Origin of the sequence: Streptomyces dioscori (genome assembly GCF_003024195.1) — a bacterium.
GTDB classification, from domain to species: domain Bacteria; phylum Actinomycetota; class Actinomycetes; order Streptomycetales; family Streptomycetaceae; genus Streptomyces; species Streptomyces dioscori.
Map to the genome: position 1 here is coordinate 339847 of NZ_KZ679046.1, position 57671 is coordinate 397517.

28 protein-coding genes (2 of these 28 only partly in view) are annotated in these 57671 nt (G+C 71.9%); 22 read left to right on the forward strand and 6 right to left on the reverse strand.

What is annotated here, in order from left to right; all coding sequences use genetic code 11:
- Nucleotides 1-38 carry the start of a putative leader peptide gene (locus tag C6Y14_RS45900; protein WP_373466074.1) on the reverse strand. The gene continues 46 nt to the left of window position 1, outside the view, so the window shows 38 of its 84 coding nt (coding positions 1-38); it begins with the start codon at nucleotides 36-38; its stop codon lies beyond the left edge, outside the window.
- A gap of 136 nt (nucleotides 39-174) precedes the next feature.
- Here C6Y14_RS45900 and C6Y14_RS24190 point away from each other — a divergent pair, with 136 nt between their 5' ends.
- The 3 genes from C6Y14_RS24190 (at nucleotide 175) to pgm (ending at nucleotide 3256) form a co-directional block, all read left to right on the forward strand.
- Nucleotides 175-597 (forward strand): secondary thiamine-phosphate synthase enzyme YjbQ, encoded by a 423-nt coding sequence (locus C6Y14_RS24190; RefSeq protein WP_107018885.1) that lies wholly within the window; start codon nucleotides 175-177, stop codon nucleotides 595-597.
- 178 nt (nucleotides 598-775) lie between these two features.
- Complete coding sequence (locus tag C6Y14_RS24195) at nucleotides 776-1423, forward strand: CHRD domain-containing protein (RefSeq protein ID WP_107018886.1); 648 nt, start codon at nucleotides 776-778, stop codon at nucleotides 1421-1423.
- A 192-nt stretch (nucleotides 1424-1615) separates the two neighbouring features.
- Nucleotides 1616-3256 (forward strand): phosphoglucomutase (alpha-D-glucose-1,6-bisphosphate-dependent), encoded by a 1641-nt coding sequence (pgm, locus tag C6Y14_RS24200; protein WP_107018887.1) that lies wholly within the window; start codon nucleotides 1616-1618, stop codon nucleotides 3254-3256.
- Between the two features lie 76 nt (nucleotides 3257-3332).
- On the opposite strand, the gene C6Y14_RS24205 is transcribed toward pgm, so the two are convergent.
- A complete protein-coding gene (locus C6Y14_RS24205) occupies nucleotides 3333-4043 on the reverse strand; it encodes a GntR family transcriptional regulator (RefSeq protein WP_107018888.1) in 711 nt (236 codons plus the stop codon).
- Between the two features lie 52 nt (nucleotides 4044-4095).
- Between C6Y14_RS24205 and manD the strand changes: the two genes are divergently transcribed.
- The 6 genes from manD (at nucleotide 4096) to C6Y14_RS24235 (ending at nucleotide 11632) form a co-directional block, all read left to right on the forward strand.
- Nucleotides 4096-5352 carry a D-mannonate dehydratase ManD gene (manD, locus tag C6Y14_RS24210; RefSeq protein ID WP_107018889.1) on the forward strand — a complete coding sequence of 419 codons (1257 nt, stop codon included), beginning with the start codon at nucleotides 4096-4098 and terminating at the stop codon, nucleotides 5350-5352.
- Nucleotides 5349-6854 carry a mannitol dehydrogenase family protein gene (locus C6Y14_RS24215; RefSeq protein ID WP_107018890.1) on the forward strand — a complete coding sequence of 502 codons (1506 nt, stop codon included), beginning with the start codon at nucleotides 5349-5351 and terminating at the stop codon, nucleotides 6852-6854. Before manD ends, C6Y14_RS24215 begins: the two co-directional genes overlap by 4 nt.
- Before the next feature lie 111 nt (nucleotides 6855-6965).
- Nucleotides 6966-8360 (forward strand): MFS transporter, encoded by a 1395-nt coding sequence (locus C6Y14_RS24220; RefSeq protein WP_107018891.1) that lies wholly within the window; start codon nucleotides 6966-6968, stop codon nucleotides 8358-8360.
- Nucleotides 8357-9409 carry an L-idonate 5-dehydrogenase gene (locus C6Y14_RS24225; protein ID WP_225891243.1) on the forward strand — a complete coding sequence of 351 codons (1053 nt, stop codon included), beginning with the start codon at nucleotides 8357-8359 and terminating at the stop codon, nucleotides 9407-9409. Before C6Y14_RS24220 ends, C6Y14_RS24225 begins: the two co-directional genes overlap by 4 nt.
- 102 nt (nucleotides 9410-9511) lie before the next feature.
- A complete protein-coding gene (locus C6Y14_RS24230) occupies nucleotides 9512-10657 on the forward strand; it encodes a sugar kinase (RefSeq protein ID WP_225891244.1) in 1146 nt (381 codons plus the stop codon).
- 159 nt (nucleotides 10658-10816) lie between these two features.
- On the forward strand, nucleotides 10817-11632 hold the full coding sequence (locus C6Y14_RS24235; RefSeq protein WP_107018892.1) for an SAM-dependent methyltransferase: 816 nt from the start codon (nucleotides 10817-10819) through the stop codon (nucleotides 11630-11632).
- Nucleotides 11633-11718: 86 nt separating this feature from the next.
- Here the strand turns inward: C6Y14_RS24235 and C6Y14_RS24240 are convergent, their stop codons facing one another.
- From C6Y14_RS24240 to C6Y14_RS24250, 3 genes are all read right to left on the reverse strand, one after another.
- Entirely contained in the window at nucleotides 11719-12639 is a 921-nt protein-coding gene (locus C6Y14_RS24240) for a helix-turn-helix domain-containing protein (protein WP_107018893.1), read from the reverse strand.
- Between the two features lie 91 nt (nucleotides 12640-12730).
- A complete protein-coding gene (locus tag C6Y14_RS24245) occupies nucleotides 12731-24829 on the reverse strand; it encodes a hybrid non-ribosomal peptide synthetase/type I polyketide synthase (protein ID WP_107018894.1) in 12099 nt (4032 codons plus the stop codon).
- Nucleotides 24830-24966: 137 nt separating this feature from the next.
- Nucleotides 24967-26232, reverse strand: coding sequence for a mannose-binding protein (locus C6Y14_RS24250; RefSeq protein WP_225891245.1), 1266 nt, complete (start codon nucleotides 26230-26232; stop codon nucleotides 24967-24969).
- A gap of 413 nt (nucleotides 26233-26645) precedes the next feature.
- On the opposite strand from C6Y14_RS24250, the gene C6Y14_RS24255 reads away from it, so the two are divergent.
- The 4 genes from C6Y14_RS24255 to C6Y14_RS24270 all read left to right on the forward strand — a co-directional run bounded on the left by C6Y14_RS24255 (nucleotide 26646) and on the right by C6Y14_RS24270 (nucleotide 33527).
- Entirely contained in the window at nucleotides 26646-27524 is an 879-nt protein-coding gene (locus tag C6Y14_RS24255) for a type VII secretion system-associated protein (protein ID WP_404828821.1), read from the forward strand.
- Nucleotides 27521-28762 carry an RICIN domain-containing protein gene (locus C6Y14_RS24260; protein WP_107018895.1) on the forward strand — a complete coding sequence of 414 codons (1242 nt, stop codon included), beginning with the start codon at nucleotides 27521-27523 and terminating at the stop codon, nucleotides 28760-28762. Before C6Y14_RS24255 ends, C6Y14_RS24260 begins: the two co-directional genes overlap by 4 nt.
- Before the next feature lie 185 nt (nucleotides 28763-28947).
- Nucleotides 28948-32265 (forward strand): right-handed parallel beta-helix repeat-containing protein, encoded by a 3318-nt coding sequence (locus C6Y14_RS24265; protein WP_107018896.1) that lies wholly within the window; start codon nucleotides 28948-28950, stop codon nucleotides 32263-32265.
- Nucleotides 32262-33527: a S8 family serine peptidase gene (locus C6Y14_RS24270; RefSeq protein WP_107018897.1), complete on the forward strand. Its 1266-nt coding sequence runs from the start codon at nucleotides 32262-32264 to the stop codon at nucleotides 33525-33527. The genes C6Y14_RS24265 and C6Y14_RS24270 overlap by 4 nt, the downstream gene beginning before the upstream one ends.
- A gap of 202 nt (nucleotides 33528-33729) precedes the next feature.
- Here the strand turns inward: C6Y14_RS24270 and eccCa are convergent, their stop codons facing one another.
- Entirely contained in the window at nucleotides 33730-37767 is a 4038-nt protein-coding gene (gene eccCa, locus C6Y14_RS24275; protein ID WP_107018898.1) for a type VII secretion protein EccCa, read from the reverse strand.
- 475 nt (nucleotides 37768-38242) lie between these two features.
- On the opposite strand from eccCa, the gene eccD reads away from it, so the two are divergent.
- The 9 genes from eccD to C6Y14_RS24320 all read left to right on the forward strand — a co-directional run.
- A complete protein-coding gene (gene eccD, locus C6Y14_RS24280) occupies nucleotides 38243-39649 on the forward strand; it encodes a type VII secretion integral membrane protein EccD (protein WP_107018899.1) in 1407 nt (468 codons plus the stop codon).
- A gap of 57 nt (nucleotides 39650-39706) precedes the next feature.
- Nucleotides 39707-41287 (forward strand): type VII secretion protein EccB, encoded by a 1581-nt coding sequence (gene eccB, locus C6Y14_RS24285; protein WP_107018900.1) that lies wholly within the window; start codon nucleotides 39707-39709, stop codon nucleotides 41285-41287.
- A 494-nt stretch (nucleotides 41288-41781) separates the two neighbouring features.
- A complete protein-coding gene (locus tag C6Y14_RS24290; RefSeq protein ID WP_107018901.1) occupies nucleotides 41782-42117 on the forward strand; it encodes a hypothetical protein in 336 nt (111 codons plus the stop codon).
- Nucleotides 42118-42202: 85 nt separating this feature from the next.
- On the forward strand, nucleotides 42203-42511 hold the full coding sequence (locus C6Y14_RS24295) for a WXG100 family type VII secretion target (protein WP_107018902.1): 309 nt from the start codon (nucleotides 42203-42205) through the stop codon (nucleotides 42509-42511).
- 210 nt (nucleotides 42512-42721) lie between these two features.
- Nucleotides 42722-43189 (forward strand): type VII secretion system-associated protein, encoded by a 468-nt coding sequence (locus tag C6Y14_RS24300; RefSeq protein WP_107018903.1) that lies wholly within the window; start codon nucleotides 42722-42724, stop codon nucleotides 43187-43189.
- 122 nt (nucleotides 43190-43311) lie between these two features.
- Entirely contained in the window at nucleotides 43312-46965 is a 3654-nt protein-coding gene (locus C6Y14_RS45560) for an AAWKG family protein (protein WP_107018904.1), read from the forward strand.
- A 154-nt stretch (nucleotides 46966-47119) separates the two neighbouring features.
- Nucleotides 47120-47575, forward strand: a complete 456-nt coding sequence (locus C6Y14_RS24310) for a YbaB/EbfC family nucleoid-associated protein (RefSeq protein WP_107018905.1) — start codon at nucleotides 47120-47122, stop codon at nucleotides 47573-47575.
- Between the two features lie 2 nt (nucleotides 47576-47577).
- Nucleotides 47578-47952 (forward strand): hypothetical protein, encoded by a 375-nt coding sequence (locus tag C6Y14_RS24315; RefSeq protein ID WP_107018906.1) that lies wholly within the window; start codon nucleotides 47578-47580, stop codon nucleotides 47950-47952.
- 81 nt (nucleotides 47953-48033) lie between these two features.
- On the forward strand, nucleotides 48034-57671 hold part of the coding region annotated (locus C6Y14_RS24320; protein WP_225891246.1) for a WXG100-like domain-containing protein (this coding region is incomplete at its 3' end). Its footprint extends 5381 nt past the window's final position; 9638 of 15019 annotated nt are visible.

The following is a 57671-nucleotide window of genomic DNA, read 5'->3' on the forward strand; positions in this document are numbered from 1 at the left end:
ATGTGACCGCGCGTGGTGAGCAGAACTGAACGCAACATGCCGCCGAACGTAGTCAGGTCGGTCGGCTACGGTCAATGCCGTCTCGCGGAGTGGCACCGCGTCCCAAGGCGGGAGCCGCCCGGTCTGCGGAGGCGTCGCAGGCGTGGACCTGCGCCCATGGGTGAGGATTGGTTCATGTCCGATGCCTTCACCACCCGTGTCCTGAACATCACCTCCGGCTCCACGGAGACGGTCGTCGACCTCACCCGTGAGTGCGAGGCCTTCCTCCGGGAGGCGGCGGGCGGCCGTGACGGCCTGCTCAATGTCTTTGTGCCCCACGCGACCGCCGGCGTGGCCGTCCTGGAGACGGGAGCGGGCAGTGACGAGGACCTGCTCGCCGCCCTCCACACCCTCCTCCCCGCGGACGACCGCTGGCAGCACCGCCACGGGAGCCCCGGTCACGGCCGGGACCACGTCCTCCCGGCGCTCGTCCCTCCGCACGCCACGCTGCCGGTACTCGCAGGGCGACTGGAACTGGGGACGTGGCAGTCGGTGTGCCTGGTCGACACCAACAAGGACAACCCCGACCGCACGGTCCGGCTGAGCTTCCTGGGCTGAGCTTCCAGGACCCCGCGCGCCGGGCTCAGTGTCAAGGTCGCGTCGCGAGTGATCGCAGGCCGTCTCAGGAATGTCTCAGGCCTGTCATGGGGTGAGGTGTGCCGTGGGGGCAGTCCGTGTTGTGGGTGACGGACCGCGAAACAGCCGCGGTCGCAGCACGGGGAAGGGCTCAACTGCCATGAAGAGCAAGCGCTTTGCAATGATCGCCGTATCCGCTGTCACGGGTGCGCTTCTGCTGACCGCCTGCAACGGGGAAGACGGTGTGACCGGCGCCGGCTCCGCCGCGAGCAGCCCGGCCGGCGGTGGGCACGCGTCATCCGGTACGGGGCACGACGGTGCGCAGGGCGTCGGCAAGTGGGAGAAGAACGCGGCGGACGCGGCCTTCTTCGGTTCGGTGATGACCGGTGCCGACGAGGTCCCCGTCGAGGGCGGTCCCGCGGTGGGGGACAAGGACGGGCACGCGCTCGCCCTGATGCGGATCCAGGGCGACCAGGTTTCCTACGCGTTCACCTTCACCGGTGTTCAGACGCCGACCCTCGGCCACCTCCACAAGGGCGTCAAGGGTGTCAACGGCGATGTGAAGATCCCCTTCTTCACCAAGAAGCTGGAGGACGGCAAGAAGTTCGTCTTCGGTACGGTCACCGTCGACGACAAGGACTTGCTGGAGGGCATCAAGGCCAACCCCGGGAACTGGTACTTCAACATCCACACCGGTGAGTTCCCGGGCGGGGCCGTCCGCGGCCAGGCCTACAAGCTCCCCTCCGGTGTCGACGTACCCGACACCATGAACGAGGACACCCTCACCGCCGTCATCAAGGACGCCTAGCAGGGGGGAGGGCCCGGGAGCCTTGCGGGGTTCCGGGCCCTTACCGACCGCGCGCGGTGTGCGTCCCGCAGGGCCGGGCAGGGGAGAATGGGTCGGCACGCAGCGGACTCATGGGCCGGTACGCAACGGACCCATGAGCCGGTACGCAACGGACCCAAGGGTCGACCTTGCTGAAGGCTTAAGGAGCGGGACATGCAGGACGCGCGAGCAGGGCAGGTCGCCGGACCCGGTGACCTCGTCGATGTGGCCCGCCTGGTCACGGCGTACTACGCGCTGCACCCCGACCCGGCCGAGCCCGGGCAGCGGGTCGCGTTCGGCACCTCGGGGCACCGCGGCTCATCGCTGGCGACGGCGTTCAACGAGGACCACATCGCGGCCACCAGCCAGGCCATCTGCGAGTACCGCACCGCGCAGGGCACCGACGGCCCCCTCTTCCTGGGCGCCGACACCCATGCCCTGTCCGAGCCCGCGCGGGTCACGGCCCTTGAGGTGTTCGCCGCCAACGACGTGATCGTCCTCATCGACCAGGGCGACGGCTACACGCCCACCCCCGCCGTCTCGCACGCCATCCTCACCCACAACCGGGGCCGCACCTCCGGCCTCGCCGACGGTGTCGTGGTCACCCCCTCGCACAACCCGCCCGCCGACGGCGGCTTCAAGTACAACCCCCCGAACGGCGGCCCGGCCGGCTCCGAGGCGACCTCCTGGATCCAGGACCGCGCCAACGACATCATCACCGCGGGCATGAAGGACGTACGCCGCATCCCCTACACCCGCGCCCTGGCTGCACCCGGCACCGGCCGCCACGACTTCCTCGGGACCTACGTCGCCGACCTGCCGAACGTGCTCGACCTGGACGCGATCCGGGCCGCCGGCGTGCGCATCGGCGCCGATCCGCTGGGCGGCGCCTCGGTCGCCTACTGGGGCCGGATCGCCGAGCAGCACCGGCTCGACCTGACGGTGGTCAACCCGCTCGCCGACCCCACCTGGCGTTTCATGACGCTGGACTGGGACGGCAAGATCCGGATGGACTGCTCCTCGCCGTACGCCATGGCCTCGCTCATCGAGCAGCGCGACCGGTTCGACATCGCCACCGGCAACGACGCCGACGCCGACCGGCACGGCATCGTCACCCCGGACGGCGGCCTGCTCAACCCCAACCACTATCTGGCCGTGGCGATCTCCTATCTGTTCTCGCACCGCAAGGAGTGGCCCGCCGAGGCCGGGATCGGCAAGACCCTCGTGTCGTCCGGGATGATCGACCGGGTCGCGGCGGACGTCGGCCGGACACTGGTCGAGGTCCCGGTCGGATTCAAGTGGTTCGTGGACGGCCTGTCCGACGGGACGCTCGGCTTCGGCGGCGAGGAATCGGCGGGCGCGTCCTTCCTGCGCCGCGACGGCTCCGTGTGGACCACCGACAAGGACGGCATCATCCTGGCCCTGCTCGCCTCCGAGATCACGGCCGTCACCGGCGAGACACCCTCCCAGCACTACGCACGGCTCACCGAGCGCTTCGGCGCCCCCGCCTACGCGCGCATCGACGCCCCGGCCTCCCGCGAGGAGAAGGCGCTGCTCGCGAAGCTGTCCCCGCGCCAGGTCACCGCCGACACCCTCGCGGGCGAGCCGGTCACCTCGGTGCTCACCGAGGCCCCCGGCAACGGCGCCGCCCTCGGCGGGGTCAAGGTGTCCACCGCCAACGCCTGGTTCGCGGCCCGCCCCTCGGGCACCGAGGACGTCTACAAGATCTACGCGGAGTCGTTCTCGGGCCCGGAACACCTGCAGCAGATCCAGGAGGAGGCCAGGTCCATGGTGCTGGCGGCCCTGAACACCTGACACCTGACACCTGGCACCTGCTAGGGGGCACCTGACACCTGCTCGGGCTCCGGCCGCCCGACTTCTCGTGATGCGCTCACTCCCACACCACGATGTTCCGCCGCACCGGCACGGACGACGCGTCCGTGGCGAACAGTTCGGGGGAGTGGGCGCGGATGCGCTCGATGTCGTCGAAGACGGCTCGCAGATGTGTGCGCATGGCCGTGCGGGCGAGTGGGACGTTCCCGCCGGTGATCGCGTCGAAGATCTCGCGGTGCTGGGCGACGAACACGGCCGGTGACACGTTCTCGTGAAGGCCGAGGCGGCGGGCCCGGTCCAGGTGGCCCTTGGCGGCTGCGACGGTCGTCCAGACGTTCCCGTGCCCGCTCAGCCGCATCAGGCCCTGGTGGAACGCCTCGTCCAGACCGAAGAACTCCTCCAGGCCGAGGTCCGCCCGCCGCTGCCGGTCGAGGTTGGCCCGCAGCTCCCCGACGATCGCGGGGTCGAGCGCCGCGGGCAGATCGTCCAACGAGGCGAGTTCCACCGCCTCCCGCAGGAACTGCGCGTCGGCGACCTGCCCCGGGTCGACGCGGGACACGAACGACCCGATCTTGGGGAAGACCTGCACCAGGCCCTCCTGGGCCAGCAGGATCAGGCTCTCCCGCACCGGCGTACGGCTGACGCCCATCGACGCGGCGAGTTCGTTCTCCGAGAGGGCCGCGCCCGGGGCGAGTTCGAGGGTCAGGACCATCTGGCGCAGTTTCAGATAGATGTCGCGCCGGTTCGTCCGCCCGTTCGTTTGAGCCATGCGCCCATCGTACGTAGAACCACGGCACAAGTATTGCCGTGCTGCGCGACAGATGCTTGTATACAAGTACTTCGCGACCGATCGCGACCAAGGAGTGCCTGTGAGCAGGATCGAAAGCGTCGAGGTCTTCGTCGCCTCCCCCGGCCGGACCTTCGTCACGCTCCGGATCACCACCACGGACGGGGTGACCGGCCTCGGCGACGCCACGCTCAACGGCCGGGAACTGGCCGTCGCCAGCTATCTGCGCGACCACGTGGTCCCGCTGCTGATCGGCAGGGACCCGTCGCGCATCGAGGACATGTGGCAGTACCTCTACAAGGGCGCCTACTGGCGGCGCGGACCCGTCACGATGACCGCGATCGCCGCCGTCGACACCGCCCTGTGGGACATCCTGGGCAAGACCGCGGGCCTGCCCGTCCACAAGCTCCTCGGCGGCCGGTCGCGCGACGGCGTACTCGTCTACTCGCACGCCAGCGGCACCGACGTGCCCTCGCTCCTCGACGACGTCCAGCGCTATCTGGAGCTCGGCTACAAGGCCGTACGCGCCCAGGCCGCCGTGCCCGACGTCGGGGGCACGTACGGGGTGCGCAAGGGCAAGGTCTACGAACCCGCCGCGACCGAACTGCCCGACGAACAGCCCTGGGACACCGAGGCCTATCTCGACTTCGCGCCCAGGTACCTGGAAGCGGTACGGGAGCGCTTCGGCTTCGGCTTCCACCTCCTGCACGACGTGCACCACCGGCTCACCCCGAACGAGGCGGCCCGGTTCGGCAGGAGTGTCGAGGCCTCCCGGCTGTTCTGGATGGAGGACCCGACCCCGGCCGAGAACCAGGAGTCCTTCCGGCTGATCCGGCAGCACACCACGACGCCGATCGCGGTCGGCGAGGTGATGAACTCGATCTGGGACGTCCAGCACCTCATCACCGAGCAGCTCATCGACTACGTACGCACCACCGTCGTCCACGCGGGCGGCATCACGCATCTGCGCCGGATCTTCGACCTCGCCGCGCTCCACCAGGTGCGGACCGGCTCCCACGGGGCGACCGACCTCTCGCCGGTGAGCATGGCCGCCGCCGTGCACCTCGACATCGCCGTGCCGAACTTCGGCATCCAGGAGCACATGGGCCACCCCGACGAGACCGCCGAGGTGTTCCGTACGGGGGTGACGTTCGCCGACGGCATGCTGTACCCCTCCGACGAGCCCGGCCTCGGCGTCGAGTACGACGAGAAGGCCGCCGAGCGCTTCCCCTACCAGCGGCGCTACCTCCCGGTCGCCCGCAGGCTCGACGGGTCGGTGCACGACTGGTGAGCACCGACGACCAGTTGAGCCGCGAGGCACTGCCCCGGCTCGCGCCCGGACTGCGGCCCGCCGTCGACCCGGCCGAACTGCGCACCCGTGTCGTCCACTTCGGTCTCGGCGCCTTCCACCGGGCTCACCAGGCCGTGTACACCGAACAGGCCGCCGCCCGCTCCGGTGAGCCCTGGGGCATCACCGCGGTCGCGCCCCGCTCGGCCGGAACCGTACGCGCCCTGCGGGACCAGGACTGTCTGTACTCGCTCACCGAACGCCGTCCGGACGGACACCGCACCCGGGTCGTGGGCTCGGTCGTCGGCGCGCTGGCCATGGGGCCCGACGCCGAGGCCGTCGACGCCTTGCTCGCCGACCCCGAGGTGACGGTCGTGACGCTGACCGTGACGGAGAAGGGCTATCACCGGTCGGCGGCGACCGGCGGTCTCGACCTCACCGCCGGGCGCGTCGCCGCCGACCTCGCCGCCGCCCCCGACGGGCCGCTCACCACGGTGACCGGGCGCCTCGCCGCCGGCCTCGCCGCCCGGATGCGGGCCGGGGCGCCCCCGGTCGCCGTCGTGTCCTGCGACAACATGGCGGGCAACGGCGCCGTACTGGCCCGGGTCGTCCACGACTTCGTCCGCGCGTCGGCCTGGCCCGACCGCTCGGAGATCCTGGACCGGATGGCCGGGGCCGTCACCTTTCCCGCGACCGTCGTGGACCGGATCGTGCCGGCCACCGGCGAGGCCGACCTGGCGAGCGCCGCCGCCGCGCTCGGCGTACGGGACGCGCTCGCCGTGACGGGGGAGCCGTACCGCCAGTGGGTCCTTGAGGACTCCTTCCGCGCGCCCCGGCCGCCCTGGGAGCTCGACGGCGCCCTGTTCGTCCCGGACGCGGCGCCCTACCAGCTCACCAAACTGCGACTGCTGAACGGCTCCCACTCCGCCCTCGCCCACCTCGGCCTGGCCGCCGGACTCACCACGATCGCCGAGACCATGGCGACGGACTGGGGCGAGGGTCTCGTCCGGGCGCTGTCCGCGGAGGTGGCACCCACACTGCCCGCGGGCGGCCCGGATCCCGTCGCGTACGCCGACGATCTCGTCGTACGTTTCCGCAATCCCGCCATGCGTCATCTGCTGCGGCAGATCGGCTCCGACGGATCGTTGAAGATCACGGAACGCTGGCTGCCCGCGCTGCGGGAACTGCGCGCCCGGACCGCGACCACCCCTGGCGGCCGGGTGACCCCGGTACTCGAACTCGCCCTCGCCGGCTGGGCGCACGGCACCCGCCGGGCCGCCGCGGACGCCTCCTCCGGTACCGGTGACACCCCTCGGTCCAGTGCCCCCTCGGATCCCGCCGCCGAGGCACTCGCCGCCTGCTGGGCGCCCGCGACCCGCCCCGCCGAGACCGTACGCGCGCTGCTGGGCGTCCTGGGCGCCACGGATCTGGCGGACGACGACGCCCTCACGTCGGCCGTCGCGGACCGCCTCCCCGCCCTGGCCGCCGGACGCGTCGAGATCTGACCCCGTAGCCACCCCCGTACCCGCCCCCCCGTACCGGCCCCCCGTACCAGCCCCTCGGGGGGTCTCCCTCGTCCCCAACAGCTTCTTCGGTCACGAACAACGGAGTTCACGATGAAGGACAGCGTCATAGCCGCTCAGCAGACGCCTTCCGCCCAGCGCAGCACCCGCGATCTCACCCGCGCCGCCGTCTCGGGCTGGCTCGGTACGGCCATGGAGTTCATGGACTTCCAGCTCTACTCGCTGGCCGCCGCGATCGTCTTCAACAAGATCTTCTTCCCGGACGTCAGTCCGGCCGTCGGACTCATCGCCGCGATGGCCACCTACGGCGTCGGATACGTAGCCCGGCTCGCCGGAGCCGTCTACTTCGGGCGGATGGGCGACCGGCTCGGCCGCAAGAAGGTCCTGTACATCACCATCCTGCTGATGGGCGCCTCCACCACCCTGATCGGCGCCCTGCCCACGTACGCCACCATCGGCATCCTCGCGCCGATCCTGCTCGTCGCCCTGCGGCTGGTGCAGGGCTTCGGCGCGGGCGCCGAGATCGCCGGGGCGACCGTCATGCTGGCCGAGTACGCGCCCGTCAGGCGGCGCGGCGTGATCTCCTCACTGGTGTCGCTCGGCACGAACTCCGGGACGCTCGCCGCGTCGGGCCTGTGGGCGATCCTGCTCGCCGTGCTCAGTGAGGACCAACTGCTCTCCTGGGGCTGGCGGTTGCCCTTCCTGCTGAGCTTCGGCCTGATGATCTTCGCGGTCTGGGTCCGGCGCAGCCTCAAGGAGAGCCCGGTCTTCGAGGAGCGCCCCGACGTCGTCGACGGGGTGGCGCTGGCCCGTGACGAGGTCGAGTCCGTCATCGCCACGGCCGACGAGCACCAGGGCGGTGTCCTGGCGGCGGGCATCCGGCAGCGCAAGGGCAAGGCGTTCTTCCTCGCGCTGGGCCTGCGCTTCGGCCAGGCGGGCAACTCCGGGCTGATGCAGACATTCCTCGTCGGCTACATCGCCACCAACCTCGCGGTCGGCCGGTCCGTACCGACGGACGCGATCGTGTACGGCTCACTGGCGGGCTTCGCCACCGTGCCGCTGGTCGGCCTGCTGGGCGACCGCTTCGGACGCCGCCCGGTCTACCTCGCGCTCTCCGCCCTCACCGTCGTCCTCGCCTTCCCGGTGATGCTGCTCGTCACCTCCGGATCGACGCCGGGCGTGATGCTCGGCATGGTCCTCGGCCTGAACGTCGGAGTCCTCGGACTGTTCTCCCTCGAAAGCGTCACGATGGCCGAACTCTTCGGCTCCCGCACCCGGTTCACCCAGCTCGCGCTCTCCAAGGAGGTCGGCGGCATCCTCGCCACCGCGATCGGCCCGGTCCTCGCGGCCACACTCACCGCCGTCACCGACAGCTGGTGGCCCATCGCCGCCATGCTCATCGTCTACTCGCTCATCACCTTCGTCAGCGCGTACCTCGCCCCCGAGACACGCGGACGCGACCTGGTCCGGCTGGAGGACGCCGTATGAAGACGATCACCCCCCACATGAGGGCGGTCGTGGTGCACGGCCCCGGCGACGTACGCGTCGACGAGCGGGCCCGGCCCGCACCGGGCGCGGGCGAGGTGCTGCTGGCCGTGGAGTGGGGCGGCATCTGCGGATCCGACATCGCGTACTGGAAGAGGGGGGCGTCCGGCACCGCCTCGCTCGCCCATCCGCTGGTGCTCGGGCACGAGTTCGCGGGCCGGATCGCCGCACTCGGCGACGGCGTCACCGGCCTCGACGTGGGACAGGCGGCCACCGTCCACCCGGCGAGCCTCGTCGGCGACGGCGTCCTGCCCGAACGGCTCGCCGGACGGACGAACCTCTACCCCCGCGTCCGCTACTTCGGCTCGGCGGCCTTCGACCCGCACACCGACGGCGGGTTCAGCGAGTACCGCACGGTCGACGCGGCCCAGATCCGGCCGCTGCCGGCCGGTGTGGGCACCGAACAGGGCGCCCTCGCCGAGCCGTTGGCCGTCGCGCTGCACGCCGTCGGCCGGGTCCCCGAGCTGCGCGGCCGTACGGTCCTGGTCAACGGCTGCGGTCCGATCGGCTCGCTGGTCGTCGCCGCGGCCCGGTACCGAGGAGCGGGCCGGGTGATCGCCGCGGACCTGTCGCCGTCCTCGCTCGCCGTCGCCCGCGCCATGGGCGCCGACGACACCCGCGACCTCTCCGCGGGCGAGAGGCTGCCCGAGGACGTCGACGTGGTCTTCGAGGCGTCCGGTGCCCCGGCCGCGCTCGGCCCCGTACTGCGGGCCACCGCCCGGGGCGGCACCCTCGTCCAGGTCGGCAACCTGCCCGGTACGGCCGTGGCGGCGGCCCTCGGCGACCTGGTGACCCGGGAGATCACCTGGATCGGCTCGTACCGCTTCGTCGAGGAGATCGACGACGCGCTGCGCGCTCTCGGGGACGGTCTGGACGTGACTCCGCTGATCACCCACCGCTTCCCGCTGGAACGGGCCGAGGAGGCGCTCGCCGTCGCCGCGGACCCGGACAGCGGCAGCAGCAAGGTCATGCTGCGGATGGGCTCCGCCTGAACCGCCGTCCGCCGAACTGCTCAACCACGGGCGCCGTCCGTCGCGGCCGCCCCCTCCTCCTCCCCACCATGTCCGCCATCCGCCATCCGCCAGGAGAAGCTCGTGTCCCTGCCGCCCCCTCCCCGCGCCGCCGAGAGTCATGAGCGGGCGGCCGACGTCGTGTGCGTCGGCGAGACGATGGCCGTTCTCGGCCCGCCGGACACCGGCCCGCTCGCCGAGCAGTCCCTGCTGAGCATGGCCATCGGCGGTGCCGAGTCCAACGTCGCCTGCGGGCTCGCCGGACTCGGGCGCCGGGCCGCCTGGCTGAGCCGGCTGGGCGACGACCCCTTCGGCCGCCGCATCCTGGCCGAGCTGACCGCGCGCGGCGTGGACGTGAGCGCCGTGGAGACCGACCCGGACCGCCCGACCGGCGTCTACTTCAAGGACCCGGCCCCGGACCCGGACCACGGTCCCGGCCACACCCGTACGTACTACTACCGGGGCGGTTCCGCGGCGTCCGCGATGGGGCCGGACCTGGCGTGGCACCCCGCGCTCCGCAGGGCCCGGATCCTGCATCTGTCGGGGGTCGCCGCGGCCCTCTCCGACAGCTGCGCGCGTCTCCTGGAGACACTGCTCGTCGGCCGGGACGGCCGTGCCACGCCCGGTCCGCTCGTGTCCTTCGACGTGAACCACCGCCCCGCCCTCTGGCGCCAGGGAGGTCACGAGGCCGCGGACGCCGCCCGCAGTCTGCTGGCGCTCGCCCGCGCCGCGGACATCGTGTTCGTCGGCCGGGACGAGGCCGAGGAGCTGTGGGGCACCGCCCGCCCGGACGACATCGCGGAACTGCTCGCGCCCGCGCCCACCGTGGTCGTCAAGGACGCCGAGCACGGGGCGACGTCGTATGGCGCAGACTCGGCTGTCGCCGACGTGCCCGTCGCCGATGTGCCTGTCGCCGACGTGCCCGTCGCGACCTCGCCCATCGCGACCTCGGCCGCCGCGACGCCGTACGCCGCCCGTCGGCGGACCTTCGTGCCCTCGCTGCCCACCAAGGTGGTCGAACCGGTCGGCGCGGGTGACGCGTTCGCGGCCGGCTATCTGACGGGAGTGCTGGAGGACCGCGACGAACGCTCCCGGCTGCGCCTCGGTCACCTGGCGGCCGCTGCCGCGCTGCGGACCAGGGACGACGTGCCCGACATGCCGTCCCGTACGGAGACCGGCCGCTGCCTCGCCCTGCACGAGGACGAGTGGGCCGCCACCGCGCGCCGCTGAGAAGACACCGAATGAGCCAACGAGTGGCCGAACAGGGTGCGTTGGGGGCCGGTGGTGCACATGGGCCGAGGGGTGAGGAATAACGTGGGCGCCCACGACCGGCGTCCGACGGTTCCGTGGTCCGCACCCACCCACGCATACGTACGCACAGGAGCGTCCATGACTGACGAGGCAGAGAACCCTGAGCCGGAGGCGCTCGCCAGGATCGACACCTCCGTGCCGCAGTCGGCCCGGATCTGGAACTACTGGCTGGGCGGCAAGGACAACTACGAAGTCGACCGGGTGGCCGGCGACGCGTTCCGCGCCGTCTTCCCCGGTATCGAGACCGGAGCGCGTGCCGCCCGGTACTTCCTCGCCCGCGCCGTCCGTCATCTGGCCGCCGAGGAGGGCATCCGGCAGTTCCTGGACATCGGCACCGGGCTGCCCAACGTGGACAACACCCACCAGATCGCTCAGCGGGTGGCGCCCGAGAGCCGGATCGTCTACGTCGACAACGACAAGCTGGTGCTCGCGCACGCCCGCGCGCTGCTCACCAGCACACCGGAGGGTGTCACCAACTACGTCGACGCCGATCTGCGCGATCCGGGCACGATCGTGCGGGAAGCAGCCAAGACGCTCGACTTCGACCGGCCGGTCGCGCTGATGCTGATGGGCATCCTGGGCCACATCGAGGACTACGACGAGGCACGCTCGATCGTTCGGCAGCTGGTGGACGCGCTGCCGCCCGGCAGCTACCTCGTGCAGTACGACAGCACCGACACCAGCGAGGCGTACGTCGAGGCCATCAAGGGGTACAACGAGGGCGGCTCGATCCCGTACATCCTGCGCAGCCCCGAGCAGATCGAGGGCTTCTTCGACGGTCTGGAGCTGCTCGAACCGGGTGTGGCGTCGTGCTCGCGCTGGCGTCCCGACACCGAGGCCCTGGGCCTGCCCGCCGAGGTGCACCAGTACGGCGGGGTCGGCCTCAAACGCTGAGGCGCTGAAGCGCTGGGGAGGCGGGCCCGTCGGCGGCCGGCGCGCGCCCGCTCGTGCGCGCGCCGGCCGACGGCTCACCGGCGAGGTCAGGTCTCCTGGAGGATGCGGTGGAGGATCGTGGGTGTCTCCTCCGGCGGCTCGGCTTCGAGCCCCAGGCGGTTCATGACGTCCCAGTAGCGCTCGATCTCGGCCGGCTTGTCGGGATAGAGGGCGGTGGCCAGCTGTTCGAGGCAGACCACGTCGGGCAGTTGACCGCCGGGCAGGCGCAGGACGGTGACCGGACCGCTCTCGGCCGCGTAACCACCGGCGAGGAACGGGATGATCTGCAGGGTGATCTGCGGGAGCCGGCAGATGTCGATGAGATGCCTGAGCTGGGCGCGCATCGTGTCGAGGCCGCCCACCGGACGCCGGAGCGCCGCCTCGTCGATCACGGCCCACAGCCTGGCGGGCGGGTCCCGGTGCAGAACCCGCCGGCGCTCCATGCGCAGCGTGACGCGTCGCTCGGTCTCCTGCGCGTCGGCGTCAGGGTGCCCGAGCCGGATGGAGGCGCGCGCGTAGGCGGGGGTCTGCAGGAGGGCTGGTACGCGCTGGACCTCGAAGCAGCGGATGACGCTCGCCGCCTGTTCGGCCCCCAGGTAGGTCTGCATCCACGGGGGCACCACATCGCTGTAGTACTGCCACCAGCCAGGGGTGTTGGCCTCCTTGGCCAACGCCAGCAAGGCGGCGCGCTCGGCCTCGTCCGTGACTCCGTAGTGCGTGAGCAGATCGGTCACGTCACGCGGTTTGTTCCCGTGCCGACCGGCCTCCAGGCGGCTGACCTTGGACCGGGAGGCGCGGATGGCGTGCCCCGCGTCCTCACGGGAGATCCCCGACTCCTCCCGCAGCGCGCGCAACTGCGCGCCCAGCAGCAGACGTGGCAGCACGGGACCGGCCGGCCGGCCGTCCGGAACTCTGCGGTCGGAGACACCGCTGTCGAAAGGTGAACCTACGGCCTCTGTGGTGCCCATGGGCAGTCTCCTTGCGGTGAACGCAACTCCGCGCGCATCCCGAACTCTGTGCCCGCCCATCCTAGGGGCTGTCCTGTACATGATCTTGAACTCATGAGCCGGCCCCTGTTCCGCGCGCACCGGCCAGGGGGTCCGGTCCGACGGTGTGGCCGAGCAGGTGCAGGGGGCCCGCCGTCACGCCCGCGCGTTCGGTGGCTCGCCAGTAGGCGAGTGCCGCCGACTCCTCCACCAGGCCGTGCACGAGCGGCAGTTGGGGGTCCGCTGCGTGCAGGAGGGATTCCGTGCGGCAGGAGGCGAGGGTTCCTGCCAGCCATGGCTGGGCGAGGTATCCGGCCGCCGCCGCTGCCGGCAGCCCTTCGGCGGTCTCCCGGGTGAGCTCGCCGAGGTGGAGGAGTCCGCCGCCCAGGACGAGTACGTCCCGGCGTTCCCGCATCCGGGCCAGCGCCCGCCCGGTGTCGAAGCAGTGCGGGAAGGAGTCGTCGACCACGATGGTGCCGGGTGTCAGCCGGTCGACATCGAGGAGCGGGTGGGTGCTGCTCACGGCTGTCACCACCAGGTCGGCCCCGTACACGGCAACGGGCAGCGCGGGCCGGGACTCCGCGACCTCCACCGCGTCGGCCAGGCCGCGCTGCTTCAACTGCTCTGCCAGGTGCCGCAGCCGTGGTGCGCTGCCGGGCGCGTCGCACAGGAGCAGCCGCCGTGGCGGGCGGGTGGCCCGGGTGAGCAGCAGGTCCAGGGAGGCCGTGCCGATCGATCCGAGCCCGACGAAGGCGATGTCGAGGTCCGCGAGGTCCTTTCCGGTGACGTCGAGTGCCGCGTGCACGGTCCGGACGACCGAGACGACGGTCGCCGCGTGTCCGGTCGTCACGGCGGCCGATCCCGGGCCCGGGTTCGCGGACCGCAGTACGTCGAAGCCGTATCCGGTCAGGGAAGGGATCATGCCGGCCAGGGACACGCACCGGGCTCCGAGCGAGGAGGCGAGCGATGCCGCGCGGGCGGTGTGGGCGACGAGGGCCGGGTCGTGGGCGAGTTCGTCGGAGAAGACGGGTACGCAGACGAAGCCCGAACTGCCGAGCGGGGTGTGGACCGTCTCCAGCAGGTGTGGGGCGCCGTCGGGGAAAAGCAGCGCGCGCAGGTCTTCCCGGGGCACGGCGTCCTCGGGCAGGCCTGCCAGCCGGGCCAGATGGGCGGGGGCGGGCAGGTAACCGACCAGGGCGGCGTCCATCGATCCCGAGGGCCCGGAGGGGCGGGTCGAGGTGCGTGGCTCCGGGGCATGCGGGTTCACGGCGCTGATGAGCCGTTCCCGGAGCGCCCCTGCGAAGTCCTCCAGCGTCGACTGGGAGAAGGCCGCGGCGGCCCCTCGTACGGTCACGCGCAGTCCGGTGCCTTCCGGGCGTGCGGCCAGGAACACGTCCGTCACCGACGACGGCGGCGCGAACGCGCTGTCCCCGTCGTCCCACGACGCGGTGAGCGTCTGCCCGTGTGGAGCGGCGAGGACGGAGAAGTCGAGATAGGTGAAGAAGAACTGCGAGGTCAGGGGGAGTCCGTCGGCGTTGCGGGGCACGATGTCCTCGTGCCTGCGGGCCTGTTCGGCCTCGGCGACGATCCGCCGCAGGGCGCCACCGAAGTCATCCGCCTGAGCAACCGTGGGCCGTACGGGGACGGCGGTGGCGAACGGGCCGAAGATCCGGTGCGCGTCGAGCGTCAGGCCCCGGTCGCGACCGCTCACCGCCAGGCCGACGATCAGGTCCGCCTGCCCCGTGAGCCGCCTCAACTGCTGGTGGTACGCGGTCAGCAGCGGCGCGTACGAGGTGGCCCCCGCCTCCGCCGCGAGCGCCCGCAGCGACGCGGTGCGGACGGCGTCGAGTACGAATCCCGCTGACACGAAGTCTGTGCCGTCGTCCTTGTCGGTGGTGCGCAGGGCGGGCTGCCGATAGGGGGCGTCGAGCCGGGCCCTGCGCTCCGCCGCACCCGGCGCGGTGCCGGGCTCCGCCTCGGCCGACAGCAGGGCGTGGTCGCGGAAGGTGGCGCGGGGCGCGGGCGGTTCGGGGGAATGGCCCGCGGCCAACCGGTCGTAGAACGACGTGAGTTCCTGTACGAGGAGTGCGGCGCTGTATCCGTCGCCGATGAGGTGGTGTGCGTGGACGAGGAGGACGTGTTCGTGCTCGGTGAGGGTGAGGACCCGGAGCCGGAGCAGCGGCCAGGCCCACGGTTCGAAGCGCCGCTGCGCCTCGGCTGCCGCGCGTTCGTCCACCTCGGTGGGGTCGGTGAGGGTTTCGAAGGTGACCGGGAGGCGCAGGGAGGGCGGGAGTTCCTGCTGGACGGGCGGCCGGGCATTGGCGGGGAAGACGGTACGCAGCATGCCGTGGCGTTCCACCAGCAGGTCGACCGCCGACTGGAAGACCTCCGGGTCGAGCGGGCCGGACAGCCGCAGCCGTGCGGGCCAGGAACCGCTTCTTCCCGGTGAGAGGGCTTCCGCGAGGAGGAATCCGCGCTGGGCGGGTGTGACGGGGAAGGGCGCTGCGTGGTCGGTGGGCGCGGTTGCCGCCGGTGCTGGATGCCCTTGCGTGGCGGTCGCGTCCACCGCGGCGGCCAGCTTCGCGAGGGTGCGGGTGTCGTAGATCACCGTTGGGCGGGGCAGGTGGGGCCTGACCTCGCCGAGCCGGGCGAACACCTGGAGGATGAGCAGTGAGTCGCCGCCCAGGTCGAAGAAGTCGTCCTCGCGGGATACGGAGTCGAGCTGCAACAACTCGGTCCAGATGGCGGCCAGTTGCACTTCGGTGGGCGTGGTTAGGGGAGTGTTCCGGCCGGTGTTCGCCACCGGCGCCGAGGGGGCACTGCCCAGCGCACGGCGATCGATCTTGCCGGTGCCGCTGAGTGGGAGTCGGTCCATCACCGTGATCCGTGCCGGGATCATGTACGGCGGCAGGAGCCCGGCCAAGTAGCGGCGCACGTCCGGTGGTTCGGGTTCCCCGGCCCCCGGTCGGGCGGTGACGAACGCCAGCAGCCGCCCCTCGCGCGCGACCACCGACGCCTGTGCGATCCCGGGATGCGTCTGGAGGGCCGCCTCGACCTCTCCCGTCTCCACCCGGTTGCCGCGGATCTTCACCTGGTCGTCGGTCCGTCCGAGGAACTCCAGAACTCCGTCCGCACGCAGCCGGACCCGGTCGCCGCTGCGATACCAGCGGCGACCGTCCCGCACGGTGAAGGCCTCAGCGGTCAGCTCGGGTTGCCCCAGATAGCCGGGGGTCAGCCCGATCCCCGCGATGAGCAGTTCACCCGACTGCTTCGGGCGGCAGGGCGTGCCGTCGGCGTCGACCACCGCCACATGGGTGCCGGTGACCGGCCGTCCGATCGGCAGGGTCTGCACGTCGTCGGCGGGACGCGTGGTGATGAGGTGGCAGGTGGCGTTGATGGTCGTCTCGGTGGGCCCGTAGAGATTGGCGATGCGCTGGCCGTCGCCGAACAGGTCGAACCACCGGCGTACGTGCGCGGCGGGAAGGGCCTCCCCGCCCACGTGCACCCACCGCAGCGCCGACAGGTCCGGCCGTGCCGCTCCCCGCCGTACCCGCTCCTCGGCGGCCGACAGCAGCTGCTCCCACAGGGTCGGTACGGAGCTCCACACGGTGATCCGTGTCCGCTCCGCGTACGCCAGCAGCAGTTCGGGGTCGCGCAGCAGCTCCCGCGGTACGGTCACGACGGTGCCGCCGACCAGCAGGGGTGCGAGCAGCTGGCGTACCGAGGCGTCGAAGCACGGCGACGCGGTCTGCGCCAAGCGGTCTTCGGGGCCGTAGCCGAAGGTCCCGATGGCCCAGTCGAGGTAGTTCTCCATTGCCTCGTGGGTGATGGGCACGGCTTTGGGCCGGCCGGTGGAGCCCGAGGTGAAGATGACGTACGCGATCGCCTCGGAGGACGAGGTGGGTGTGGGGACGGGCGGTGTGGTGTCGGTCCGCGGGTCCGGCGCGTTGTCGGCGCGCACCGCACGCACCCCGTTGCCGCCCAGCAACCGCGCGACTCGCACGGTCGGTTCATGGCACACCAGGGTGGAGACGTCGGCGCGCTCCAGCTGGTCCGCGAGCCGGGCGGTGGGGTACGTCGCGTCCAGCGGAACCCAGCCCGCCCCGGCGCGCAGGATGCCGACCACGCCGATCACGGTGTCCGGGCCGGGCTCGGTGAGCAGCCCGACCAGGTCACCCGCACGAACACCGTCGGCGTGCAGGCGGGCCGCCAGGAGCTGGGAGGCGCGGTCGAGTGCCGCGTAGGTGAGGGCCGTACCGTCGGCTTCCACGGCGGTGGCGTCGGGCGTGGCACGGAACTGGCGGAGGAGTCGGCCGGTGACACCGTGCGGTGCCTCGGCCACCCGGCGCGGTTCGGTGAACGGCGAGCACAGGGAGGCCAGTTCGTCGCGGTACTCCCTGTCCAGTCGCGCCACCGTGCTCGGCTCGAACAGGGGCAGCGGGAAGTTCCACGACAGGCGCAGCGCCGACTCGTCCGCCCAGCACAGCAGGCTCAGCCGGGTCGCGGCCGAGCCGGTGCCGGCCGCGTCGGCCCGTACCTCGACCGGGCAGTCGGGGGCCATGTGTGCCGGGAAGCGGGCGAAGCTGAAGCCGGCCGGGCTCACCGTGCGGGGGCCGCCGCCGGGCAGGAGCGCGGCCAGGTCGAAGCTGCTCAGCCCGGAGTGCTGTTCGCTCTCCAGCCAGATCCGGCGCAGGCGTTGTGCCAGCGCGACGACCGGTTCGCCGGGGGTCGTGTCGCAGAGCAGGGGGAGGGTGTCGGCGAGCGGGCCGATGAGCCGGTCGACGTCGGGGAAGCGTTCCTCGCGGCGGGCGCGGGCCACGTTGACCGCGATGTCCCGCTGTCCGGACCAGCGCGACAGACAGCGCACGTACGCGGCGAGCAGCAGGTGGAACAGGGACACGTCGTGCGTGGCGGCCAGCCGTTCCAGGCCGGCGGCGAGGGGCGCGTCGAGTGAGCCGTGGTGCTGCACGAGCGGGCCCGACGGGGGTGCGTCGGGATCGCCGTCGTAGGGCAGCCGCAGCCGGTCCCCACGCGAGGCGAGACGTTCGGTCCAGTAGCGGCGGTCGGCGTCCGAGATGGTGGTGTCGGAGGAGCGGGTGGTGCGGGCGTACTGCGCGAAGCTCGGCGCGTCCGGGGTCGGTTGCGGGTGTTCTCCTCGCCACAGCGCGGTGTACGACGCCCACAGTTCCTCGGCCAGGACGTTGAGGCTGTAGCCGTCCGCCGCCGCGTGGTGGACCACCAGCAGCAGGTGAGCGACGGCCGTGTCCTGCCGGAGCAGCACAGCCCGTACCGGTGGTTCGGACGTCAGGTCGAAGGGCCTGTTGCAGAGGGCCGGTTCGAGGTCGTTCACCTGCTCGGCGGCGCAGTCGCGGACCTCGTACCAGGTCGAGAGCGGAGCGGCCGGGGCCAGTCGCTGTACGGGACCTGCGGATCCCGTGCCCGGATCGTCGATGCGCAGGCGCAGCATGCCGTGCCGGTCGGCCAGGCCGGCCAGTGCCTGACCCAGTACATGGGTGTCCAGGGGGCCGCGGACCGTCATCCGCAGATGCCCGCGGGCCGGGACACCGGGATGCAGCCGGCTGCTGGTGTGCAGGGCCAGCTGTACGGGTGTCAGCGGGAAGGGGTTCGGGTCCGCCGTGGGTACGGGAGCGGATGCCGGTGTCTCCGCTGCCGCGGGGGCGCTGTCCGTGTCCAGGTGGGCGGCCAGTTCCCGTACGGTCCGGTACTCGAAGAAGAGCGTGGCGGGCAGGGATCGCCCCGTCCTGCGTTCGAGGCGCTTGACCAGGTCGACCGCGCCGAGCGAGTCCAGTCCCAGGGAGAGGAACGGCGCGTCGTCGTCGACGGTCGACGCCGGGACGCTCAGCGACTGTGCCAGCAGCTCCCGCAGCGTTGCGGCGGTGCCGGACAGGGGCGTGGTCGTGTCGGCCGCGGGAGGTGGCTCGCGCGGCGGTTCGTCCGTACGTGGCAGATGGGTGCTGGGCCGTTTCGGCCGGTCTGCCGGCCGGTCGGCGAGGACCAGTCGGGCCTGGCCGGTGCCGCACGCGGTCCGTAGTGCCGCCAACGCCGGTGCGGTCGCCAGGAGTCGGCCTCCCTCGTCGGGGAGGGCGTCGGCGGCGAACGCGGCTGCCAGACCCGTCTCGGCGAACGGCCCGAAGTTCACCGACAGCCACGGCCGCCCCGCCTGCCGTTCGGCCCCTGCGAATGAGTCGAGGAAGGCGTTGGCGGCAGCGTAGGCGCCGAGCGCCCCGGCCAGTCCCGGCAGTACCGAGGAGACGGAGGAGAACGCCACGCACACCTGAGGGGTGCGGCCGTGTCTGCCGAGGGCTTCGGACAGCAGCACCGTGCCGAGCGTCTTCGCGCCCAGCGCCTCCATGGTCTCCTCCACCTTGGTTCCGCGCAGACTTCCGGGGCGTACGACTCCCGCCGCGTGGAAGACGGCGTCCGGCGCGGGTAGTGCGGCGACCAGTGCCTCGACGTCGTCCCGTGAGGTGAGGTCGGCCCGGTGGTAGCGGGCTTCGGCGCCGAGTTCGGTGAGTTCCGCCAGCAGACCCGCGGGCGGTTGCGGGGAACGGCCCGTGAGCCAGATCTCCGGTCGGCCCCGCCCGGCGAGTTCCCGGGACAGGGCGGAGCCGAGACCTCCGGCGCCACCGGTGATCAGATACGTGCCGTCAGCCGGCAGCCGGTCAGGAACGCTCAGCAGGTCCGCGGCTGCCGGTGTGACGGCCCGCACCAGCCGCTGTCCGTCCCGCCAGGCGACGGCACCGGCCGCCTGGGGTGCCGTCACCTCGGTGAGGACAGCGTCCAACCGCTGCTCGGCGTCGTCGAGGGAGGACAGGTCGACCCAGTGGGCGACCGCTCCGGTGGACTCCGACGGCACGGCCGACGTCAGGCCGCCCAGTACCGCCTGGACCGGATTCGGCCGTTCGCTGCCGTGCCCGGTGGCGTGCGCTTCCTCGGTCACCACGAGCAGACGGCCGGCCCCGGTCAGGTCGAACAGAGTCAGCGCCTCGTGGAACGCCGTCACCAGCTCGCGCTGGATCCGCTCGATGTCGGCGGACGTGCTGTGCGCGGCGGGCCCGGCCAGCAGGATCACCGCTTGCGTGCGGACTTCGGGGGCCACGGTCGTCCGCACGCCATGCTCCGCGAGGCGCTGGCTGAGGTCGTACACGGCTGTGGAGTCCGGGCCGGTCACCAGCACCGGTCCGCATGCGTTCGGCGACAGGGGTGTCTTCTGCCAGGTGACGTGGTGCAGCAGGCCGGGTTGCGCCGCCCTGGGCCAGTGGCGGCTTCGCTGGTAGGGGTAGGGCGGCAGCGGGACTCGCCGAAGGCTCGCGGCGCTGTTGAGCAGTTCCGTACGGTCCAGTGACGCGCCGCGTGCCCACAGGTGTGCCACGGTCTCCAGCAACTGGCGGGCCCCGCCCGGGACGTTGTCACGTGGAGTCTCGGCACGGTCCGGGCCGGGGGGAGCGGAGACCACGAGGACGTCCCTGGCAGCGGCGCCCGCCGCGGCTTGCCGCACGGTGGCGGCTGCCCGTACGAGACCTGCGAGGTTCTCCGGCGACCCCAGTTCCACGAACGTGTCGTAGCCCTCGTCCAGCAGCCGGGTCACTGCCTGCCCGAACAGCACCGGTCGCAGGGCGTGTTCGCGCAGGTGGACCGGGTCCAGACGCGGCTGCCATTCGGAGCTGAGCGTGCTCAGCACCGGAAGGCCGGGATCAGTGACCTTTAACAGGGCCGCTGCGGCTGCCAGTTCGTCGGCGATCGGCTGCATCAGCGGTGAGTGGAAGGCGCGTGACACGTCAAGCGCGCGTACGGACGCGCCTCTCACGGAGAGTTCCCGTGCGGCCCGTTCGACCGCGTGGGGGCTGCCGGAGAGGACCAGCCTGCCGGGGCCGTTGTACGCGGCGACGGCAAGCTCGCCCGGGTCCGCCGCGATCAGCGCCGCCACCTGCTCCTCGTCGGCTCCGCGCACCGCCGCCATCGCGCCCGGCGGGGTCGCCGTGCCCATGAGGCGTCCGCGTTCCGCCGCGAAGGTGAGTGTGTCGGCGAACGACATCGCTCCACTGACACAGGCGGCGGTCAGCTCCCCGACGCTGTGTCCGACGAGCGCGTCCGGGCGTACGCCCCAGGCCCGCAACTGCCGCGCGAGCGCGACCCCGTGGGCCACCAGCAGTGGTTGGGCCACCTCTGTGGCGGCCCGGGCGCTTGCGTCCACCTCGGGGTCGACGCACCAGGCCGTCAGCTCCCGCCCGTGTACGGGGCCGACGTGGGCCGACGCCTCGTCGAGCGTGGCGCGGTACACCGATGCGGTCGCGTACAGCGCACGGCCCTGACCCGGTCGCAGCGAGCCCTGGCCGGGGAACATGAAGACGGTTCGCGGCCGACCGATCACTGTCCCGCCGACCACACCCGGCATCCGGTCGCCACCGGGACCCGTGGCAGCGGCCAGACGCTCCCGCAGGTCACCCTCGGCCACGACGGCGAGGCGATGAGCGCCCTCGTCGCGGGCCATGGCCGCCGCCCGGCACACGTCACCCTCGTCCAGCTCCGGGTGCGCGTGCAGATGGTCCAGCAGGCGGGATGCCCAGGCGTCCAGCCCGGCCGCACTGTTCGCCGACAGGGTCAGCAGGTGTGGGCCGCTGCTGTCGCCGGTCGGTTCGTCCGCCGTGCGGGGCGGTGCCTGTTCCAGTACGGCGTGCGCGTTCGTGCCGCCGAAGCCGAAGGCGTTGACACCGGCCCTGCGAGGACCGGACGGGTCGGCCGAACGCCACGTGTCTGCCTCGGTGACCAGCGCGAATCCCGACCGCGCGACGGCGGGCGAGGGCGGCGTGTGGTGCAGGGAGGCGGGGAGGCTGCCGTGCCGCAGCGCCAGTACGACCTTGACCAGTGAGGGCAGGGCGGCCGCGTTCAGCAGGTGCCCGACGTTCGTCTTCACCGAGCCGAGCAGCCGTGGCAGTCCGTCCGTGCGTGGCGGGAAGGCGTGGGCCAGGGATCGCAGTTCGATGGGGTCGCCGACGGCCGTGCCCGTGCCGTGCGCCTCGACATACGTCACCGTTGCCGGATCGACGCCGCAGACCTCGTACGCGCGGGTGATGACCTCGCGCTGGCGCAGGGGGTTGGGTGCCATCAGGCTCAGGGAGGTGCCGTCGTTGTTGACGGCGGTGCCGCGTACGAGGGCGAGGACGTCGTCGCCGGCTTGGTGGGCGTCCTGCGGCCGGCGCAGGACGAGGGCCGCGCCTCCCTCGCCGGGTACGAACCCGTCGGCGGCCGTGCTGAAGGCGCGGCTGCGTCCGGTGGGGGACAGGGCCCGCGCGGCTTCCAGGGCCTCGTATCCGTCGGGGGTGAGGTGCAGGTTGACTCCGCCGACCACGGCGAGGTCGCACTCGCCGTCCGCGAGGCTGCGGCGGGCCAGATGCAGCGCGACCAGGCCTGACGAGCAGGCGGTGTCCACGGCGAGGGCGGGGCCGTCGAGGTCGAGGCAGTGCGAGACGCGGGCGGCGACCAGGTTGGGGAGGTTGCCCGTCAGCGCTGTCGCGGACGAGGCGAGGTCGGGGGAGGTGTCGGCGAGGACCTTGCGGTAGCCGCTGTCCCCGGCCGCGGCGAAGACGCCGACTCGCAGGCCGCGTCGGCGGGGTCCGGCGTAACCGGCGCGTTCCAGGGCCTCGTGGGCGAGTTCGAGGAAGATCCGGGCCTGCGGGTCGAGCGTACGGGCTTCCTCGCCGCCGATGCCGAAGTGGTCGGCGTCGAAGGCGGCCGGGTCGTCGAGGAAGGCACCCCAGCGGCCGGGTCGTGCGGTGTCAGCGGTGTCAGCGGTGTCAGCGGTGTCAGTGGTGCTAGCGGGGCCATCTGCGCGCCAACGGTCCTGTGGCACCTCCGTGACGGTGTCGCGGCCGGCCGTCAGCAGCTCCCAGAACTCCTCCGGCGTGCTCGCGCCGGGAAAGCGGCAGGCCATCGCCACGATCGCCGTCGGCCCCACGACCGCTGTCGCTGTCGCCTTCGCCGATGACGCGTCGTCCGGCGAGGGCGGAACCGGCGGTCCGTCCACAGCGGGTGTGCGCGGTGCCGTGGCCTCCTCCACCGAGGCCAGCAGGTGGTCGGTGAGTGCGGCAACGGTGTCGTTGCGCATCACGGCGGGCCCCAGTGTGACCCCCAGGGACTCCTCCAGCTGGGCGAGCGTCTCCATGGCCTTGAGCGAGGTGCCGCCCAGCTCGCGGAACCGGTCACGGTCGCCGAGGGACTCCTCGGGCAGTCCCAGCACACCGGCCCAGACGCCGCGCACGACCAGTCGCACGGCAGCGTGCGAGCGGGGTACGGCGGACCTTCCCGCGTCCGGCTCGCCCGGCTCGCCCGGCGTGGTCGGCGTGGTCGGTACGGTCGGCCGGGTCGGCTCGGTCGGAGAGGCCGGGTTCGCGGCCCGACCGCGCGGTGGACCCGATGCGGCGGAGTCCGCAGCCGTTCCGGACGCCGCGGCGGGCCGGTACGCGCCCTCCTCGAACCGGGCCCGCATCCGCCGCCGTTGCAGCTTGCCGCTCGTGGTGCGCGGGAACGCCGACGGTGGCAGCGCGAGCACGCGCACGTCGTCGTGCCCCAGCGCGGTACGGACCCGGCGCGCGACCCCGTCCAGCACCTCGGCCGCAGCGCGTGGCGGCCGGGCCCAGGGCACGAAGACCACCACGCGCTCGCCGCCGGTCACCGGGTCCGTCGAGCCGATCACCGCCGGACTGCCAGGTGGCAGCCCGGGGCTCGCGCTCACGACCTCCTCCATGTCGGGGGCGTGGAAGGTACGGCCGTTGAGGAAGAGGACATCCTTGTGGCGGCCGGTGACGCACAGGCGGCCGTCCCGCAGGAACCCGAGGTCCCCGGTCCGCAGCCACCCGTCCTCGGCGAAGGACAGCGCCGTCGTCTCCGGCAGCCGGTGGTAGCCACGGGCGGTCTGCGGGCCCCGCACCTCGATGTGACCCACCCGCCGGTCATCCAGCGGTCGGCGGGAGTCGTCGGTGATCCGGACCGAGCAGCCCGGCACCGGCGGGCCGACGTCCATCACCTCCACGACGTCCATCGCTTTCACGAGGTCCAACGCTTCCACGACGTCCAGCGTTGCCGAGGGGTCCGTCCCCGGCAGGCTCTTCCCGCTCGCCGCGCGTTCCACGACCACGCCCCGCGCGAGTGCGGCCCGCTCCAGGGCGACGGGAACCGCCACTTCGCCCAGCGGCGGGAACGTGACGGCCAAGGTCGCCTCGGCCAGCCCGTACACGGGCGTCGCGGCCCGCGGGTCCAGCCGGGCGGGACGCATCCTGGCGGCGAAGTCCCGCCACACCGTCGCGGAGATCGGTTCGGCTCCGACCAGGATCAGCCGTACCGGACTCAGGTCGAGTCCGGCCAGTACGTCCTCCGGTACCCGCCGGACGGTCAGCGCGAGCGCGAAGTTGGCGGCCGACAGGACCGTGCCCCGGTGCCGGGCGGCCACCTCAAGCCACAGACGCGGGTTCTTCGCGAACGACAGCGGGCCGATCTTCACCTGCTTCGTCCGCGACGCCAGCGGTGCCAGATGGGTGCCGATGAGACCCATGTCGTGGAAGTACGGCATCCAGCTGACCAGGACGTCCTGCTCGGACAGGGCCGAGACGGCGACTATTTGGCGGAGATTGGCCACCACGGCGGCATGGGTCAGCTCCACGCCCTTGGGCGCGCCGGTGCTGCCGGACGAGAACTGCAGAAACGCCAGGTCGTCGGGTGCGGGCGTCGCGGGTGCGGCCGGAGTGGGGCACTGTCGCAGGGCCTCCAGCCGCAACACCTCGACAGGGCCTGGCAGTTCTTCGGCCACCTCCGTGCAGGCCGCGTCCACCATGATGTGCGGGCGGCCCAGGTGCTCCCACACAGGACCGACCCGCCGCGTGTCGGGCGCGAGCGGCACCGGTACCAGACCGGCCGCCAGCGCACCCCAGAACATCGGCTGGAAATCCTCGCTGCGGTCCGCGAGCAGCGGCACACAGGTACCCGGGGCGATGCCTGCCGCACGGAGACCGCCTGCCACCCGCAGGGACTCTTCGAGGAGCTGCCGGAAGGTGACGGCCACCTCGCTGCCGTCCCCGCGGACGTGGACGACGACCTGTCCAGGTGCCCGGTGGGCCGCGTCCAGCAGCACGTCCAGGAGCGTTTCAGGAGGAGTCATGAGTCCGTTCGTTCGTGCGTGGGCGGGTCGCGGGCGTGTGGGGGTTCCCCAGTATGAGGAAGCCGCAGGCCCCTGGTCCGTTCCCGAATTCGGGAACGGACCAGGGGCCTGGTGGGTCGTGCGACGGGCCGCGCGGGTCAGGTCGACCAGATGACTCCGCCGTTGTGGAGGATGACCACCTTCGCGTCGGCACGGAGGATCAGCTGGGCGTTCGCGTGACCGTGGCTCTTGGAGGCCCAGATGGGACGGTCGTCACCGTTGTGGATGACGAGGTTGCCGTCCTCCTGGAAGATCGCCCGGTGGTTGCTGCCGAAGGTCATGGACGCCCAGATCGGCTTGTTCTTCTCGTTGTAGACGACGAGGTTGCCGTCGCCCTGCATGACCATGCGGATGCGGTTGGTGCTCCAGGACTGGCCCGACTGCAGCACGGTGGTCGCGTAGACCGTCTTGGTGCCCCAGTTCGGCTTCGGGTCCGCCTTCGGCTTGTCCTTGGCCGGGGACTTCGACTTCTTCGCCGCCGGGCTGCTCGTCTTCGCCTCCGGCGAGGGCGCGACGGCCTTGGGAACGACCTGCGGAGCCTCGACCTTCTTCGGCTTCTCCTTGCGCGGGGACGAACTGGGCGTCTCGGCCACGTAGTCGTCGAGGCCGGCAGGGGCGGAAGTCGCGTTCAGGACGGTGTCGGAACCCTCCGCGGCCAACCCCTTGGTGTCGGGGCGTCCGTCGTCCTGCGCGCTCCCGGCCAGCAGCAGCGGTATGGCGATCAGGACGGCACCGGCGATCGCGGCTCCCGCGAGGACCGGCTTGCGGGGGCGTCCGCTGTTGACCCCGGTGTTGGTCTTCGTGCCCGGCGGGGTCGTCGCGACGGCCGCCGCCACGGCGACGCCCTCCGCGCGCGACTCCGGTGCCTCGGCGGTCTCCGCCGTGGACGAGGGCGCCGAAGGGGTGGTGGGGGTGGGGGGAGCGGCGGGGGTGGACGGCGTGGCAGGCGTGCCTGCGGCCTCCCCGGCCGGCTGGGTGGCGCTCTTGCCGGCCGGGTCGGCGCCGGTCTCCGCGGCCGGGGTGGTGCCCCGCCTCCCGGCCGGAGCTGTGCCTGACTTCACCTCGGAGGACTCGGAGGACTCCGAGGGCTTGGAGGACTGGGAGGGTTCGGAGGCCGCTGAAGTCTTGGACGACTCGGAGGCCGCGGAGGTCTCAGAGACCTCGGAGACCTCAGAGGTCTCAGGAGCCTCGGCAGAGGCCGGTGCTCGCTCGTCCGGTGCCGACGACGACGCGGGTGGGGACGCGGATGTGGACTCGGCCTCCTCCGCGCCGGCGGCGGCCCCCTCCGCGTTCGCGCCGGGGGTGTGGTGCTGGGGGGACATGCGGTACTCCTCCTCGGTGGCGGAGCTGTCGGTGGTGGGCACCGGCCCGAACAACGGCTGGGCCGATCCGATGCCCTCCTGAGCTGCGAGGCCTTCCCGTACGGCCCTGGCGTGGACGTCCGGATGGAAGGCACGTGTACAAGGCGGTACAGGGCACTTGTACATGGACGGGTCCGATGGCGAACCCAACCTAGCCCGTCGCAGGGGTGACAGCAGCACCCTCAGCCCCAACCGCCCCTTCGCTTTGTCCACCCACGCCTCACTGCTCCCGGAAAGTTCCCCATCCGGGCAGCGAACGGGCACGCGGTCGCCCGATACGGGTCTGCCCCAACGCCCCACGCGTGGGGCACGTGTGGCATCCTGTTGGCTCCCCGATCTGATCGATATCGGCATCGGCGTGCGCGCGTGAGGTGCGGCACCCAGGAATCCGTACGGACCGAAGAGTTCAGGTGAAGATGCGGCCCGGAGAACGGCAGGAGGGCAGGCACGACGCCTTGCCCGCGGTGCCCGACGGCTCCGGTGGGACCGCCGTCACCGAGCCACCTGCCACCGAGCCACCTGCCACCGGCATCACGGACGTACCGGCCACCGCGGACACCGTCAGCACCCTGGATGACACCGACGGCCCCGACAGCCACGACATACCCGAGGCCGTACGGGCCGCTGCCCGCCGGGCTCCCGGTCACTGGATCGGGGTGGTCGACCCGGAGTGGACCGAGGAACGGACCCCGCCGGAGTGGGCGGTCCTGGGCGAGTGGCAGTCGGACGAGAGCGGGGGCGTGGGCGAGTACCGCGCCAACCCGGCATACCGGCCCTCCGCCCAGGTGCTCGGCTGGCCGGAGCCCACCGACCCGGTGGACGCGGCGGCGCAACGGGCCGCCACCGGTTACGGCACGGTGGACGAGGCACTCGCGGCACTGGCCGAGGCGGAGGTGACCGTGGTGCGCGCGCCGGACGGCGGACCGCTCACGGCCACCGGGCAGGACGGGGCACCGGTGGTGCTGTTGTTCACCTCACCGGCACACGAGTTCATGTCCCCGGTACTTCGCCATGGCAGGCTTCCGGCGCGGCAGCTGGCCCGGTCACTGAGCGGCTCGGGCACCCAGCTGATGGTCAACGCCGCAGCCGCGGCCCCCTTGTTGGTCCCGGCGGACAGCATTCTCGGTCCCGTACGTGGACCGGGCGTCGAGGAGACCGCCGCGGCGGACCGTACAGGCGCGGGTACAGGCATCGACACCAGTACTGGCACCGGCACTGCGAGCGCGCCGCCACCTGTCGACAGTTCTCCTGAACTCCATCCTCACAGCCCCCACATCGCAGGGAGGACCCCGTGACATCTTCGGCCCAGCAGCCCCCTGCCTCCCCGAGTGCGTCCGCTGATTCCGGTTCCGATTCCGGTAGCGGCTCCGGTTCCGGTTCCGTCGGCGAGGAGACGGCCACGACTGCCACCTCCAGCACAGCCTCCGCTTCCGCCCCTGCCTCCGGCCCCACCGCCGCTGTCGCCGAGACCAAGCCCGGGTCCGAGCCGGAGCGCACGCTCCAACCCGAACCCGAACCCGTGCAGGAAGCCGAGGCCGGGACCAAGTCCGAAGTCGCCGCGGACGCCGACGGCGACTCCGAGAGCGGAGAGACAGAGGCAGAGGCCGAGGCCGAACCGGGTGCCGCCGCCGAGGCCAAGAGCCGGCTCCCCGCGCTCGTACGGACCATGACGGCGACCGCGATCGACCGGCCGCAGCAGCAGACCGGGCCCGTGGGCCGGCCGGGCAAGGCCGTGCTGGCCGGGGCCGCCGTAGCGGGTGCGCTGCTGGTGTCCGTGCCGTTGCTGATGCTCGGCGGGGACGACGACGAGAACCGCAGGGGACCGGCCTCGGCCGGAACCGTGCTGGGTGGCAACGCCCAGGAAGTACCCGGCGAGTTCGCGGAGACCTCGCCCGACACGGGTTCCGCGCCCGACGGCAAGAAGGACCCCGTCCAGCAGGGCAAATCGGCCCAGAACGCCGCCACGTCCGCCCCGGCGAAGAGCGAGGGCAAAGACAAGGGCAAGGGCGAGGAGGACGGCGGGGCCGGGAAGGACGCCGCCGGGAAGGACTCCGGCCAGAAGGAAGAACCGGCGAAGCAGAGCGGCGGGAAGACGACGTCCGGTGGGGGCAAGAGCCAGGGCACGAAGGCCGGTTCGGGGGTGACTCTCAGCGCCCCCGTCTCCCTGCGCAGTCACCTCTCGGGCAAGTGCATCGACGTACCGGGCAGCGATTTCGGCGACGGCAAGAAGCTGTTCGTGTGGGACTGCAACGGCGGGGCCGCCCAGAAATGGCAGTTCGCCTCCGACGGCACCGTCCGGATCAAGGGCCTCTGCCTGGACGTGGCCAATGCGAATTACAACGACGGCACTCCCATCCAGATCGCCCGGTGCAGTGGCAACGCCGCCCAGAAGTTCGTGCTGAACGCCAGCCACGACCTGGTCAACACCGTCGTCGGCAAGTGCGTCGACATCAAGGACAACAACCGGGGCAGCGGTGCCTGGCTGCAGCTGTGGAGCTGCGCGGGGACCGACAACCAGAAGTGGAGCGTCTGAGACAAGGCGCCCGCAGCCCGAGAGGGTCCCGGACCGCCCGAGAAGGGTCCGGACAGCCCGGGAGCACCCCTCTCGGCACCCGCCCGCCCCAGGGCGAGGCATGATGGCACCGTCGGTTTCACCGACACGCGCCCCCGGTGAGGGGGCGCCCGTAGAGGAAGCCCCCGTGGCAAGGAGGTTGGTGCGTGTCGCGCCAGGTACTGACGGTCGGTCCGGGGGACCGGGATCGCTACCGGACGATCGGTGAGGCACTCTCGGCTGCCCGTACCGGCGCGCTCATCAGCGTCCGGCCCGGGACGTACGCGGAGAACCTGGTGATCAACACCAGGGTCACCCTCACTGCCGAAGAGGGCCGGGGCACCGTGGAGATCCGGCCGCGCTCGGGCGTCGTGCTCGCGCTGCGCGCCGACGCCGTGATGCTCTCCGAACTCACCCTGCGCGGCGGCGACGCCGAGCAGCCCGCCGTGGATGTGCGGCGCGGACAGGCCGCGCTGGACGGCTGCGAGATCATCGGCTCCGCCTGGACCGCGCTGCTGGCCGGGGGCACCGGCTCGATCGCGCTGCGCGAGTGCCGGGTGAGCAACTCGCAGGGCGCGGGCATCGTGGTCACCTCGACCACGCCCACCACCGTGGAGTCCTGCACCTTCGAGCACCTCGGCACCAGCGGCCTGGTCCTCGCGGAGCAGGGCGAGGCACGGGTCCGCGGCTGCACGGTCCGCGACGCCCGCGGCAACGGCCTGCTCGCCAACGGCGAATCCCGCGGCACGGTCGAGGACTGCGACATCTCCTCCACCGACAAGCCCTCCATCGCCCTGGAGGAGAACAGCTCCCTCTCGGTGATCCGCACGGTGGTGCACGACACCAGTACCGGTGTGCACCTGAGCAGCGGGGGCCGAACGACGCTGGAGGACGTCCGCGTCACCGGCTCGTCCGGGAACGGGATCGTCCTGGCCAAGGGCACCGACCCGGTGCTGCGCCGCTGCCGCGTCTCGCGCACCCGCGGACACGGCGTGCTGGTCACCGACCGGTCACGTGGCACCTTCGAGGACTGCTGGGTGGACGGCGCGCAGGGCGCCGCCCTGCGGGTCGCCGGGGCGGCCTCCCCGGCCCTGACCGGTCTGACGGTCCGCGACTGCGACCAGACGGGGCTGCTCCTGGAGGAGGACTCGGCGGCGGAGCTCGACCACCTGGAGGTGATCGGCGGCTCGCCCGCCATCGCGGTGCGCGGCGGCGCCAACCCGCTGCTGCGCCGGGCCAGACTGGTGGAGCCTTCCGGCGACGGCATCGTGCTCTCCAAGGACGCCCGGGGCCGCGCGGAGGACTGTGAGATCGTCCGGCCGAAGGGCGCGGGCGTACGCGTGGCCTCCGGCAGCACCCTCTACCTGGCCGGCGGCGGAGTCTCCGACACCACCACCAACGGCCTGGTCGTCGACGACGGCGGCAACGTCACCGTCCGCGACTTCCGCATCGAGATATCCGGCGAGGAGGGCGTGGTCGTCGCCGCGGGCGGCGAACTGACCGCCAACCGCACCTCGGTGCACGCCCCCCGGGGTCACGGTTTCCTGCTCCGAGAGGGCGCGCTCGCCTCGCTCAGCGGCTGCGAGGTCTCCGGCGGCGCCCAGGACGGCTTCCGGATCGAGTCCACCGCGCCGGTCTCCCTGGTGAACTGCCTCGCCCGGGAGAACGAGGGCGGCGGCCTGGTGCAGACCGCCCCAGGCGAGCGGCTGGCCGTGGAGGGCCTGAACAGCAACGGCAACGGCAAGCGGGACGCGTGGGGTTCCGGCAGCGCCGAGAACACCGACCCGGCCGGCTCCGGCGCCGCGGACGCGCCCGCGGCGGACCGTCCGGAAGGCCCGCTCGGCGCCCTGAACGCGCTGATCGGCCTGGAGAACGTCAAGCAACAGGTACGTACGCTGGTCAATCTGACCCAGCTCGCCCAGCGCCGCGAGCAGCTCGGCATGTCGGCCCCGCCGATGAGCCGCCACCTGATCTTCGCGGGCCCGCCCGGCACCGGCAAGACCACCGTCGCCCGCCTCTACGGGGCGATCCTCGCCGAACTGGGCTCCCTGCGCAGCGGGCACCTGGTGGAGGTCTCCCGCGCCGACCTGGTCGCGCAGGTCGTCGGCGGAACCGCCATAAAGACCACCGAGACCTTCCAGCGGGCACTCGGCGGCGTGCTGTTCGTCGACGAGGCGTACACGCTGACCTCGGACAGCAACAACGGCGGCGCCGACTTCGGCCGCGAGGCGGTGGACACCCTGCTCAAGCTGATGGAGGACCACCGCGACGACGTGGTGGTGGTCGCCGCCGGCTACTCACGCGAGATGGACTCCTTCCTCGCCTCCAACCCGGGCCTCGCCTCGCGCTTCTCGCGGACCGTCGAGTTCGAGAACTACTCGGTGCCCGAACTGGTCGCGATCATGGAGAACATGTGCGCCCAGCACCAGTACGAACTGGGTGAGGGCACCGAGGCGGCGCTCGCCGCGCACTTCGAGGCCATGCCGCGGGACGAGGGCTTCGGCAACGGCCGTGCCGCGCGCGGCGTGTTCGAGGAGATGGTGGACAGACAGGCGGTCCGGCTCGCCTCCCAGCAGCAGGTCGGCGAGCGCGACCTGCGGCTGCTGCTGCCCGACGACGTCTCCGCGACCGCCGTCACCGACGCGGCCGGGACCGCGGTCCCGACCGACGACCCGCTGACCCGCCTCGGCGACATGATCGGACTTTCCGAGGTGAAGCGCGAGGTCGCGGACCTGGTCAACCTCATCACCACGGCCCGCCACCGGGCCGCCGCCGGGCTGCCGGTACCGTCGCTCAGCAACCACCTCGTCTTCACCGGTCCGCCGGGTACGGGCAAGACGACCGTCGCCCGCCTATACGGGGAGATCCTCACCCAGCTAGGCGTCCTCCAGCGGGGCCAGCTGATCGAAGCGGCCCGCGCCGACCTCGTCGGCCGCTACATCGGCCACACCGCCCAGCTCACCCGCGAGGTCTTCGAGAAGGCCCGCGGCGGTGTGCTGTTCATCGACGAGGCGTACACCCTCACCCCGCGCGGCAACGGCGCCGACTTCGGGCAGGAGGCGGTGGACACCCTGCTCAAGCTGATGGAGGACCACCGCGACGAGGTCGTCGTCATCGTCGCCGGCTACACCGACGAGATGGAGCGCTTCCTCGCCTCCAACCCGGGCCTGTCCTCGCGCTTCCCGCGCAGGATCGCCTTCGCCGACTACTCCTCGGAGGAACTGGTCACCATCGTCCGCACCCAGGCCGCGAACATGGGCTACGAGTGCGGGCCCGGCACCGGCCCGCTGCTCAAGGAGTACTTCGAGTCGCTGCCCCGGGACCGGTCCTTCGGCAACGCCCGCCTGGCCCGCCAGGTGGTCGAGTCGATGGTCACCCGGCAGGCGGGGCGGCTCAGTTCGCTGGCCGCGCCCACCCTGGACGACCTGCGCATCCTCCTGCCCGGCGACGTCGTGGCCGTGACCCCGAAGGCGGCTCCCCGATGAAGACGTCCGCCCGCGGGGCCGCCCGCATGCTGTCCGGGGTCGGCTGCGTCGCCGCCCTGCTGCTGCCCACGGCCGTCACGGCCCAGGCGGCGCCCCTGGCGCGCGTTCCGGCGGCCGACGGCAAGAAGGGCCAGGAACTGCCCGGCATGCCGTCCTCGCTCGACTCGGACGCGCCCTGCACCCCCGCCTCCCGTGAGAAGGCGAAGAAGCAGGACTGGTCGCGTCAGCGCCTCGACCTGGACCGGCTGCACGGGTACAGCAGCGGTACGGGGGTGACCGTCGCCCTCATCGACACCGGTGTCGACACCGGGGCCGAAGGTCTCGACGGCCGGGTCACCGCCCAGGGCACGGCCGCTGACGACTGTGTCGGGCACGGGACCTTCCTGGCCGGACTGATCGCCGGGGCCGGCGGAGGCGGTGCGCAACTGACCGGTGTCGCCCCCGGTGCGAAAATCCTTGCCCTGCGCGGCACCGACCAGCGCGGGCAGGCGAGTTCCGCGCTGGTCGTGGCGGCGGTGCGCGCGGCGACCGAGGCCGACGCCGACGTCATCGCGGTGTCGGTGGCCCTGCCACGCCGTGACGCGGAGCTGACGCGTGCGGTCGCTGACGCGCGGCGGGCGGGGGCGGTCGTGGTGGCCGCGGCCACGCCGGATCCGCCGCGAGGGGCCGCGGCCTCCGACGAGATCCCGCCCCGCAGCTACTGGCCTGCCGCCGAACCCGGTGTCCTGTCGGTCGCCGACATGCTTCCCGCCGGGGTCCGGCCTGACAACGCGCTGGCCACCAGCGGTGTCGACCTGGTCGCCCCTGGCGCGGGGGTCGTCTCCGGCGGTCCGCGCGGGGACGGGCACTACCTCGGCGCGGGCGCGTCGGTGGCCGCCGCCTACGCGGCCGGGGCCGCCGCGGCGGTGCGGGCCGCCCGGCCCGACGACTCGGCCGACGACGTCGCCCGCCGGCTGACCGCGACCGCGTACCCGGCGGACATCCCGCAGCTCGACGCCTACGCCGCCGTCACCACGGTCCTCAGTGACTCCGCCGCGGCCGGTGGGGCTGAGCGGGCCGCCGATCCCGTGACCGTGCGCGACACGGCCTCGGCGGATCGGGCCACCGATCGGGCGACGCTCTTCGTGGTCCTCGGCACGGGTGGCGTTCTTGCCGTTCTGTGGGGCGCCTTCGCCCTTCCCCGGGCCCGGGCACGGGGGTGGCGGCCGGCCGCTGCTTCCGCCTCCGCGCGACCGGTCGCCGCTGAAGCGGACGGGGACTGACGGCCGCTCGTCGCCTGCGGGCCGGCGGGGGCCGGCCGCGCAGTTCCCCGCGCCCCTTGAGGCGGTGGGCCTGCGGGTTGCTTGGTGGGTGCGGCTCGGTGGGGGCTGGTCGCGCAGTTCCCCGCGCCCCTTGCGGGTAAAAGATTGCGCCGTTCCCCGCGCCCCTGAAAAGGGGCGCGGGGAACGGCGCAATCTTTTACCTTCAGTCCGTCTGGGGCGCAGGCTCGTCCACCAGTGCCGTCTGCATCAGACGCTCGCGGCGGCGGGCGATGTGCAGGGCCCTGCCAGGCGGCAGATTCCGCGGCTTCGCGTTGCCGAAGAGGCGGCCCTCCGTGGGCGGGCAGGACAGCAGCACCGCCGGGTTGTTGGCCTCGTCCAGGCGGCGGATGAGACCGTCGCTGAGCCCGCGCCCCGCGCCCATGGCGCTGCGCGCGACCACCAGGTGCAGACCCATCTCGAAGCCGAGCGTCAGATACTCGAAGAGCGGCTCCATCGGGCTCTGGAAGGAGCTGCCGGACACCATGTCGTAGTCGTCGACGAGGATGAACAGGCGGGGGCCGGTCCACCAGTCGCACTTGCGCATCCGCCCGGGGGCGATGTCGGCCCCCGGGACGCGGGTCTTCATGGCCCGCGCCGCGCCCTCGATGGTCTCCTTGAGGTTGTCCAGGGAGATGACGTGCCCGATGCGGTACTCCGCAGGGACGGTGTCGATCAGGGTGCGCCGGTAGTCGACCACGATGATCTTCGCCTCGGTGGGCGAGTACCGCGTGGTGATGCCCTCCACGATGCGGCGCAGCAGGTTGGTCTTGCCGCTCTCGGTGTCGCCGACCACCACCAGGTGCGGGGTGCGGCTGAAGTCGTGCCAGACCGGTTCCAGGGCGTCCTGGTCGATACCGAGAGGCAGCCGCATGCCGTCACCCTCGGTGGACTCGGGCGCGGGCAGTTCGGCGAGCGGAAGCCGGTGCGGCAGCATCCGGACCTGCGGGGCCACCGCGCCGGGCCAGTGCTTGGCGACCTCCGCGACGAGGTGCCCGACGCCGTCCCCGAGGTCTTCGAGGGAGCCGCTGCCGTCCAGGCGGGGCAGCCCGGCCAGGAAGTGCATCTTGGTGTCCGCGGTGATGCCGCGACCACCGCTGCGCGGCACCGAACGGGCCTTGCGCGTGTCGATCTCGGAGTCCATCGGGTCACCCATCCGCAGTTCGAGGCGGGTGGCGGCCTGGTCGCGGACCTGCGCGGACAGCTCCACCCAGCGGGTGGTGGTGATGAGCAGGTGGATGCCGTAGTTGAGCCCGCGGGCGGCCAGCTCGTTGAACTTCTGGATCAGGTCGTCGTAGTCCTGGCGGACCGTCGACCAGCCGTCGACGACCATGAACACATCGCCGAACGGCTCGTCGGGGAACTCCCCGGCGGCCCGGCGCCGGCGGTAGGACTGCATGGAGTCGATGGTGTGGTCGACGAAGAACTGCTCGCGCCGGGCGAGCAGCGTCATGACCTCGGCGACCGCCCGGTGCACCCGCTCCGGGTTGAGCCGCGCCGCGACACCGCCGACGTGCGGCAGCGCGGCGAGCTGCGAGAGACCGCCGCCGCCGAAGTCGAGGCAGTAGAACTGGATCTCGGCGGGCGTGTGGGTGAGGGCGAGCGCACCGATCAGGGTGCGCATGAGGGTGGACTTGCCGCTCTGCGAGCCACCCGCGATGGCGACATGGCCGCCGGCCCCGGAGAGGTCCACGACGAGAGGGTCGCGGCGCTGGTCGAAGGGCTTGTCCACCAGGCCGACCGGAACCCGCAGCTTGCCCGTGCCGGACCAGTTGACGGCGGTGAGGCCGCGTACCGGGTCGGGGGCGAGGCCGGACAGCAGTACGTCCAGCGGAGTGGGCTCGTCCAGCGGCGGCAGCCACACCTGGTGGGCGGCGGGACCGGAGTCGCGCAGCCGGTCGAGGGCCACCGCGAGCAGGGTCTCCTCGTCCTCCTCGCTCTCCTCGGTCTCCGGTTCCGGTTCGGGCGCGGCCTCCAGCGTGCGGGGCACCACCCAGCCACTGGTCCACGGCACCACCTGGCTGGCCACCCGGGCCTGCACCACGGCGCCGGTACGACGCCGGTAGGTGCCCGAGGAGTAGCCGGCCCGGAACCGGGTCAGCGCCTCCACACCGGACTTCAGGTAGCCGTTGCCGGGCGAGGCCGGGAGCTGGTAGGCGTCCGGTACACCGAGCACACCGCGGCTCTCCATCGCGGAGAACGTACGCAGACCGATGCGGTACGAGAGATGGCTCTCCAACTGGTGCATACGGCCCTCGTCCAGACGCTGCGAGGCGAGCAGCAGATGGACTCCGAGTGAACGGCCGAGGCGGCCGATCATCACGAACAGGTCCATGAACTCGCGGTGCGTCGAGAGCAGTTCACTGAACTCGTCGACCACCACGAACAGGCTGGGCAGCGGTGCGAGGTCGGTCCCGGCGGCGCGGGCGCGCTCGTACTCCAGGGCCGAGGTGTAGTTGCCCGCGGAGCGCAGCAGCTCCTGGCGGCGCATGAGTTCACCGTGCAGGGCGTCCTGCATACGCTCCACCAGGGCGACCTCGTCGGCGAGGTTGGTGATGACTGCGGAGGTGTGCGGCAGTTCCTCCAGGCCGAGGAAGGTGGCGCCGCCCTTGAAGTCGACCAGGACGAAGTTGAGGGTCTCGGAGGAGTTGGTCAGGGCGAGGCCGAGGACCAGGGTGCGCAGCAGTTCGCTCTTGCCGGAGCCGGTGGCGCCGATGAGCATGCCGTGCGGGCCCATGCCGCCCTGCGCGGACTCCTTGATGTCCAGCTCCACCGGGCGGCCGTCCACGCCGACGGCCACCGGCACCCGCAGCCGGGCGGAGCCGATGTGCTTGCTGAAGAGGGTCTGCGGGTCGTGCCGGTGCAGGTCGGGGATGCCGAGCAGAGTGGTCAGCTCGACATCGGTCTCCAGCGGCTGCGAGATGTCGGTGCCCAGGCTGATCCGGCGGGCCGTGAGCAGACGGGCCAGCGACTCCGCGCCGAGCGGCCCGAGCCGGTCGGGGCGGCCGAGCGCCACGGAACGCTCCTTGCGGCTGCGGTCGGTGCGCACCAGGTTCACCTGCTCCGGCCCGACGGTCAGCCGCAGCGTGTTGCGGCCGGGCTTCCAGCGCAGCGACCCGGAGACGTCGAGGACCACGGCGTTGCGGTAGCCCTGCCCCTCCCAGCGATGGCCCTCGGGGACACTGACACCGTCCAGGACGACCACGGTGTACGGCTCGTCACGGCCGGGGCGGGCATCCGCGTCGAAGCCGGGCCGCTCGGCGAACTCTGCGCCGAGCAGGTCGTCCAGCTCGGTGAGTTCGGCGGTGATCCGGCGGACCTGGCCCGCGCCGTCCTCCTCGTGCGGGTGCAGCGCGTGCGGCAGCCACTTGACCCACTCCCAGTCGGGCCGCCGATCGTCACTGACACAGACCGCGATCCACAGCTCCTCCGGTGCGTGGAACACCGCGAGCTGGGCGAGCGCGGCCCGCACGAGAGCACGTACGGCCTCGGCGCCGGGGCCCTCGGCCGGGACGCCGCTCTCGGCCGTGCCGCTCTCCCCCTGCGGGGGCACGCCCGGTTCGGTGGGCGCCGGCTGGCCGGGAGCCTCCGCCGGGCGCACCAGCACACGGGCCGAGGAGCGCAGATAGAGACCGAGGGGCTGTTCGGGGATGGTGGAGTACGCGCGGATGAAACGGCGCAGGGCGTGCGCGCACAGCGGTTCGAGGTCCTCCACCGGGCGGGTGGAGACCGGCTGCAGGGTCAGCGCGAGCTGCTGCTCACCGACCGCGAGCCGCGCCTCGCCGAAGTCCTCGTCGGCCGGGCGGCGTTCCCACAGCCGGGACGTGCGGGCCAGTGAGCGCAGCGAGGCCGGGTCGGGGTGACGCCAGGCGAGCGCGCGCTGCTGCTCCGTGATGGTGGACCGGACCCGCTTGCGGGTCTGCGCCAGATACCGGAGGTAGTCGCGGCGCTCGCCCTTCAGGCGCTGCTTGCGCTCGCTGGAGCGGCGCATCAGCTGCCCCAGCAGCATCGCACCGGCGGAGAGCGCCATGACGCCCATCGCCAGATACATGAAGACGCCGTTCCCGCCGCCGGGGCGCAGGAACATCAGCATCATCGACACCGACATCAGCGCCATCGGCAAATAGGTCCATATCGCCGAGGTGTCGGGGACGGTCTCGGCGAGGACCGGTGGCTCCTGAAGGGTCAATTGCCCCTCGGGCATCTGCGGTCCGCGTCTGCGGGCCGGCCGGCGAAACAGCACGACACTCAAGGAACAGAACCTCCGGGTTTACTGGCTTTCCGGCCCGCACCCAATACCGGCACATCCGGCAGCGGGAAAGACCACGCCGAGTCCATTCTCCGGTACCGCGTCACGCGCGGAACGCCGGGTGAATGTTTCGAGCGGATAGCGGGGACGGTCAACTCCCGTGTTGGACAACTCCATACCGGACAATGAGTCCGGTCCGCAGCACGATCCGGCGGGCGTAGGCAGTAGTCTGCATTCACGGAACGCGACCTGTCCACGCGGGAGGGGCGGTCGCCGTCCGCGCGGACGAAATTCACCGGCCCGGCACCCCCGTTCCCGACCGCGCGCGGGCCTTCCGTACTCTTCGCACATCCCTCTCCCGGGGAGGCCCTCCCACTGCCCCGGGGAAGTCCTCCTGTCAAAGCCCCCACGGAAGACGAGAGTTACGCTGATGACCGACAGCGCTGTGGCCGAACTGTGCCGCCTGACCGTACGTGCGCCGAGCGTCTCCGTCGATCTGGCCGTGCCGGCCGACGTACCGGTCGCCGATCTGCTGCCCACGCTGCTGCGTTACGTCGGCGAAGAGGCGGAAGAAGCCGGTCTCGACCACGCAGGCTGGGTCCTCCAGCAGCTCGGCGACGCACCGCTCGACGAGGAGACCACCCTCGCCCACGCGGGCCTCTCCGACGGCGCCGTGCTCTATCTGCGCCCGCACACCGAAGCCCTGCCCGAGGCCCGCCTCGACGACCTCGTGGACGGCATAGCCGACACCGCCGGCCGGCGCCTGAACACCTGGCACCCCGAAGCGGCCCGCGCGCTCCTGGTGGGCACCACCGCGGCCACCGTGGTGGCCGCCCTCGCGCTGGTCCTGTGGCCCGGCACGCCCAACTCCGGGTTCTCCCGGGTCGCCTACGCGGCCGTGACCGGCCTGCTGCTGCTCGCGGGCGCCGGCTCGGCCAGCCGCGCCGTCGGCGACCGCCTCTCCGCGACCGCGCTCGGCCTGCTGGTCGCGCCCTGCCTGGCGCTGGCCGGCTGGCTGCTGCCCGGCGGCGACCTGACCGGCGCGGACGCACGGCAGGTCATCGGCGCCCGGCTGCTCGCCGCGGGCGCCGCCGGCGCGGGCGGCGCGGTCCTCGCGCTCGCCGCCACCGCGGTCGGCGCCCCGGCCCTGTTCGCGACCGCGCTGGTCTCGGTGGCCACCGCGATCGCCGGCGGACTCATCGGCTACACCGGCCTCGCCGTGCAGGCCTCGGTGGCGCTGGTGGCCACCGTGGTCGCGCTCGCCGCCGGAGCGGTCGCGCCGTTCGCCTTCAAACTGGCCGGGATGCGACTGCCCTCGCTGCCGTCCTCCGCCGCCCAGCTCCAGGAAGGCATCGAGCCCTACGCGGGCGACGAGGTCGCCGAGCGCACCATGCTCGCCGGACGCTGGGTCACCGCGCTCTTCGCCGCCACCGGCGTCATCGCCCTGGCCGCCCTGGTCGTCCTCACCGAGCAGCCGAACCTGCCCGAGACGCTCACGGCCCTCGCACTGACCCTGCTGCTGCTCCTGCACTGCCGCGGACTGGTGCACATCTCGCAGCGCCTGACCCTGGCCGTGCCCGGCGTCCTCGGCCTGCTGCTGCTCGCCCGCGCCTGGGCGGCGGACCACGAGGGCACCGGACGTGCGGTCGTCTTCGCGGTGCTCCTCGGCGCCGCCGCCGCCCTCGTGATCGCCGCCTGGACGGTGCCCGGCCGCCGGGTGCTGCCGTACTGGGGCCGCGCGGCCGAACTGGCGCACACCGGCCTCGCCGTGGCGCTGCTGCCGTTCGCCCTCTGGGCCGCGGGGCTCTTCGGCTGGCTGCGCGGCCTGTTCGGCTGAGCACACCCGCTGAACACCCCCGCACGCCCGGCACGCAGAAGGAGTTGAGGAGAGGCCGTGCAGTCCAAAAGAGACCAGGTACACGCCCACAGTTTCATGATGGGCAGGCTCAGCTCGGGCCTGCTGATGGCCGACCCGGACGCCCCGGAGAGCCCGCTGGGCCGCACCACCCGCGGAGTGGTCTTCGGCGTCCTGGTGACCGTCCTGATCGGTGCGGGCGCCACCGTGTACGGTCTGCTGCGCCCCGGCGGGAACGACGGCTGGCGCGACGGTGAACACCTGGTGGTCAACCGCGACACCGGCGCCCGGTACCTGTGGACCGGCACCGACGGCGTACTGCACCCGGTACGCAACTACGCCTCGGCGAAACTGATCGGCGGCAACGACCTGGCGACCGCCGACGTGCACACCCCCTCCCTGCAGGGCGTCCCGGTGGGCTCCCCGGTCGGCATCCCCGGCGCCCCCGACGCCGTACCGGCCGCCGGGCAGCTCGACGACGGCGCCTGGCACATGTGCGTCACCGGGCCCGACGGCGCACTGGCCAACACCTCAGGCGTCGTGGCCACCACCGGCGTCGACAAGCCCGGAGCCACCACCGTGGCCGCCGGGATGCCGCTGGACTCGCGCGGCATCGGCCGCGACCGCGGGGTGCTCGTGAGTGGCCCGGACGACACCGAGTACCTGGTGTGGCGGGGCAGCAGGCTGCCGCTCGACCGCGCCTCCGACGCCCGCACCGCCCTCGGCTACGGCTCCGAGGAGCCGATGCCCGTCTCCGCGGCCTTCCTCGACGCGCTGGCCCCCGGCCCCGCCCTGAAGCCGCCCGCGGTGCCGGGACGCGGCGAGAAAGGTCCCGAACTGGGCGGTGAGGCAAGCCGCGTCGGCCAGCTGTTCAAGGTCAGCGTGGTCGGCGGCGGCAGCACCTACCACCTGCTGCGCAAGGACGGCCTGGTACCGCTGACCCGGCTCGGCGCCGCCCTCGTACTGGGCGACCCGGCCACCCAGAAGGACGCCTACGAGGGACAGTCGCCCGACGTGCGCACGGTCGGCGCGGACGCGCTGCGCGAGCACGCGGCGAAGGACGCGGCCGACGCCGCCTCCGCCGAACTGCCGGACACTCCGCCCCTTCCGCAGTCCGCGGAGCGCGGCAGCGCGCTCTGCGCCCAGGTGGACGGCGACAACGGCGGCGTACGCATCAGGTCGGTCCTGGTCCCGCTGACCGAGCTGAGCCCGGTCGCCGTGTCGGCGGGCACCGCGCAGCCGCTGGAACCGGCCTGTGTGCCCACGGAGGCCACGGTCGTACGTCCAGGGCACGGCGCCCTGGTCCGGGCCCTGCACGCGAGCGGCGCCGCGCACGCCGGGACCACCTACCTGGTGGCGGAGAACGGCGTGAAGTACCGCGTCTCCGCCAAGGAATCGCTGGCGGCACTCGGCTACGAGGCCTCCGACATCGGCTCGGTCCCGGCGCCGCTGCTCGCGGCCTTCCCGACCGGCGCGGACCTCGATCCGGCCGCCGCCGCGGGTGCCACGGAACCCAGGACCACCGCCCCCGCGTGCGGAGCCGCCAAGGAGCCCGAGAAGCGTGAGAGCGGCGGCAAGGCGGACGTGGTGGGCACGGTGGGCGCCGCGTCACGAGGCTGACGCCGCCCGTCGATTGCGGCAGGGAACCTGTGTCGCGCAGGGGAAAAGGAAAAGAAAAAGGACGAGCACAAGGAAAAATTCGGGCCGAACTCGGCACCGATGACGCGGGGCGGGGAGGCCCAGGGCGTTCGGATACGAATGGGTAACCTCAAAAGAAGCTCAAAAATTTCGGCGGACCGCCCCCGGAGAATCTCGTGGGAACGTGCACAATGCCGAACGCGACGCTTCTCCATGACCGTTCGGACTCCTCGCGTGCCCGCTTTCCGCCCGCTTCGCAGGTGTCCGGGGGGCTGTTCACGCGCTGTATCCCCGGAACTACGCGCGTCCCGTTCATCCAGCTGCAACGTTCGCACAACTCCGTTGCCATACAGGCGAATTCTACCGAACCGGCTGTTACTCACATCTTGCCTGCACGCGTTGCGCGGAACCCTGTTTTCTCTTTAGCCTCAGCGGGCAACGGTGCGTGAGACGCGCCTGAACGAAGGGAGCGTGACATGGCGGACAGCGCCGCAAGGAAAGCGGACTATGCCAAGGGCTTGGGGGGCGTCTCCTCTCTGGAGTCGGCCCGCAACGCGGTCGAGAAGACCCAGAACAACGTCGCCGAGATCGCGGCGCGTTCCGGAGTCGGCGGTGACGAGGGCCAGGCACTGCTGAAGCTCTTCCGCAGCTGGAACACCGAGGCGCAGAAGGTCGTCGTCCAGATCAGCACGATGATCGACGCGCTGCAGGAGAACGTGACCTCCGCCAACCGCCTGGCGAAGGAGAACCAGGACCTGACCGAGGTTCTCAACAGCAAGACCAGCCAGGGCGTCTTCGAAGCACTGAGCTGACCCACCCGCGGTACCGGCTTCCTTCGGTGGAGCCGGACTTCGTGAGCTTCCCGGGCCAGGCGCCCGGCCTTCGAGAGGAGACGTCATGGCCGACGGCATCATCGATGTGCAATACCCCAAGGTCCAGCAGGCCATCGAGGAACTGCTGGAGCAGACCCAGGTGATCATCAACACCCTCAACAACCTGGAGGACGAGCTGAAGCCGCTCGTCAGCACCTGGGAGGGCGCGGACCAGGAGCAGTACCGCGTGGTCCAGGCGGAGTGGGACAACGCCACCAAGAACATGGCCAGGCTCCTCGGCGACAACGGCGAGCTGATCCGCACCATCCACGACAACCACTCCCGTGACGAGCGCAAGAGCGCCGACAACTGGGGCAACGTCCGGGCCCGCTAGGGTCCGAGCCGTGTCCGGCCCGAGCCTGTCCCCCGCCAGTTCCGAGGGGTGCGGGCAAGGGCCAGACGCCGTAGGTGTGTGATCGGCGGCCGGTCCGGCGGACCCGGGCTCCGGGCCCGCCGGACCGGCCGCCGTCCGCACCCACCGCCCCACCCGGCCCACCGGGCCGCCCGTACCCCCGTCCGGCACCCAGCAGCAGGAGATCGTCCCATGGCCGGTGAAAAGGCCGACGTCAAGCATTTCGACCTCAAGCAGATGGAGAACTTCCGGGACAACGAGGTACAGCCGGTCTACACGGCGGCCAAGAAGCACCGCGAAGAGGGCGACGGGTCCACCATCCGCCCGCTCGGCCACCTCGTCGACGGGCACACCACCCCGGACAACCTCGACCAGAACCAGCAGCTCCTGCGCATCGGCAAGATGGCCACCGAGCCCCTGGTCTCGGGACCGAAGCTGATCGAGGGCGTCCGCACCACCGCAGAGGCCATCGACAAGCTGCTGGGCGACCAGATGGAGCTCTTCAAAGAGCTGAAGGAAGCCCTCTCGGACACCATCGAGGAGGCCAACAAGACCAAGAACAAGAACCTGGACGCGATCGACGCGCAGACCCTGCTGCAGACGTTCGAAGAGGTCGACACCCTCACGGCCGGCGGCACGGAAGAAGAAGACGAGGACTGACCCCGCCCGTGCCGGCGGTGGCCACGACCGGCCGGCGCGCTCCGTAAGACCCCCACGCCCGCGCACCCGTACGAAGACACGGTGTGCCGGTGCGGACGACAACCGACCAGAAAGGGCGCCCGGTGGCCGATCGCTACGACCCCAACTCCGGCACCAACCTCGACAAGTTCGACAACGCCGGCGACCCGTCGAGTGACGTCTGGGCCACCCTGGTCAAACACATCACCGGTTATCCGGTGCCGGACCGCAGCACCATTTTCGACACGCTCCGCTCCGACCACGGCGGCAAGCTCTTCCGGATGGACATCAAGGAGCGCAGCCTCAGCCTGATGGTCAAGGACTCCGGGTTCCTGACCAACACCGGCGAGGACTACGACATCTTCTTCTTCGACGGCGGCAAGAAGACGAAGATCATGCAGGCCCGGATCGTGTTCGAGGGCCGCGTGAAGGCCGGCGAGGAGATCATCTTCGCCGGTCCCGGCTCCGACAACGTCAATGACGCGCAGGTCCGTGAGGGCAACGAGTTCACGGACTACAACAAGGACAAGATGTCCACCATCCCGCTCGCCCGGTACATGAACGGGCCGCGGACGGCGCTCCTGGAGCTGCTGAGGGGCGGCACCCAGAACGCCCGGTTCAGCAATCTGAGCGTGGGCGGCAGCGAAGCGGTGGACCTGAACTCCTTCAACCGGACGGGCGAGTCCTTCGACTACGCCGCCAAGTTCTTCCGGGACCACCAGGTGGTCCTGAAGGACTGGGAGGACCGTTTCAGCAAGGACGACGCCAGCTGGAAGGGCGAAGCCGCGGAAGTCTTCCGCAGCCTGCTGAAGAAGATCCGCGAGAACTACGACGCCTACATCGAGACCTTCGACTCCTCGGCCGGCACCGGCGACGAGACCGGCACCGGCAACACGGTGTACTCGCGCGCCCTGTCGCTCGGCCGCAAGTACCTGGAGGACTCCGCCAGCAAGCTGCTGGAGGCCTGGCTGGCCTGGGCGAAGTCCCCGTACTACGACCCGCACCAGGTGCTGCGCTACGTCCTGGACGACCTCGCCCAGTGGGTGGACGCGAACAACGTCGCCAAGACGAACATCACGTCCACCAGCAACCGCTACACCACCACCGTCCGGCACAGCCCGCAGGGCGGCTTCACCCAGACGCACCCCGAGTACGGCGACCTGACCGACATCGCCAACTGGGCCAAGGTCGGTGACAAGGCGGTCAAGGTCTGGAGCCAGGGCGTCGAGGACTACCTGAGCAAGCCCGCCGCCACGGTGCAGTCGAACCTGAACAACCACTTCCTCGAACTCGGCGAGGACTTCGCGGACAACGTGCCCAAGCCGAAGTCGACCAGCACGGCCTCGGAGGAGTACGAGGAGAAGAAGGCCGAGGAGGAGAAGGAGGAGATCAAGAGGCAGAACGAGGAGAACAAGAAGTACCAGGACGAGCTGCGGGAGGAGCAGAACCGGCAGCGCGAGGAGGACAAGAAGTACCAGGAGGAACTCCGTAAGGAGCAGGAGGAGCAGCGCGAGGAGGACAAGAAGTACCAGGACGAGCTGCGGGAGGAGGCGAACAAGCAGCGCGAGGAGGACAAGAAGTACCAGGAGGAACTCCGCAACGAGCAGAAGGCGGAGCAGGAGGAGGCCAAGCGCGAGGCCGAGGAACTGCGCAACGAGCAGAACCAGCAGCGCGACGAGGACAAGAAGTACGCGGACGAACTCCGCGAGGAGCAGAAGCGCGAGCAGGAAGAGGCCAAACGCGAGGCCGAGGAGCAGGCCAAGGAGGTGCAGGAGAGCCTCGGAGGCATCAACGACCCCAACAATCCGGCCAACCAGCAGAACCTCGACAGCCTCGACGACCTGCTGAACCAGAACAATCCGGTCACCACGGAGAGCCTCGGCGACCTCGACGGAATCAACGGCAACGGGAACGGCGAGGGCAACGGCAACGGCGAGACCGACCTGGGGCCGATCACCTCGAACCTCGGCAACCTCGGCTCGCTGAACTCCCTGAAGACCCCGACCGGCGGCAACACCCAGGCCGACGGCGGCAAGCTCACCACCGACTTCCCGGACGGCACCACCACCTCGTTCGACCCCGACACCGGGACGCTGACCACCACGTCACCGGACGGCAATGTCACCACGCAGGATCTGGGTGACGGTCTGAAGGTGACGAACCCGGACGGTTCGGTGACGTCGATGGGTGACGACGGGAAACTGACGACCACGTTCCCGGACGGCACCACCCAGACCGTCGACCCCACGACCGGGCAGGCGATCACCACCAACCCGGACGGCACGACCACGACGACCGACCTGGGCAGCCTCACCGACCTCAACGGCAGCGCCAACGGCGACGGGGTGCTCGACGGCCCGACCGGCTCCAACACCCAGCTGAACAACGCGGGTGACCTGACGACCGACTTCCCGGACGGCAGCAGCACCTCGTTCGACCCCGACACCGGGACGCTGACCACCACGTCGCCGGACGGCAATGTCACCACGCAGGATCTGGGTGACGGTCTGAAGGTGACGAACCCGGACGGTTCGGTGACGTCGATGGGTGACGACGGGAAACTGACGACCACGTTCCCGGACGGCACCACCCAGACCGTCGACCCCACGACCGGCCAGGCGACCACCGTCGACCCGGACGGCAAGACGACCACCGAGAACCTCGGCAACCTGGGCGACCTCAACAGCCAGAACAGCCTGAACGACCTGAACGACCTGAGCGACCTGAACGACATCACCACCGAGTCGATCGACGACCTGGGCAACCTCGGGGACCTCAACGGCGATCAGAACGGGCTGGAGACCCCGACCGGTGGCAACGTCGAACTCGACGACGCGGGCGACTTCACCACCACGTTCGCGGACGGCAGCGAGAGCTCGTTCGACCCGGACAACGGGCTGCTGACCACCACGAACGCGGACGGCACCACCACGACCACCGACCTGACCCACGGTGCGAGCTTCACCAACCCGGACGGCTCCGTCACCAGTCTGGACAACGGTCAGCTGACCACCACCTTCCCGGACGGCAGCAAGCAGGTCATCGACCCGGACACCGGCATCGCCACCGTCACCGACGCGCAGGGCAACACCGAGCGGGTCGACCTGCACGACCTCAACACGAACGGGAACAACGACAGGTCGAGCGTCCTCGACGGCCTCGGAGACCTCAACGGCCTCGGAGACCTCGACGGCATCGGGGGCGGGGGCGGCGGCACCACCTCCCGGGACGTGCCGCTCTCCGAGCTGAACCTCGGCGGCGGCAGTACGGGCCTCGGGTCGACCGGCGGCGGCCTCAACGGGTCGGACGGCCTGTCCTCGGACTTCAGCTCGTCCGGGGTCGCCCCCCTCTCGGACAGCGCGGCCTCCCCGCTCGCCGCCACCACCGCGGCGGCCTCGGCCGGGACCCCCGGCGCCCCCGGGACACCGGGCAGCCCCGGTATGCCGATGGGCGGCGCGGGCGGCATGGGCGGCGGCGCCGAGAAGGGCAACGGCGAGCGGGTGCGTTCCGTCCTGGTCGACGCGGCCGAGGAGAGCGAGCGCCGCAACCGCCGCAGGCGCAACCCGTGGAACCGGCAGGAGGACAGCGACACCTTCCTGGCCCCGGCCTCCCGGGTCAACACCACCGGCGGCGCCGGCGAGTCCTCCGAGGAGGAGTCGGAGCCGGGCCGCAGGGCCACCAGCTCCGACTACCTGGAGGAGGACGCGGACGTGTGGGGCACCGAGGAGGGCGGCACACCGGCCGTGATCGGGCGGTGAGCACGGTGGGGGTCCGGCGCGGCCACGGCGGGGCCCGGTCCGGCCACGGCGGGAACAGGGGAGAGACGAATCCCACCCCTCCCGGACTTCCGCGAAGCGGCCCTCACCAGGCAAGATCAGCAGGGCAGTTGCCGACGAGAAGGGCGGGGCGGTCGTGACGGAACCGCTGGAGAAGCGGCTGGAGAAGGCCATGGCCGAACTCCAGGCTGCCCAGGAGGCGGTCGCGCGCACCGAGCGCGAGCTGCGCCAGGCGTCGTTCGCCGTGCTCTCCTCCGACCGCGCGGTGCGCGCCACCGTGGGCCCGCAGGGTGAACTGACCGGGATCGAGTTCCTGGAGAACAAGTACCGGGACATGTCCCACCAGGAGCTGTCCGCGAGCGTCCTCGAAGCGGCGAACGCGGCACGCCTGAAGATGAACAAGCACGTGATGAAGGCGATGGCACCCTTCGCCGAGCCCAGCAGTGACGTGCCGGAGCTGAAGGGCTTCGAGCTGGACTGGGAGAAGATCTTCGGTCCCGCGGTGCTGCAGGAGGACGACGAGGACACGGCGCGCGACGGCCAGGCCACCCCTGCCTGGCGGGACGCGCTCGGCGACGACGGGGAGGACTGACGATGGGACAGCGGTACTACGTAGACCCGCAGCGCATCGAGGCCCTCGCGGGGCAGCTGGAGGAGATCGGCACCCTGGCGAGGAGCATGACCGAGGAGTTCCTCGACGAGCTGGCCCCCACCGTCAAGTGGCCCGGCACGGAGGGCGACTTCGCCGAGAAGGCCAAGCCGCAGGAGCAGAAGGAGCGGCAGACCACCAAGGAGACCATGATGTCCATCCGTGACGCCCTGGTGGGCATCACGGACGCCACGGTGAGCCAGGTCCGGCTGATGAAGACCACCCGTGACGGCAACATCGAGGCGATCGAGCAGAACAACCGTGAGCTCGACACCAACGGGCTGGACGGCAACGGCCCGGGCGGGCATGGCCGCCGCTGATCCGCGCGCCGTCGGCCGCTCCCGCCTCGTGCCGGGAGCGGCCGTCCCGTCATGCCCGCATGACGTCCGGGGTGGCGCCCGATGAGCATGATGGCCTCGCCCGAGGTCAACGCGATGCTCTTCATCCTCACCGGTGAGAAGCTCATCGACGCCGACGAGGACCTCGCCTTCGAGAGCCGCCAGCCGTACTCAGGCCTGGGCCGCAAGCTCAACAGGATGTCCTCGCTGATCGAGAAGTCGATCCACGACATCGCCCAGGTCATGCCCGACGACCTCTCGAAGTCGTACGCCAAGGCGATGGGCATGCTCATCGACGACGGCGGCAAGAACTATCTGCGCGAGTTCTCCGAGCAGCTCGACAAGATCGCCGAGGGCCGGCGCAAGACCTCCATGGACATCATGGAGTCCAAGTGGCAGGTCATCGCCGAGGTCATCCGGCTGCTCATCGAGATCGCCATCTATCTGGCGATGTCCTTCTTCACCGGCGGCGCCTCCGCCAGCCAGATCATGATGGCCAAGCTGCGCAGCCGGTTCATGATCCTCACCACGCTCACGCACCTGCTCCAGCGGCTGCACCTGGCGCCCTCGCTGACCGAGGCGTTCGCCGAGGCGTTCACCACCTTCGCGGTGCGCCTCGCGATGATGAACTTCGCCCCGAACGGCCGCCGCCCCGACGGCTTCGACTGGAACGACATCCTCAAGTCCGCCGCGTTCGGCGCCGCGGCGGGCTTTTTCACCAGCATCTTCGACAAGTTCGCGAAGGACATCGTCAAGGCCTTCGACAGCAACTTCCTGAAGAAAGGACCGGATCTCGACTTCAAGAACGGTCCCAACTTCAAGAACCCCCCGAAGCTCGACTACAACAACAACGGGCCGAACCCCAAGCCGAACCCCGACCCCGGTCCCGGCCCCGGCTCCAAGAACGACCCTCCGCCGACCAACAGCCCAGGTCCCAACCCGAACCTGAACAGTCCCAACCTCGCGAACAAGAACTCGTTCTCGTTCCGGTTCAACCCGAACTCCTTCAAGAACAACACCAGCCTGTGGCGCAACAACCAGATCCTGAAGCACAACGCCGACCGGCCGGGCGCGCTCGCCGGGCACTACGGCCTCAAGGGCACCGCCGACTTCCTGGCCGCCGGCGCCGGTGAGGGCCTCGCGGAGATCCTGATCAAGGGCGCCTTCGACGGCGACTGGTCCACCAGCTGGTCGACGTTCGTCGGCGCGGGCGTCAGCAGCCTGGCCGAGGGCGGTCTGTCGTCCACCGCCATCAACAGCGGCGCCGAACTGCGCAACACCATCGAGAAGTTGCGCAACCAGCCGCCCACCGTCTCCGGCGGCAGCGCGGACACCGACACCCGGGACTCCGACGGCTCCACGCGCACCCGTGGCGACTCCGACAGCGCCGACGGCCCCTCGAACACGGACACGTCGGGTTCCTCGGGGTCGAACTCCACGAACTCGTCGAGCTCTTCGGGCGGCGGGTCCACGCGCAACGCGCCCCCGGTGGTCTCCCAACAGAACACCGGCACGGGCGACTTCACCGGGGACTACACCGGGACCGACCTGCCTCCGCCCTACTCGGTCGGCGAGCCGCCCCCGTACGTCGGCGTGAACCCGCCGGCGTACACGCCGGGTCCGATGCCCGTGACCGCGGCGGAGAACGAGCTGTGGCAGCAGGTCCACAACGGGCCCGCCGAGGTCCGCGAGCAGGCCCTGCGCGATCTGGCCGAACTGCGCGGCTCCCAGCAGCCCGGCAGCACCGAGATCGGCGTCCGCGACAACCTGCACAGCAACCTCTCGCAGCTGCCCGAGGTCCGGGTGGTCCCGGCCGGGAACAGCCCCGCCGCCCAGATCGACGCCGACGAGGTCCGCCGCGCACTCGACAGCTTCGGCACACCCGTCACGGTGGACAACCCGCTCACGACGGACGGGTTCGGCAACGACTCCTCGGTCAACTCCGTTCCCGAGCCCGGTGGTTCCGAGGTCGCGCAGGGCAATCCGGACGTGGGCTCCGAGCAGACGAACGGCGGCCCTGTCCCGTCCAACGGCCTGACCAACTCGGCTGCGACGAACACCGGCACGGGTACGAACACGGGCACGGGCACGAACACCGGCACCGGCACCGGCACGAACACCGGCACGGGCACGGGTACGAACACCGGCACGAACACAGGTGCTCGGCCGGGTGGCGCCCCCGCCGCCGGAACCAACCAGTCCTCCTCGAATTCCTCGACCTCCTCGGAGACGCAGTCCCAGGACTCCAGCGACCTGGACCTCACGAACCCGGCGGACGGTTCGCAGACCACGACCGATGACACCGCGCAGACCTCGGAGACCTCGTCGTCGGAGACGACGACAGAGCCGCAGACCACTGTCTCCCCGGACAGCACCATCTCCCTGGAGACAGTCGACTCCGCTGAGAATGCCGTCACGTCGGACTCCGTCGACAGCACTTCCGTGCCGGACACGGACACCGGCGCAGCGCCCCCGAAGGTGAACACCACCGGCTCGTACGCCGATACGGGCGACGTACGTGACATCGCCGATGTACGTGACGCGGCCGACGTACGTGACACCGCCGACGTACGTGACACCGGCGGCCCGAGCGACGTGAAGGCGGGGCCCGCCGCCGTCACGAATCCCGAGGTCACCAAGGCGCCGCCGCTGACGATCGTGGTCTCGGAGGTGCCGCCGCCGGGGGAGGGGTCCCCGGAGGCGGCCGAGCTGCTGGACGGTGCCGGGGTCGACCGGGCCGTGGTGCTCGGTCCCGCGGTCGCGCCGGACGGATCGGGCCGTCCGGTACGCGCCGCCGTCGAGCTGACCCGGGAGGGGCCGGGCGCCCCGGTCCGGGCCCGCCCGCTCGCCGGGCCACCGCCCGCCATGACGACGGACGGCACCGCGGACACCGCCGTCACCTCGGACACCGACTTCCCCGGTGCGAACGTGCTGCTGCCGCTTGCCGACGCCTTCGGCCATACCCCCGCCACGACCTCCGGCCCCGCCCCGCAGGCCGAGGTGAAGACCGACAGCGACCCGGCCCCCGCCCCGCGCCCGAAACTGGTCTCGGACGTGACGACGGGCCTGAACGGCACCGGAGTCGGTCCGACCCCCACGGACACCGCCGCCCCCGTCACGGCCAAGCTGGCCACCCTCTCCCGTCCCTGGAGCGAGACGGCCACCGACCTGCACCTGGAGTCGGGCGACAGCGACGCGACCGGGGGCCGGACCTCCGACCTCGGCGGCGGACGCGGGCCCGGCGACGGCGGCACCCCGCCGCCTTCCCCCACCACGCCGGCCGACCTGTCACCCGACACATCGGACAGCACCCCCGCGACACCCCCGGTGGCGCTGCCCGTGACGCCCTCCGCGACACCCCCGCCCACCGGGCGGATCGTCGTCCGGCCCACGAGCGGGCAGGCCGTCACCACCCTGGACGGCCACACCGTCCCCGTCGCACAGCTGCGCCGCCTGGTGCCGAACTCGACGGTGAAGCCGCAACCGGGCCGTGCCGTACAGACGTTGACCATCTCGCAGGGCCCTGCCGAGGACGGCACGGCGCACAGTGCGGCGCGTCGCGAGCTGCTCGGCCAGGACACCTTCCGGGGTGTGCGCACCACCTCCGTCTCCCCGACTCCGGAGACCGCCGGGGACCCGCCGGTCCGCCGTACCGTGTTCACCGGCCCGCCGACCGCGCTGCCCGGCTCGGGCACCGAGCGCGGCGCCGACTACTTCGTGGGACACGCCACCCCTCGTACCGTCACCCTCGGTACCGACGACGCGGCCCACCCCACCGTGAAGGTCAGCGGTGTGCAGTTCGGTGAGGTGCTCAACTCCTGGGCGCAGGACGGCGATGAGGACCGGCCGCTGGTGCTGTACTCCTGCGAGACCGGGCGCCAGCCCGAGATCGCGGGACTGCCCGTGGCGCAGCACGTGGCGAACCGCACCGGGCGCCAGGTGTACGCGCCGACCACCGAGGTGGGCACCGCCCGGGACGCCGACGGCAACGTCCGCGCCGTGCTCACCGAGGGCCCCGACGGACCGGGAGCGTGGCGGCTCTTCACCCCGGAGCCCAGCGGCACCGACCTGGACGACCTGGCCCGTGACGCCGGACTGCACGCGGGCCCGGGACCGGCCGACGCCTTCGCCAGGGCCCGTACCCTGCAGCAGATCCGCACTCTGCGCGGCGCGCTCGGCCCGGACGCCGAACAGCGGCCGGAGAACCGGGAGTTGCTCGCCGGACTCGCCTTCGTGGACAACCTGCGCTGGGCCGGCCCGGACACCGCCGCCCGCTACGGTGACGGCCGCATGACTCCGGACCTGCTGCGCCGGATGACCGTCGACCGGCGCGGTGCCACAGGTGACACCGGTGCCGGTGCCTCAGCCGACACCGGCGCCGATCCCGCGGCCGACCCCACCGTCGAGCAGTACACCGAATTCCTGCGTGCCGCGGCCGAGTTGCGTGCCAACGCCGGGCCCGACACCACGCTCGACACCCTGCTGCCCCCGCCGCCGCCCGCTCTCCCGCCCACCACCATGGTCTCGCCGGAGGACGTACGCGGACTGTCCTACGCGCCCGCCGCGCAGATCACCTGGTCGCTCGCCGGCACCCCGCTGCCGCTGTCCGAGCTGAACCTGAGTGCCGAGGACACCGCCGAACTCGCCCGCCGCAGACCCGATCTGGCGCCCACGCCGAGCCGCCCGGAGAGCCTCGCCGAGGACCTGGCCCTCCTCAGCAAGAACAAGACCGGTTCGGTGGGCATCGTGCGCGCGAGCGGCCTCGCCTTCCGGCGGCTGGCCACCCCGGGCGGCGGGAACTGCCTCTTCCGGGCGGCGCTCGACAGCGCGCGCAGCCAGACCGTCCCGCCCGCGTGGGCCGCACGGAACGTCGCCGGGCTGCGCACCCGGTTGCGTGACCGGATCACCGGTACCGAACTGGGCGACAACATGACCCGCGCGATCCCGGACCCGGTGTTCTCCGTGGTGGACGACCTGCGGATGCGCGCCCTCGCCGGGGTGCAGAACACAGCGGAACGCGACCGCATCACCCAGCGGTGGAACCGGGTCGCGCAGGACGTCGTCACCGGCGCCGACACCGCCGAGTGGCAGCGGATCATCGCCGAGAGCGACTACCCGCAGCTCGCCGCCGTGGCGCCCACCCCCGCCGACGCGCGCCGCCTCGGCGCCAGGGGGCTGGTCGCCGCGGCGGCCGAACTCTCCGACCTGTGGGCCTCGCCCTTCGCCGACCTGCTTCCGGAAGCGCTGGCCCACACCCTCGACCTGGACCTGCGGCTCGTCCAGCCCGACCCGCGGTTGCCGGGGACCACCTTCGTCAACCCCCTCAACCCGGGAGGCCAGGGCGGCACCCTGCACCTGTCCTACAACGGCACCGACCACTTCGACGCGCTGGTCCCGGCCTCGGCGCCGCTCACCCCCGTACCGGATTCGGCCACCCCCGAACCGGACGCGGACGCGACCAAGGACCTGGCCACGCAGGACCCTGTCACCGAGGACCTGGGCGCCGACGGGGTCTTCGGGGAGTGGCTGCGCAGCATGGGCGGGGTCACCGACCTCGACAGTCCCGCGCCCGAGACCCCGGACCGGGGCGACCCGGTGCCGCTGGAGACCCAGCTCGAACGGCACCGTCCGGCACGGCTGCTGACGGGCCCGGACGCCTGGTTGCCCGGCCCGGCGCCGCAGACCGTCACCTTCGAGGACGGCAGCCGCCTGCCCACGGTCCTGATCGACCCGGGTGCGGACCCCGGCGACGGCACGCCGCCCGGCGGCAAGACCGGCAGGACCGGCAGGACCGGCAAGAGCGGGAAGACCCCGCCCCGTCCCCGGACCGGACTCTTCACCGGCCTGGGCAAGACCACCCTCCGCTCGCCCGAGCAGGTCGCCGAGGAGATCCTGAGCAAGCTTCCGGCGAAGCTGCGCTCCCAGTTCGACGAGGCGGAGCTGCTGCGGCTGCTGACCCAGCAGCCCGACGCCTTCACCGCCCCGCGCGGAGCGCGCTTCGTCGGCCGCGAGAAGTCCGGGGTCGGCCACGAGATGACGGTCGAGGCCATCCCGTACCACCGCTGGGAGCGCTTCTCCAACGTGGGCGACGCCACCGTCAGGGTGGACACCATGCGGCGTGGCCAGGCCGGTACGGGCGGCGGGCGCAGCGTCGGCTTCGGGCGCCGGATCGCCGGCGGTCTGAGCATGGGGCCTCCGCTCAACTGGCTGCTGAAGATCGGTTTCTCGCTGGGCTGGACGCGCCGGACCGACTACGCGCAGGGCACCCAGGCGTACAACCAGTCCGAGTGGCGCAACTGGGAGGGCTCGCACCTGCATCTGGACGACGTCCACTACCGGGTACGGGTGGACCGCGTCACCGAGGGGCCGAAGACGCCCCCGCCCCCCACCGCCCCGACGACGACCGCCACCCCGAGCACCACCACCACGACCGCCACCCCGAGCACCACCACCTCGACCGCCACCCCGGCCACTCCGCTGCCGACATCGAGTTGGCAGCGCACCCAGGTCCACAGCGCGCAGTTCGCGATGCGCGACGGGCTGAGCTGGCGGCTGCCGGACGACCTCACCGTGCCCTACACGGGGCCGCAGCGGGCACCGAAGACGCTCACGTTCCCGGACGGGATCGAGCCGCGGATGACCGACACCACCGCCCTGCACCTGACGGACTCCCCGGAGGACATGGCGATCGCCATCTCCGGCGCCCGGCCCGGGAGTTCGGCGCACCGCACCCTGGTCTCGTACGTCCGGCCGGGGCGTCTCCTCGCGCTGTTCGGCCGGTTCTCCGGACCGGTCACGGGGCCCGAGCTGACCCGGGGCAGCGGACAGCACCCGCTGGGGCACCTGATCGTGGAGCGTTCGGTGCCGCACCGGGCCACCCTGGTCACCGAGTCGGTCAAGGCGGAACTGCGCGACCTCACCCAGACCACGTACCAGAACGAGCGCGGGCACGTCCGCGACACCCGGCTGGGCGTCCAGATCACCGCGGGGCCCAACTACACCCTCGCCGGCCCGGAGACCGACGTACGCCTCCAGGGCGGCCCCCTCGTCCGCGCGGACCTGTCCACCGGGCGTGGCCACTACCTCGGCGTCGACGCGGCGCGGAAGACCACCGGCCGGGTCCGTAACCACCCGGTCGCGCTCTACCGGGTGGAGCGCACCCTGATGGTGCGCAAGCCCGGCGAACCGGCGTCCGCCGCCCGGCCGGTGCGGGTGGTCAGCCTGGACTGGATCTCCACCCAGGACGCGCGCCGCCTCGCGGGCTGGGACAGCCGTACGCCCGGCCAGGCGGGCCCCAACCCGGACGCCGAGCCGCCGGTGCCGTGGTACCTCACCCGGGAGGACCCGGTCCACCTCAGCGGGCAGGTCCGTGCCGAGGGCTTCCGCCCCGTCGCGCCCCCGCAGACCCAGACGCAGTCGCAGACCCCGCCTCCGCCGCCGGTCCAGACCCAGTCCCAGCCCCTGACCCAAGTACAGCCGTCCGGTCAGACCCAGACCCAGTCCCAGCAGCCGACCCAGAACCAGACACCGCCGCCGCCCGCCCCCCAGGACCCCATGCACGCGTTCACGGACGCGGTCCTGGACACGCTGCACCAGTCGTACCCGTCGCTGTTCGTGCCACCGTTCATGCTGCGGCATCCGCGGCTGGCCAAGTTCTGGTACGGCGACGGGCGCATGCGGACCGCGCTGCACAACGACCGCCAGGTGCGCGAGGCGCTGAACCGGCCCAGCCTGTCGCAGAGCCTGGACGACCTGTCCACCACGGGTGTGCCCGTCACCCTCACCGAGGACGGCAAGGTACGCCGCGGCCACCACACCCTCGTACTCAAGGCGCGGCTGACCGACCGGCGGTTCGAGACCACCATGAGCGAGCGCTCGCTGCGCAACGCGGTGATCGGCACCGAGGTCTCCGGCCAGGGGGAGCAGGCGTCCGTCACCCTGTCCGGCGGTGTCGAGATGGGCGTCGGACCGCGCGACCACGACAAGGTGCCCGAGGTGGGGCTGCCGCGCCAGGCAGGCAGCGTGGCCGTCGGCCTGCGGCACGGACGGACCGACCAGAAGGCCACCAGGAACACGGTCGCGGTCGTCCACGACCACCTGATGTTCCAGACCGGCGCCGACCTCTACAGCTACCAGGTGGAACTGGGCGCCACCTTCGAGGGCCACCGCCGCCCGCGCGGCTGGGCGAGGCTCGCCTCGGTCGGCCTGCTCGGCGCGGGCGTCTTCGTCAGCAAGGTCGAGGAACGGCCCCTGTTCACCCGGGGCAGCGAGACCGTCGGCCGGGTGGAGTTGGCCGTACCCGCGGCACACGGCTCCGACCGTTACGCCCCGGCCGACCCACCCCCGACCGGTACGGCATCGACCGGTACGGCACCCGCCGCCACGACCGCGACCACGCCCGCCCCGACACAGCTCTCCGCCGACGCGGCGGACCAACTCATCGACGGCACACGCCCGTTGCCCGCTGCGGAGTCCGCCGACCAGCAGCTCACCAAGAAACTGCTGCGCGCCCCGCACGTGGTGCTCAGCGCCGAAGGCGGCCCGCAGCGCCAGCAGCTCATGCAGGACACCGCCGACCGCGCCTCCGGCACCTCCTGGCACGTCAGCGCGCCCGGCGCCCCGGTACGCACCGCACTGCGCCGCGCGATGGCCAACCTCAGCGTGGCCGGCCAACTCGGCCAGTACCTCGGCCCGTTCGGCTCCCGTGTCGCGGGACTGAACGGCGCCGGACCGTTCAGCACCCACTACCTCAAGGGCGTGGTCCGCGGCGAGCTGAGCAACTTCCGGGTCAGGAGCGACCCCAAGCCGGCCAGCTCCGAGACGACCGTCGGCAACGAACACCGCGTCAACGGCAGCGCCAGCACCGTCTCGCGCACCACCCTCGGCCTCCAGGGCGGCGACACACCCCTGCAGCAGGCCCCCGGCGGCCCCGCGGTGGTCGGCTCCTACTCGGCCGCCCTGCAGTACGCCTGGGGCAAGGGCCGCAGCGTCTCGCAGACCCTCACCAGGGGACGCAACACCACCTTCTCCTACGCCGGCCGGATGTACCTGGTGGTCGCCGACACAGCCGAGACCATCGCCGTACGGGACCGGTGGACGGCCGCGATGGGCGCGATCGGCACCCGCGCCGGGGCCGGCCTCAGCTCCGCGGCCGGACGCGTATCCGACCGCCTGGGCAACAGCCTCGCCCCGCGCAGGGCAGCCGCCGCCCTCCAGCGCATCCGCGACGCGGTCATGTTCCACCTGCCGATGCAGGACGTCATCGAGGCGGGCCTCGCCCCGGACGGCCTGGGCGACAAGACCCCGCACAACCTCGGCCGCGGCTACCGGGTGCCCCCCTACCTGCGGTTCCGCCGCTTCCCCACCCACCCCAGCGGCCAGCTCGACGCAAGTCCCGCGGCACGACCCCTGATCCAGCAGCTGACGCGGATCGGGGTGCCCTCGCACGACCGGGAACAGGTCCTCCAACGCCTCTCCCCGGACTTCCTCGCCGCGCACCTGCACGAGCTGACGACCGACGGCATGACCCTGCCGGTCCGCTACCGCACCTGGTCGAACATGTTCCACCTGCCCGTCAACGGCAGCCCCGGACAACTGCAGTTCAAACTGACACCGATCACCACCACCGTGGACCGGCTGCGCACCGGTTACGAGCTGGAGGACTACCGCACCACCGCCCGCGACGACGCCGCCGGCACCTC

Bases quoted from the DNA above. Each gene is read 5' to 3' on its own strand.
- eccCa (WP_107018898.1), bottom strand. From the start codon at position 37,767: ATGCCCGAGGGGCAATTGACCCTTCAGGAGCCACCGGTCCTCGCCGAG.
- C6Y14_RS24300 (WP_107018903.1), top strand. From the start codon at position 42,722: ATGGCCGGTGAAAAGGCCGACGTCAAGCATTTCGACCTCAAGCAGATG.
- C6Y14_RS24245 (WP_107018894.1), bottom strand. From the start codon at position 24,829: ATGACTCCTCCTGAAACGCTCCTGGACGTGCTGCTGGACGCGGCCCAC.
- C6Y14_RS24190 (WP_107018885.1), top strand. From the start codon at position 175: ATGTCCGATGCCTTCACCACCCGTGTCCTGAACATCACCTCCGGCTCC.
- C6Y14_RS24315 (WP_107018906.1), top strand. From the start codon at position 47,578: ATGGGACAGCGGTACTACGTAGACCCGCAGCGCATCGAGGCCCTCGCG.
- eccD (WP_107018899.1), top strand. From the start codon at position 38,243: ATGACCGACAGCGCTGTGGCCGAACTGTGCCGCCTGACCGTACGTGCG.
- C6Y14_RS24290 (WP_107018901.1), top strand. From the start codon at position 41,782: ATGGCGGACAGCGCCGCAAGGAAAGCGGACTATGCCAAGGGCTTGGGG.
- C6Y14_RS24240 (WP_107018893.1), bottom strand. From the start codon at position 12,639: ATGGGCACCACAGAGGCCGTAGGTTCACCTTTCGACAGCGGTGTCTCC.
- C6Y14_RS24205 (WP_107018888.1), bottom strand. From the start codon at position 4,043: ATGGCTCAAACGAACGGGCGGACGAACCGGCGCGACATCTATCTGAAA.
- C6Y14_RS24220 (WP_107018891.1), top strand. From the start codon at position 6,966: ATGAAGGACAGCGTCATAGCCGCTCAGCAGACGCCTTCCGCCCAGCGC.
- C6Y14_RS24235 (WP_107018892.1), top strand. From the start codon at position 10,817: ATGACTGACGAGGCAGAGAACCCTGAGCCGGAGGCGCTCGCCAGGATC.
- C6Y14_RS24225 (WP_225891243.1), top strand. From the start codon at position 8,357: ATGAAGACGATCACCCCCCACATGAGGGCGGTCGTGGTGCACGGCCCC.
- C6Y14_RS24270 (WP_107018897.1), top strand. From the start codon at position 32,262: ATGAAGACGTCCGCCCGCGGGGCCGCCCGCATGCTGTCCGGGGTCGGC.
- C6Y14_RS24195 (WP_107018886.1), top strand. From the start codon at position 776: ATGAAGAGCAAGCGCTTTGCAATGATCGCCGTATCCGCTGTCACGGGT.
- pgm (WP_107018887.1), top strand. From the start codon at position 1,616: ATGCAGGACGCGCGAGCAGGGCAGGTCGCCGGACCCGGTGACCTCGTC.
- C6Y14_RS24295 (WP_107018902.1), top strand. From the start codon at position 42,203: ATGGCCGACGGCATCATCGATGTGCAATACCCCAAGGTCCAGCAGGCC.
- C6Y14_RS24255 (WP_404828821.1), top strand. From the start codon at position 26,646: ATGCGGCCCGGAGAACGGCAGGAGGGCAGGCACGACGCCTTGCCCGCG.
- manD (WP_107018889.1), top strand. From the start codon at position 4,096: ATGCTTGTATACAAGTACTTCGCGACCGATCGCGACCAAGGAGTGCCT.